A 50905-nucleotide genomic window follows, 5' to 3' on the forward strand; every position below is an offset into this window, starting at 1 on the left:
CAGCCACCAGGCCCGGTTGTCCTTACGCTTCAGGTCCGCGGCCCGCGGCTCCTCCTGGACCTCGGTCACGCCGTACCCCTTCCGTTCAAGGGCGCGAGGGAGCCGCACCTGACCTCGTCCCGGAACAGGAACGTCCGGTCCGCGGGGAAGTGGAGGAACTCGGCCGAGCCGGGCCGGTAGGGCGAGCCCGCCTCGGTCCTGGCGATCACCGGGTGCTCGCCGACCCTGGCGTGGACCAGGTCGTACGCGCCCATCCGGTCGATCCCGGTCACCGTGGCCGGCACGCCCGGCGACCGGCCCGCGCCGGCGATCTCGACGAACTCGGGGCGCACCCCGATCCTGACCGGCCCCTGCGGCAGCTCGCCGCCGGCCAGGCCCACGTCCGCCTCGCCGACGCGTACGACGTCGCCGACGATCTCGGCCGGGAGCATGTTCATGCCGGGCGAGCCGATGAAGTGCCCCACGAACTCGTGCGCCGGCGACAGGAACAGCTCGGCCGGCTCGCCCGCCTGCACGATCGCCCCGTCCTTGAGCACCACGACCTCGTCGGCGAACGTCAGCGCCTCCGTCTGGTCGTGCGTGACGTAGACGAGCGTGTGGCCGGTGTCGCGGTGGATCTCCTTGAGCTTGCTGCGCAGCGTCCACTTCAGCGCCGGGTCGACCACGGTGAGCGGTTCGTCCAGCAGCACCGCCGCCACCTGGGAGCGCACCAGGCCGCGGCCCAGGCTGACGATCTGCTGGCGGCCCGCGTCCAGGCGTCGCGACCTGCGACCGAGCACCTGGTCGAGGCCGAGGAGCCGGGAGACCTGGCGGACCCGCTCGTCGATCTCCTTCTTCGGATATTTCCGGTTCCGGAGAGGGAAGGCGAGGTTGTCGTAGACCGACATCTCCTCGTACAGGACCGGGAACTGGAAGACCTGCGCGATGTTGCGGCCCGAGGTGGGCACGTCGGTGACGTCGCGGTCGTCGAAGAAGATCCGGCCCACCGTGGGGGTGAGCAGGCCGGAGATGATGTTCAGGAGTGTGGTCTTGCCGCAGCCGCTCGGGCCGAGCAGCGCGTACGCCCTGGAGCTCTGCCAGGTCCAGGTCATCGGCTTGAGCGCCCAGGTCTCGCCGCCGTCGTAGCTGTGGCCCACGCCTTCCAGGCGGATGTCAGCCATGCAGGTCGACCTCCGCGGCGCTGGTGGCGAGCAGGCGCCCGCCGTCCTCGTCGAAGACGAAGACGTGGGCCGGGTCCACGTACGCGACCGCGGACTCGCCGGGCGTGAACAACCGGGTGCCCGGCAGGTGCGCGACCAGGTGGACGCTCCCCTGCAGGAGCAGGTGCACGAACGTCGCGCTGCCGGTCACCTCGGCCAGCCTGATCTCGGCGGGCAGCTCCAGCGCCCCGGGACCGGCGCGCTCGATGCTCACCTGGTGGGGGCGAATGCCGAGCATGACTGCCCGACCCGACGCGTGCGCGTGGGGCGCGGGGAACGAGGTGCCCAGGACCTCGATCCGGCCGTCGCGTACGACGCCGGGCAGCAGGTTGAGCGGGGGGTCGCTGAGCGTGGCGGCCACGGCCAGCGTCGGCGGGTGCGCGTACATCTCGGCCACGTCGCCGACGTGCTGGATCCTGCCCTCGCCCAGGACCACGGTCGGGGCGGCGAACGTCAGCGCCTCGTTCGGGTCGGCCGTGGAGTAGAGGACCACGCCGGGGGAGTCGGCGAACATGGATTTCAGGTCGGCGCGTAACTGTTCGCGGAGCTTGAAGTCCAGGTTGGCCAGCGGCTCGTCGAGCAGCAGCAGGTCCACGGGGCGGGCCAGCGCCCGGGCGATGGCGGTGCGCTGCTGCTGGCCGCCCGACAACTCGGCGGGGCGGCGGTCGAGCAGCCCCGCGATGCCCATGAGTTCGGCGACCTCGCGCACCCGGCGGTCGATCCCGGCGCCCCGGAACTTCGGGTCGAGGCGGAGGGGCGAGGCGATGTTCTCGTAGACGGTCAGCGACGGGTAATTGATGAATTGCTGGTAGACGAAGGCGACCGAGCGTTTCCGCACCGAAATCGCGGTGACGTCTTTTCCGTCGACCACGACGCGGCCCGAATCCGGCGGTAAGAGGCCGGCGGCGACGCGCATCAATGTCGTTTTTCCCGCGGTCATCGGGCCGACGAGGGTGGTCATTCCGTTGGATAATTCCAGGCGAACGTCGTCAAGCCAGGTCTCCCCGCGCTGCCGTACGAAGACGCCATCGAGAATCAGCGTCACTGTGCCGGTCCTCTCTGCTCGCCTCCATCTAACATGATCTGTAACTGTGTGCAAAGAGGGCATGTGGTGTAGCTGTGCAGAATGTGACGGATGAGTAATCACGATTCGATGTCGGGACAGCCGTGAACGGCCGGGCCTATCACTCCGGCGGCTTTTTCCCTGGTCATCGGCCGTTATCTGAAGATTTTCGTGACCAGCTCGTGGAGTCGCTGCCGCTCGTCCGCCGTCAGCGGTGCCAGCGTCTCCCGTTCCACGCGCTCCACCAGGGCCCGCCCCCGCTCCAGCGCGTCGCGGCCCGCGGGCGTCAGTGAGGCCCGGTAGCGCCGCCGGTCGGCCGGGTCGCGGTCGCGCTCGGCCAGCCCCGCGCCGATCAGCTCGTCCATCAGGCGCACCATGTCGCTCGGATCGAGCCCCAGCCGGCCGGCGATCTCGCGCTGGGCGGCGGGCCCGAAGTCCGCCAGCGTGGCCAGTACGGCGAACTGCCACAGGCTCAGGCCGGTCTCGTCCGCCAGCCGGGCCGCCACGGTGCGGCGGCTTCCCGCCCCGACCTTGTGCAGGACGAAGGTCGTGATTCCGAGCAGGGTGGGCGGCAGGTCCATCCCCTTAGTGTAGGTTGTCACCAATCATTGGTAGTTACCAACTATTTCTTTGCTGGAGGGTCCTCGATGGACGCGCTCTACCCCCGCCTGCTGGTGCGTGACTTCCCGGCCAGTGCCGCCTTCTACCAGGCCGTGCTGCGCGAGCTGCTCGGCGTCGAGCCGGTGAAGGTCCTGCCCGGATACGCGAACTGGGACATCGAGGGGCAGGCCGGGCTGGCCCTGTTCGGCCGGGACCGGCTCGCGGCCGCCGTCGGCACCGCAAACCTGCCCCAAGCTGCTCAGGACGGGGCTCAGGACGGGGCTCAGGACGGGGCTCAGGACGCGGCTCAGGGCGGGGCTCAGGACGCGGCTCAGGGCGGGGCTCAGGACGGGGCGATGCTGGTCATGAAGGTGGACGACGTCGACGCGGCCGCCGCCTGCCTGGCCCACCACGGCGCCACGGTCGTCGCTCCGCCCCAGGACCGCCCCGACTGGGCGCCCACCCTGCGGACCGCGCACCTGCGCGACCCGGAGGGCAACCTCATCGAGCTGCAGTCGTACTGACGTCAGGGCAGGATCGAGTCCACGTAGCCGCCGTCCACCCGCACCGCGCCGCCCGTGGTCGCGGAGGCGAAGGGCGAGCTGAGGTAGACGACCATGTTGGCGATCTCCTCGGGCTCGATCAGGCGCTGCAGCAGCGACTGCGGACGGTGCTCCCGCATGAACGCCCGCTGCGCCTCCTCCCACGGCAGCTCCTTGTCCACGAGCTGGTAGACGAAGTCCTCCACGCCCCCGGTGTGCGTCGGCCCGGCGAGCACTGAGTTGACCGTCACCCCCGTGCCCGCCGCCGCCTTGGCGAAGCCCCGGGAGACGCCCAGCAGCGCGGTCTTCGTCATGCCGTAGTGGATCATCTCGACGGGGATGGCCACGGCGGAGTCGCTGGCGATGTACTGGATCCGGCCCCAGCCGCGCTCGATCATGCCCGGCAGGTACATACGGGTGAGCCGGATCGCGGCCAGCACGTTGACCTCGAAATAGCGCCGCCACTCGGCATCGTCGATCTCGAGCGCGGGCCTGGCCCCGAAGATCCCCAGGTTGTTGACCAGGATGTCCACCCGCGGCAGCGCCGCCAGCACCGCCGCGCAGCCCTCGTCCGTGGTCACGTCGCCGGGCGCCTCGATCAGGTCGCCGACGCCGATCTGCTCCATCGCCATCGCGACGGAGTTCGCGGTGCGGCCGTTGATCCCGACGCGGGCCCCCGCCATCACCAGCCCCTCGGCGATGGCCGCCCCGATGCCCTGGGTCGAGCCGGTGACCAGCGCGGTCTTGCCGCTGAGATCGATGCGCACGATGTCATTGTCTGTGATCAGGTGCCGGAGGTCACGCCGCGGCACCTGTACGGCGCGCCGGATGCGTAGGCTTGGGGTGGCGTGGAAGGGGCGTGGGTGCACCGGATCATCCTGTGGCTGGTCGTGGCGGTCGCCTTCGTGGGGAGTCTGGTCGTGCCCCACGACTCCGGGGTGGAGGAGTGCCAGTCCCGCGACACCCGGGTCGTCGCCCCGTACGCCGTCACCGGCTACTGGGTCATCCCCCGGGCCGATCCGTGCGTGACGCGGCGCATGGTCGAGGCCGTCCACGCGATCGGCGGCGACACGCTCATCACGTTCGGGCCGAGGTTCAGCGCCCGCGAGGATCCCGTCTTCGCCGACTGTCTCGTGGACGGGCGGCCGTGCGCCGAGGTGCCCGGGGTCCGTCACGTCTACACGTACGTGACCAGCGAGGAGTTCGGGAAGGGGCTGCTGCGCTGCCCGGGGCTGGACCGGCGGATCGAGAGCCGGGGCCGGATCTTCTACCGGGTCTCGCTGGCCGGCTCCTGCGCGGACGCCGTCCAGGATCTCGTGCTCGTCTCCACGGACGGCGACGGGCTCGGCAACCTGATGACCGAGGCGGCTGCGTACGGGATGACGGTGTTCCCCGGGCTGCCCGCCGCGCCCCAGATGGAGGGCAAGCCGTGGGAGCCCGACGCCGCGCACCTCCCCGCGCTCAACGCCTTCACCGCGCGGGTGCTGGCCGACTACTGGGAGCGGTTCGGGAGGTCGGCGGCGTTCGGCGGGGTCTACCAGTCGTTCGAGCTGGCCATGCGGGGGCGGGGGCCCAGGGACCCGATCATCGGGCTGTACGCGGCCCAGCACGCGGTCGTCGCCGCTGCCCTGCCCGGGAAGAAGATCGTGGTCAGCCCTTACATCGACGCCCGGAGGGGGCGCGGGTTCCCGCCCGGGCAGGTGGAGAAGGGGCTGGCGGACATCGCCGCGACCCGGGCCGGGGCGCCCATGGCCGTCGCCGTGCAGGACGGGCGGGGGACGGGGAAGGTGCCGGTGTACGGGGTTCACGAGGAGGAGGCGCTCGTCGCTCCGCGATTGGTGCCGGTGGTCGGGAACGTGAGCAATGCGCGGGCGTACTACGGGTCCACGCGGGACTACATCGAGGCCGCGGCGCGGCGGGTGCCGTCCGGGGTGGAGCTGTGGGTGAACGTGGAGGGGTTCGAGCCGACGCCGGTGGACGGGGAGTGCGGGCGGGTCGATCCGCTGCCGTTGCGCGGGCGGACGACGAAGGGCCGGATCGACTCGCAGGTGATGGCGGCGGGGACCCACGCCGGAAAAATCATTTCTTATGGGTGGGATCCGTTCTTCACCTGCCAGGCCCGCTACGACACGCCCTCGCTGGCCGACGACATCGTGAACGGCTGGCGGCAGCCGATCATCGTCGGCGCCACCCGCAAGGAGATGAACGGGCGGCCCGGCATCCTCGTCGAGGGCTACAACCTGCGCGGCGGGACGCTCCGCTTCGACCCGCAGGGGGTGGTGGTCAAGCAGGAGTGGTACGCGCGGGGGCGGCTGGAGTCGGCGTGGGCCCCGTACGTACCCACGGGCCCCTGGACCTCGATCACCGCCACCAACGAGACCGGCCACTCCAGCACGAGCGGCTACACGACCCGATAGGCCGGCATGCGTCGGGCCGGCATTGGTCGGGCCGGCATTGGCCGGGCCGGGCATTCGTCAGGCTGGCACTCGTCAGGCCGGCATTCGTCAGGTCAGCGCCGACACGAGGATGTCCGCCAGCAGGGCCGCCTGGCTGCCGTCCTCGTCCAGGTCGGGGTCGAGGATCGTCATCTCCAGGCCGGCGGCGCCCGGCAGCTGTGCCAGGCCGCGGATCAGCTCGGTGAGCTGCGCGGCGTCGAGCCCGCCCGGGGTGGGGGAGTCCACGGCGGGCAGCACGGACGGGTCGAGCACGTCGACGTCCACGTGGATCCAGAACCCGTCGAGCTCGTCACGCACCAGCACCTTGCTCGCGTCGTCGAGGGAGATGTCGGTGCCGGGGAGGTGGGCGATGCCACTGTCCGCGATGTCCCGCAGGTCCTCCTCGTCCCGGACCCCGAGCACGATCACGTCGTCGTCCCTGACGTACGGCCGCAGCCCGTCGATGTCCGCCAGGTAGTCATCGCCGCGCCCGGTGATCAGGGCCAGATCCTCCCCGGCCGCCGCCCCGACATGCGGGCTGTTGCCCAGGTGCCGGAAGTCGGCGTGCGCGTCCAGGTACGCCACCCCGTACCGCCCGCTCCTGCGCAGGGCGAGGGCGGGGCCGAGCAGGATCGAGCAGTCACCGCCGAGCAGCACCGGGAACCCTCCCGCAGCCCGGATCCCGGTCACCTTGTCGGCGAGCCTGCGGGCGTAGGCGGCGATGGCCCGGCCGTTACGCACACCGCTCCCCGGCTCCCACGTGGCGACGTAGCGGGGCGGCACGAGCGTCCCCGCGTCGGCGGCGCCAAGCCGCTGCACGAGCCCCGCGTTCCGCAGCGCCCAGGGGGCTTTGTAGCAGCCGGGGATGGTGTCGGGGGCGAGCGGACGCAGGCCGAGATTGGACGGCGCGTCGAGGATCGTCAGGTGCCTGTCAGGGGTTATTGTGTTCATAGTCGTGACGGTAACAGAGGGAGGATGGATGCGCCAGTTCGCTGAAACGGGTCTGGTGGCGCTGGATCTGGCCAACACCTGGGACGAGTACCTGGACGACCCGGAGCGCCTGCCCGACGCGACGGCCCTCCACCGCTTCTGCCGTGAGCTGGGCGGACGCGGCGAGCTGGGCGGACGCGGGGGGTTGGCGGAGGGCGGCGAGCTGAGCGTTGACGATCTGCGAGCGGTGCGGGCGGTGCGGGAGCGGCTGCGTGCCGTGCTGTCCTGCGACCCTCCTGCTCGGACGCGCGCCCTGGCGCAGTGGGCGGGCGAGCTGCCGATCCGGGTGGCGGTGGAGGAGTCGGACGGGGCCCCACGACAGCGGCTCACCGCGCCGCAGGGAGCCGACCTGGCCGAACGGCTCGCCGTCCGATCCGTCGCCGAACTGCTCGACCTAGCCGCCTCGGGCGACTGGGAACGCCTGCGCCTCTGCGCGGCCGACCCCTGCAACGACGCCTTCGTGGACCAGAGCCGCCCGGGCAAACGCCAGTTCTGCTCGACCCGCTGCGCCAACCGCGCCCACGCCGCCGCCTCCCGCGCCCGCCGCCGCTGAGCCTCGGGTGTACGGCGATATCCAGGCGACCGGCACGTGCATCGGGTTCGGTGGTGATCTGGCCGATCTTCTACGGGGGAGCGGGATGACGTCAGGCGCGAACGCCTCCATGAGGTCCGCTGGAGAAGGTCGTCTGGTCGCGCCGCACGCTCATCGCGTGGTCATGGCGCGATCGTCGGATGCGCAGGGGTGGCGTTGGCGTGAGTGACCGGTTTCATGCAGGGCGTGATGGAGGGGATTCCGGTATCCCAACTATGGGCAGTCGGGCTTCAGCCGAGCCAGAATCTTCAATCGAAGAGCTCTTCGGCGGTGGTGGCCTTGAGCGATCGGACGAGCCAGCTCTCAAGGAGGGCGAGGTCGGTGCATGCCAGGACTCTCTCCCGAATGGAGTCCGAGACAGGTATGGAGCGCTGCTCCAGGATCTTCAGCACGGACTTCGCTTCGCCACGGGCCTCACCTTCAGCCCGTCCTTCGGCCCGAAGCATCTCCGCGAACTCGGACTTGAATCGATAGTTCTGCATGGCCATCAGAGATCTCCAGATCTGCCGGGCTTTTGTGTTTCCGAGGCCTATTTCCGTTTGTTCGGCGAGGTATGCGGCGGTGTCGGTGTCGACCGCGGTCAGCGCGACGTCCAGAGCCTTCAGTATCGCATTGACCTTGGGTGAACGCGCATGTGTGAGTGCCGAGAACATGGCGAGCACCGCGTCTTCGCACGCTTCGGCCGGGTCGATGATCTGAGGCACGTTGTCAGGGCCGAGCGCTATGGGATAGAGGATCAAGCACGGGAAGCCGGCCAGGCCGATCCGTTTCGGCTCGCGGGCCCATTTGGCCGTGGCCTCGTCCTGGCAGGTCACGAGGAGCATGACGGGACAGCGGAACTTGATGTGCGCGTGGCTGAGGTAGTAGGCCCACGCGGACGCCTTGTCGTCGTCTCTGCGTGATTGTGACTCGATGATCACCACAGTCTTGGACCCCCACCGGGAGGTGAACATCATCACCGTGTCAGCGCGCCGCTCAATTGGCACTATTTCCGTCATGTCAGTATCGACCACAGCGACCTCGGAAGGGGTCGGGAAGTCGATGTTGAGGATCTTGAAGGCATGAGCGAACAGCTCCGGCTTGTCGCGGAAGATGCGATGGAGTGCCTCGTGCTGGGAGGAGGGCATGTGCGGAACGTTATCATTTGATTACGCTAAGTTCGGGAAGATGTGTCGAAGCGCGCAGGGTTTGCCTGGGCGAGGGTGGTCCGGTGTTGCGCGAACCGCGCCACGAAGGCGGGGCCGCCTCGCACGAGCCCAGTGACCAGGGGTGGCCGGATGCCGCCGTCGGCTCACCATCGCCCTGGTTCGTTGTCCAGTCTCCGTCCGGTGGTTGCGGACCGCGTGGCGTGTTGCCGACATGGGTTCCGGTCATGTGCGGGCGTGGGTGCGTGAGGTGTTGCCGACGTGGGTTCGGGTCGCGTGCGGGCGTGAGCGCGTGGCGTTCGGGCAGCGGGAATTGTCGGTCAGGGTCGATGGCTTTCGATCATCCCCCGACGATGGAGGTTGGTCGATGTATCGACAGGGCGACATCCTGATCATGCCCGTGCCGGAGGAGTCCGCCCCGAGCGCGCTGCGGCCGGAGCCGCGTGACGCTCGCGGGCGCCTGGTTCTGGCCCATGGCGAGGCCACCGGGCACTGCCACGCGATCCCCGGCCCCGGCACCCTCTCCGGCGGCTTCCTGCACCTGCCCGAGGGCGGGCGGCTCGTGCACGAGGAGCACGCCGCGATCTCGTTGCCCAAGGGCTGGTACAGGGTGATAAGGCAGCGTGAATACGTGCCCGGCTCCCACCGGGTGGTGGCCGACTGATGACGACCTTGACGTGGGAGCGGGTGGCCAAGGCCACCGGGCCGGGCGACGCGGTGCGCCGCGCCCTGGAGGAGGCCGGGCTGGGGACTCTGCCGGACCGCTCACCAGCCGACGGCGGCTCACCGACCGGGTCAGCGAGCGATGGCGGCTCGTCAACACTGTGCGAGTTCCCACGTTCCTACGTCGATGTGACCGAGACAGCAGGCAGGAAGACGACGATGGGGCCGAGCGTCGGTCAGATGCTCAAGGCCATCAAGGAGCGCTCCAGCGAGCAAGACGTGCTCATCGTCGAGCCGACACGCTAGACGCGTTTCGCCGCGTCCTGCATCCGCGCCGCGTAGACCGCCAGGTCGCGGGGATAGCGGGTCAACTCGGGGAGCGCTGCCCGGAAGCCTTCGGCGGCCACGTGCCAGTCTCGCACCGCGTAGGCGGCATTGGCCTTATGCAGGTGTGCCCGTACAGGGTCCAGCCAGTACAGCCAGTTCGGTCGGTCCTGCTCATCGGGGGTTCGTAGAGCCAGTTCATAGGCCTGATCAGCGAGGCGGCGAGATTCGTCGCGCTCGCCCACGGCCGCCGATGCCAGACTTGCCTGATGCGCCTGCCATGTCGGCCGATCCGGCGTCCACAGCCCATCCGTGGGCGAGGTCGAGCCAGGCCAGAGCAGGCCCCGCGTGTCCTTCCCGGTGGGCCACCCATGACAGCCAGTGAGCATGCTCGGCTGCGAGGATCAACAGCCGATCCGCCACCGGCCCAGAGGTACCCGGCAGCAGGCGTGTGACCATGTCGAGTTGCGAGCGGACCACGGGCCGTAGCTCCCGGCCACCCACCGCATCCTCTGCCCTGCGGTGTTCGGTCAGCACATGAGCGATCCAGTCAGCGATGCGCACGTCGGCACGGCCAGTGGTGTGCGCTCGGGAAATCCTTGCGCGTAGTTCCGGGTCAGGCGACCATTCGGACATTTCTGGACGGTGTGCCCCGCCCAGTTCTTCCGGCACTTGCAGCCCCTCTGCGATCCGCTGAATGAGATCGGCGTCCATGATCCGTCTGCGGCCGTTCTCAACTGCTGAAATATGGGGCTGTGGCATGTCGATGAGCTGTCCGAGTCGCGCTTGCGAAATGCCGAGAATGTTCCGATAAGTACGGAAAATGACCGGCCAGTCTTTGCGCAGCCATGCGGCACGAAGACGCCCCTCTACCCAGGCTTGCGGACCTGTCATATGCCGGACGATACCCCCTGCGTATACAGCCTCGGTATTGGTTTCGGCGCTTTGATTTCCCAGGATGAGGGCGGTTCTGAAAAGCGGAACCCGCCGAACGCGGCGAACGTTCGACGGGCTCCTTGATCAGGAAGGACCTCCTGACCCGTGGGCAACTTTAGGGCATCACCCTGTTCCCCCGCCTCGATCACCTGACGACCACGACCGGCAGCAGGGTTGTCCGCACGCTGCACAACCCCTTCTTCGCGGACGGCGCGTGAGATGGCCAGGGAGCAGGCGCTGTCGGACGCCGAGGGGTCGGGGCTTGGCCCGACTGGAAGCATCGCCCGAGCTCCTCCTGCGCGAAGCGCCCCCTTTGCGAAGACCTTGCGCGCCGCCAGGCGCGCCCCGGGAAGGCGCCCGAGCGGTAGCGAGGACCGCTCGGGGTGGGCTCCAGCAGGCCCACTTGGTAATAGGGCAACGGGCGGGTGAGCCCGCGCGACCTACTACTAGCCGAAGAGGGTGCGGCCCCAGTAGTCGCCGGCGTCGCGGACTCCGGGTGGGCAGGCGAACAGGCCGCTGGAGACGTGTTTGATGTACTCGTTGAGGGCGTCGTTCTTGGCCAGGTTCATCTGTACCGGTACGAACTGCTTGCGCGGGTCGCGCTGGTAGGCGATGAAGAACAGGCCCGCGTCCAGGCGGCCGAGGCCGTCGGAGCCGTCCACGAAGTTGTAGCCGCGGCGCAGCAGGTGGGCGTTGCCGTTGGAGGTCGGGTGAGCGAGCCGTACGTGGGCGTCATCCTTGATGTGCGGCTGCCCGTCGGCCCCCTTGGACGCGAAGTCCACCGGGTCGAACTCGGCCTTCTTGCCCAGCGGCGCCCCCTCGCCCTTGTCGCGGCCGAAGATCTGCTCCTGCTCCACCAGCGACGTGCGGTCCCAGGTCTCGATCGCCATCCGGATCTTCCTGGTCACCATGTACGAGCCGCCCGCCATCCAGTCGCTGCCGTCCTGCGCGGAGGCCCACAGCTGGTCGCGGAGCAGGGCGGCGTCCTCCAGTTTGAGGTTGTTGGTGCCGTCCTTGAAGCCCATCAGGTTGCGGGGGGTCGCCTGGGAGCGGGACGTGGACGACGTACGGCCGAAGCCGAGTTGCGACCAGCGTACGGAGACCTTGCCGAAGCCGATCCTGGCCAGGTTGCGGATGGCGTGCACGGCGACCTGGGGGTCGTGGGCGCACGCTTGCACGCAGATGTCCCCGCCGGAAATTTCCGGAATGAGCTGCTCTCCCGGAAATTTCGGCAAATCGGCGAGAGCGGCCGGCCGCTTGTCCTTCACCCCGAAGCGGTCGTCGAACAGCGACGCCCCGAACCCGATCGTCAGCGTCAGCCCCGACGCGGGCAGCCCCAGCGCCTCACCCGTGTCGTCGGGCGCGGCCTCCGGCGCACCGCCCACCGCCCCGTACGACCCGGCCTCCTTGCCCTGCGTCAGCCGCGCGGCCGCCGCCGTCCACTCCTGCAGCAGTTCGACCAGCTCGGCCCGCTTGTCCGTGGTGACGTCGAACGCCACGAAGTGCAGCCGGTCCTGCGCCGGCGTGACGATGCCCGACTGGTGCTCGCCATAGAAGGGGAACGGGTCGGAGGTCGAGGAGGCGTGCGCCACCGGCGCCTCATCGAAGAGCGTGTTCGCGGCCACGACACCGGCCCCGACCACGGCGGCGCCCGCGGCGCCCAGCCCGAACAGCCCCCTGCGGCTCACCCGCTGGCTCATTGCCGGCACCTCCCGCTACTTGGTGATGACCGGCGCGATCTTGCTGATCGGCTCGGCCAGCGCGTTGATCGCGTCCGACAAGGTCTTCAGGTCAGCCTTGGACAGCTCGTTGTGCAGCTTCCAGCCGTCGCCCTTCTGGTGCGCGCCGAGCGCCGCCTCGGCCGCGGCGAACTTCTCGTCCAGCGTCTTGACCAGGTCAGGAGCCCGATCCTCCAGCACCGGCCGGAGCGACTGCACGGCCGCCTTGGAGCCCTCGACGTTGGCGTCGAAGTCCCACAGGTCGGTGTGCGACCAGATGTCCTCCTCGCCGGTGATCTTGCCGGTGGCCACCTCGTCGAGCAGTTCCTTGGCGCCGTTGGCCAGGTTCAGGGGGGTCAGCTGGGCGGCGTTCGACTTGTCCACGATCGTCTTGACGTCGGCGATCAGCTTGTCGGCGATGGCGCCGTCCTTGCTGATGTCCTTCTTGATCCACAGGTCCTTCTCGATCCTGTGGAAGCCCGTCCACTCCTCGCCGTCGGCCAGGTCCGCCTCGCGGGCGTCGATGGCCGGGTCGAGGTCGCCGAAGATCTCGGCCACCGGCTCGATGCGCTCCCAGTACGTGCGCGCGACCGGGAACAGCTCCTTGGCCTTGTCGATCTTCTCCGCCTTGACCGCGTCCACGAACTCCTGCGTCTTGACCAGCAGCGTGTCGCTCTGCGACTTGATGTAGCGCTTGTAGCTGGCGACCGCGTCGGCGAGCTTGGCGTCCTCGGTGAGCGCCTTGTGCTCGCCGGTCACCTTGAACGCGTTGCGGATGCCCTTGCCGATCATGCCGGGCTTGCAGGCGGTCTCGTACGCGCCCGCCGGCAGCTCGGCGATGAGCTCTCTGGTCAGCCCGGGCACGATGTTCTCCACCTCGGCCATGACGCGGTCACCGGGGGCGTACACGTAGAACTCGGTCACCTTGCTGCCGCCGTTCGTGATCGTGAACGTCGTGGTGCCGGCCGCGACCTCGGCGGCGCCGACCTTGCACTCGGTGTCGGACGCCGCCACGGTGATCTTGCCCGGCTTCGCGGCGGCGGGGCTGGAGCCGGAGGAGGCGGCGGGGGTGTTCCCCGAGCCGCAGGCGGCCAGCGTCACCAGGGCGAGCGCCCCGAAGGACAGGCGGATGGGGGTGCGCATGATGCTCCTGTTCAGGCCGCGGAGGAAGCGGGCGACGGCGTGGACTTCACCCGCGTGTTGCGCAGGAAGAAGAAGAGGGTGGGGACGAGGTAGCAGGCCCAGGCGATGACCTCGGCGACGCTGGGCTGCGGCGTGATGTTCAGCATGCCCTGCAGCAGGGTGCCGTACCAGGAGTCGGCGGGGATGACGCCGCTGATGTCGAAGGCGTACGTGCTCAGGCCCGGCAGGATGTCGGCCTCCTGCAGGTCGTGCACGCCGTACTTGAAGATGCCCGCGGCCACCAGGATCAGCAGCAGCCCCGTCCAGGTGAAGAACTTGGTGAGGTTGATCTTCACAGCGCTGCGGTAGAGGCCCCAGCCGATGAGTACGGACGTGAGCAGCCCCAGGCTGATGCCGATGAGCGGCTCCGGCGTGGTGACGGCGCCCTGCACGGAGGCGAAGAACAGGATCGCCGTCTCCAGCCCCTCGCGGGCGACGGCGAGGAACGCCATCACGACCACCGCGATCGAGCCCAGCTCCAGCGCTTCGGAGAGCTTGCCCCGCAGTTCGCCGGAGAGCGCGCGGGCCGCCCGCCGCATCCAGAAGATCATCCAGGTGACGAACACGACGGCGAGCAGCGAGGTGATCGAGTCGAACAGCTCCTGCCCCGTGTGCCCCAGGTGGGCGGCGGTGAACGTCAGGAGTGCCCCGAACCCCACGGACAGCGCGACGGCCGCGCCCACTCCCGTCCAGACCTGCGGGAGCTTGTCCTTGCGGTCACTCTTGACCAGGAATGCGACCAGGACTGAGACGACGAGTGCCGCCTCGAGACCTTCACGCAGCCCGATGAGGTAACTGGCGAACACCGTTACTCCCGTTTGCTGAGGTTTTGCTTGGCATTCCCTGAGGAAAGGCTTACCTAAATTAGGGCAGGCGAAGCATACCTAGCGCAAGAGCTGGAAGCCACAGTGTGCGGCGAGTCACGTCCCCAGGTGGCAGGTGATCATCCCTTCGTCGCGCCCGCGGTGAGACCGCCGACCAGGTGACGTTCCGCGACGGCGTAGAACCCGAGCGCGGGCACCATGGCCAGGACGAGATAGGCCAGGATGCGGGCGGTGTCGGAGGCGTACTGGCCCTGGAACTGCTGGATGCCCAGCGGCAGCGTCCAGCTCGACTCCTCGGTGAAGACCACGAGCGGGAGCATGAAGTTGTTCCAGCTCCCCACGATGGCCAGCACCGAGACGGTGGCGATGGCGGGCCTGGCCATCGGCAGCAGGATCCGCCAGAAGAACCCGAACGGGCTGCAGCCGTCGATGATGGCCGCCTCCTCGATCTCGCCCGGGATGCCGCGGAAGAAGCCGCGCAGAATGATGATCGTCAGCGGCAGCCCGAAGGCCGCCTGCGTCAGGATCACGCCGAGCGGGTTGCCCAGCAGCCCGAACGTGCGCAGCAGCACGAAGATCGGCAGGATGGCCACCGCGAACGGGAACATCAGCCCGGCCGTGAACAGCGTGAAGAACAGCTCCCTGCCGCGGAAGGCGAACCTGGCGAAGACGAACCCCGCCAGCGCCGACACCCCGACGGTCAGCACGGTCGTCACGACCGCGATGAACGTGCTGTTCCACAGCTGCAGCCAGAACGAGCCGGAGCCGATCACGTCGGTGTAGTTCTCCGTGGCCCAGGTGTTGGGCAGTCCGAGCGGGTTGGTGGACAGCTCGCTGGTGGACTTGAAGCCGCCGATCAGCGCGTACACCACCGGGATGATGATGAACAGGCCGACGACCCACGCGACCAGGTGCAGCGGCAGGGTGTTGCGCCGCGGCGAGGACTTCTTCCGATGGATCATCGGCGCTCTCCCATCGAGGTGGTCGCGCCCTCCAGGTCGCGGCGCATCACGAACCGCTGGTAGACGAGGGCGAAGACGAGGCTGAGCGCGAACATCACCACGCTGATCGCGCTGGCGTAGCCGACCTGGGAGCGCTTGAAGCCCCAGTCCATCATCGTGACGGCCATCGTCTCGGACGAGTGCGACGGCCCGCCCTGGGTGAGGATCCACACCAGGTCGAACAGCTGGATCGTGTAGATGACGGACAGGAAGACGCTGATCCGGATCGTGGGCCCGAGCAGCGGCAGCGTGATGTGCCGGAACGTCTTCCAGCTCGTGGCCCCGTCGATCTGGGCGGCCTCGATGAGCTCGTTCGGGATGCTCTGCCGCCCCGCGAGATAGATCATCATGTGGAAGCCGAAATATTTCCACATCATCACCAGGAAGAGCGACGGCATCACGGTGTCGGGATCGGCCAGCCACTCCGAGTCGAACCCGAACACCGACAGGAGCTGGTTCGCCATGCCGGACTCGGGCGAGAGGATCAGCGAGAACAGCACGCCGGTGATGACCTCGGAGAGCACGTACGGCGCGAAGAACACCACCCGGTACAGCGCCCGCCCGCGGATGCGCTGGTTCAGCAGCATCGCGATGGCCAGCGAGAACGGGAGCTGGACGCAGACCGACAGCAGCACGAGGACCAGCAGGTGCCACAGGTCCTGGCCGAAAATTTCGGTGCCGAAAAGCCGGGTGAAGTTGTCGAGCCCGATGAAGTTGGTCGGCAGGCCGCCGAAGCCGTTCCATTTGAAGACGCTGGCGTAGAACGCCACGAGGATGGGTGCGACGACCAGCAGCAGGAAGAGGACCAGGGCGGGCAGCAGGAACAGGGCGATGGTCACCCAGCGGCCGCGCCGCCTGGCGGCAGGGGCGGGGGCCGGAGGCGCGACCGCCTCCGGCCCCTTGAGGAGGGTCGTCATCCTTCGCTCTTGGCCACTTCGGTGATGGCCTTGCCGACTTCCTCCGGTGTCTTCGTACCGGCGATGAGCTCGGCCACGCTGTCGTTGACCTGCTGGCCGACTGCGGGCGGGTAGGCCTGGTCGAGGTAGAGCTGGTAGCCGCCGGCCGCGGCCAGCGCGGTCGCCACCTGCTTGAGGTTGGGGTCCTTGACCGCGCTTTCCTCGCCCTTGAGCACCGGCAGCACGCCGCCGGCCTCCACGGCCTTGGAGTGGTTGCCCATCTCGGTCATGAACTTCACGAACTGCACGGCCTCCGCGGGGGCGTCCGCGCCCACGGCCAGGCCGCCGCCACCGCCGAACGCGTCGGAGATCGAGCCCTTGCCGCCCTCGACCGCGGGGAAGGGGAAGAAGCCCAGGTCGTCGCCGAGGCCCTTGCCGGCGTCCTTCTGCACGGCGGGCGCCCACTGCCCCATCAGCTCCATGGCGGCCTTGCCGTTCGCCACGGTGGCCGCCTGGCCGTCCGGGGTGCCGTACCCCGCGCCGAGGAAGCCCTTCTGGAACGGCTGCAAGTCCGCCAGCGCCTTGACCTGCTGTCCGGCGGCCACGAAGTCGGGCTTGGTGAAGTCGTGGTCGACGGCCGCCTGCTTGAGCGCGTCGAGGCCGGCGATGCGCATGGCGAGGTAGGCCCAGTAGTAGTGGCCCGGCCACTTCTCCTTGCCGGCCAGGGCGATCGGCGTGACGCCTGCCGTCTTGAGCTTCTTGACGTCCTCGAGGAACGCCGACCACGTGGCGGGCGGCTGCGTGATGCCGGCCTTGGCGAAGAGTTTCTTGTTGTACCAGAAGCCGACCAGGCCGATGTCGGTGGGGAGCCCGTACGTCTTGCCGTCGACCTGGTACGCGCCCAGCGTGGCCGGCGTGAAGTTGGGCAGGACGTCGGCGACGTCGGCGGAGATGTCCTTGACCAGCCCGGCGTCGATCTGCTGTTTGAGCACGCCGCCGCCCCACGTGGCGAACAGGTCGGGAGCCTTGCCCGACTGCGTGATCGTGGTCAGCTTGGCCTTGTACGCGTCGTTCTCCAGGACGGTCGCCTTGATGGTGACGTTGGGATGCTTGGCCTCGAACTCCTTGGCCCGCTGCGCCCAGAGGGACTTGAGCGGCTCCGTGGTCGACAGGTGCCACCATTCAAGAGTGACCTTGGCGGCCGGGCCGCTCTGCTGGGGGGCCGTGCTGCTGCCTCCACCGCCCCCACCGCCGCAGCCGGTTATGAGCACTGCGGTCGCGATCAACACCAGACTGCGTTTCATCAGGGGTCCTTCCTCAGACTGGCTCGGCCTGCCGTACGGACCCCTGCACGTGATTTGCGGGACTCAGCGTGACTCATGGGGCACGGTACGGCGTACCGCGCGAAAGTTTCTTTAGTTCCCCGATAGTTTCGCTGCCTGGATCGTAGGTAAACGCTGCGTAAAGCGTCAACACCTTGAGTGGGAGCGATCCCAAACCGAAACTTTCGGATACACTCCCGAACGTGTCAGCGAAGCGGCGGGTGACGATCGCACTGATCGCGGAAGAGGCCGGGGTCTCCATTCCGACGGTGTCCAAGGTCATCAACGGACGTCCAGAGGTCGCTCCGGCGACCCGCCATCGAGTCGAACGACTCCTGCAGGAACACGGCTACCAGCGGCGCATCAGCCAGGACGACACCCCGGCCGGCCTGGTCGACCTGGTCTTCGCCGAGATCGAGTCGCCGTGGGCCATGGAGATCGTGCGCGGCGCGGAGGGCGCGGCCCACGAGGCCGGGGCCAGCGTGGTCATCTCCGTCCTGCACACCCATGCCGGACCGGGCCGCGACTGGCTCGAACGCCTGGCCGCCCGCCGTACCGACGGGGTGGTCATCGTCGCCTCGCGCCTGTCCACCGGCATCCAGGCCCAGCTCAGCGCGCGCTCGCTCCCGTTCGCCGTGGTCGACCCGGAGGGCGAGCCCGCTCCCGGCGTCGTCTCGGTCGGGGCCACCAACTGGAACGGCGGCCTGGCCGCCACCCGTCACCTGCTCGAACTCGGCCACCGGCGCATCGGCATGATCAGCGGCCCCACGGACATGCTGTGCAGCCAGGCCCGCGTGGACGGCTACCGCGCGGCCCTGGAGACGGCCGGGGCGCCGATCGAGCCCGAGCTGATCCGCCGCGGCACGTTCCTGGTGGAGTCGGGCCACGACGAGGGCCACGCCCTGCTCTCCCTGGACGCGCCCCCGACGGCGATCTTCGCCGGGAGCGACCTGATGGCCTTCGGCGTGTTCGAGGCGGCCCGCCAGCGGGGCCTGCGCGTCCCCGAGGACCTGAGCGTGGTGGGCTTCGACGACCTGCCCCTGTCCAAGTCGGCCTGGCCGCCCTTGACGACGGTACGCCAGCCGCTGCAGGAGATGGCCGCCCTGGCCACCCGCACGGTCCTGGCGATGGGCCGCGGCGAAGCCCCGGAGACCAAGCGGGTCGAACTGGCCACAGAACTCATCGTCCGCGACAGCACAGCCCGCCACGGGTAGGCACCCGGGCAGGTGGGCCAGGCCCGCCCACCCGTTGCCCATCTGGGTGGTGGGCCTGCTGGACCCCGCCCCGAGCGGGCCTCGCTTCGCTCGGCCTCAGGGGGCGCGACGACTTGCCCGTCGCCTGTCGGCGCGCGCGGGGCCACCGGTCACCTCCTACCGCGCCCGTGTCGGCACCGGCTCTCCGACCGAAATGATCTCGTCGCCTCCGATGAGCACCGTAGTGTCCGGCACGGGCTGGTCGCGGGAGGGGTTGATCACCGCCACAGGCACTAAGGATCAGGCGCAGGGAACCTGTCGAACAACGACAAGAAGCGCATGGCATCATGACCGTGGAGTTATCGAGGGGATTGATCGCTCAAGGCCGTGACCAGCCGGGCGACCAGCGCCCGCGTCTCCTCGAAGGAGGCGTCGCTCAGGGCGGGGCTGCCGATGAGCGAGCGCATGACGCCCATGCCGAGCAGCAGCGCGCCCACCATTTCGGCCCGTAGGGCGGGGTTCTCGCCGCCTATCCGCTCGGCGAAGTCGGGCAGGTAGCCCTCGCAGATCTGCGTACGCAACTGGTCGCGGATGGCCGGGCGTCCCGCGGAGCGCAGCATCACCAGGAGCGGGTGCTCGCCGGCGAACTGCTCCCAGTCGGCGAAGACGACATCGTGCAGCAGCTCGTCGGTGATGTGAGTGAGCGGACGGGCCGGATCGTCCGTGAGGCCGGCCGGGATCTCCACGCGTACGGCCTCCTCGTGGAGTCGCTCCTTCGAGCCGAAGTAGCGGAAGACCAGCGCCGGATCGACACCCACGTCGGCCGCGATCTCGCGCACGCCGGTGCCGTCGTAGCCCTGACGGGCGAAGCGCAGACGTGCGGCGTCGAGCAGCTTGGCGCGGGTGGCGGCTTTGTCGCGGCGTTTCGGCTGGTCCATGCAAATCATCCTAAGTCATCGTACGTTGACTTAACCAATCACCGGGCCTAGCATTCTTGTCACCGATCGATGACTTGAGGGGGCTCGGGAATGCGTACATACGTGATCACCGGCGGCACGGACGGCATGGGCAAGGGGCTGGGACTGCATTTCCTGCGGCGCGGGGACAGCGTGATCGCCGTGGCCAGTGGCGAGGAGAAGGGGCGTGCCTTCCTCGCCGAGGCGCACGGGCTCGGCGCCGAGGGTAGGGCCGTGTTTCTCCGGGCCGACCTGAGCACCGTCGCGGGCATGCGGCAGGTGGTCGAGGAGGTGGCGGCGACCACCGAGGCCGTGGACGGGCTGGTGTTCGCGGCCCAGCGGTTCCGCCCGAAGCGCGAAGAGACGGCGGACGGGCTGGAGTCCACGTTCGCGCTCGCCTACCTGAGCCGGTTCGTGATCGGCCACGGTCTGATGGAGCACCTGGAACGCGCGCAGGCGCCCGTCGTGATGAACATCGCCGGACCCGGCGGCCTGCCGGGCCGCGTCAACTGGGACGACCTCCAATGGCGCGAGGGCTACACGGGGATGCGTGCGGCGATGCAGTCCTCCCGCTGCAACGACCTGCTGGGAGCGGGTTTCCCCGCTCGCTACCCGGCCGCCCGCACGCGTTATGTCCTCTACAACCCCGGCTTCGTGAACACGAGCATGGCCGATCCGCTGCCGCAACCCAGGCGTGCCGTCACCAAGGCGCTCGCCCGGCTCTTCGCGATGCCGGTCGGCAAGGCGATCGTGCCGATCGCCGCACTGCTGGACGCCGCGCCCGAATCCGCCGTCACCGCCTACCTGCGCGGCAAGCCGTTGCCGCTGACCGGCAAGGATTTCGACCCGGCCGCCGCGGCCCGCCTCGACCGCCTGACGACGGACCTGCTCGGGCAGATCGCCGCAACTCGGTGACGCACTGTGGCGGTCCCGCGGTAAGCGCCAGGAACGAGCTCAGTCGCCCCGAAGGCGGGAGGCGAGCGATGCCTTTTGTGATACCTTCGGCGGCGCCGTGCATCGCTGCGAGCTCGAGGAGGTGAGACCGATCAACGCTGTGACAGGTCGGGGCTCCCTCCCGTGCATGGTCTAGGGAGCGCCCGCAGAAGGCCTCCCGAAAGGGCTTGAAACGCCATGCGCTTCATCTCCCAGACGTCGTCGGACGGCGTCACCGAACAACTCTTCACCCTCGGCGAGATCCCCGGCGTGCTGTGGACGCCGGAAGACGCCCTCGGCGCTCGTCCCCTGATCCTGATGGGACACGGCGGCGGGCAGCACAAGCAGGCACCCGGCATCCTGGCCCGCGCGCAGCACTTCGTCGCAGAGGGCGGGTTCGCGGTCGCCGCGATCGATGCGCCCCACCACGGCGAGCGGCCGAAGAGCGAGGAGTTCACCCGGATCTCAACCGAGATGCGGTCCCGCGCGGCCGCAGGTGAGGACGCGACCGCGCAGCTCCTCGCCATGCACAGTCTCCTGGCCGGGCAGGCCGTCGCGGAATGGCAGGCGGTCCTGACCGCGCTCCGGCAGCTCGACCACGTCGGCGCGGGTCCGGTGGGCTACTGGGGTGTGTCGATGGGCTGCGGGCTCGGTGTCCCGTTCGTCGCCGCGGAACCCCGGGTCAGCGCCGCGGTGCTGGGCCTGCTCGGGGCGACCACGCTGGCCGAGAGCGCGGCGCGGATCACCGTGCCGGTGCAGTTCCTGCTCCAGTGGGATGACGAACGGGTGCCGCGGGCCGAGGGCCTGGCGTTGTTCGACGCCTTCGCTTCGGCCGAGAAGACGCTGCACGCCAACCCCGGCAAGCACGGAGATCTGCCGCGGTTCGAGACGGACAGCTCGCTGCGGTTCTTCGCCCGGCATCTGGGCTGACACCCGTCCGTGGTCGTCGGCGCGCCGGCCGGGATCCGTTCCCGGCCGGCGCTGCCCGGAGGGCGTGGAGAACGGTGACAGACTGACGAAAGCGTGGCGAAAGGCCCTCCCACCAAACTGTGTGGGTGCATGACTTGCGGCCGATATCGCGTATCGCCTTGGTGTCGCTCGGGGGTTTCACGCTGGGAGCGCTGGTGGCGTTCGGCGTACTCGCGGTCCAGGCCGCCGGCGTCGCCGACGCGGAATCCCGCGCCACGGCCAGGTCTATGGCCACAGTCGAGTACATCGACTTCGACGGCCAGGGCAATCCGGAGATGTTCCACCTGAACTGGTCTGACGGCAGGAACAGCCATCAGACGATGATCCAGGCCGACTCCGAACATTTCGTGCAGGGCTCGGTGCTGCCCATCCGCTACGACCCGGCCGACCCCGGCGGCCTGGTGTTCCCGGCCGGGCATGAGGACGTGCCCCCTCCCGGGGACATGCTCAGGCGGGCTCCGTTCGTCGTCGCGGGGATCTACGGGCTCGGGCTCGTCCTGGTGCTGGCCCGGTTCCTGCTCAACCGGCACGCGGCGTCGGCGGCCGAGGCGCGGTGGCAGGTCCGGCCGCTGATCCTGGAGTACAGGACGAAGGGGGTCCGCTGGTTCAGCCCGTACCTGAAGCTCGTCCCCGAGCGCGGGGCGAGGCCGTACTACCAGCGCGTCCACTGGGATCCCGCCGTCGATGAGAGGGCGGAGGCGCTGAAGGCGCAGGTGCGGATCGGGGGAGGGCCGTTCAGGCGAGCGGTCGTGATCACCGGGGACGGCACGCGGCTGTGGCCGGCGGGGCGGCTCCGGCGGCGCACGCCGCGAGGCTGGGAGGAGTCCGACAGGCCGTTGGGGAAACCGTACTGGCATGGGCCGGGCTGGGTGCTGGTCGCGTCGATCACGGGGGTGACCGCCGCCGGGCTGCTCCGGCTCGACGCGCTGCTCTACCTGGTGCCGGTCCTGGCCCTGCTCGTGGGGCTGCTCTGCCTCATGTGGGGCTGGTACGGAGGCCGGCCCCTGTACCGCTCACCCGGGTACGCGCCGGGAGTCGAGCCCAGGCCCGGGCCGCCGCAGAACCCGCGCGGATCAAGCCCTCGACGCGGCCGCAGGAAGAAGACACCCCCGCGGAACAGGTGAAGACGCATGACGGGTGTCCCGGACGTACCCGCCAGGCGCCCCCAGGATCAGCGGAAGTCGTCCGCGTGGTCGACGGCCCATTCGGCGAACGTGCGCGCCGGGCGGCCGGTCACCTTCTCCACCACCGTCGAGGTCTCCGCGGGTACGCCGTCGCGGTCCGCCCACTGCTTCATGATCACCTCGACGCCGACCGCCGGCGTCGTCCGGCCCATCTCCTCCCGCGCCTGCGCCTCCGACACCACCTCGACGGTGACCGGACGCCCGATCGCCTCCCCGATGTGCTCGACCTGCCGCCGCAACGTGAGCGACTCCGCCCCGTACACGGTGTACGCCCGCCGCTCGTGCCCGGGCTCCGTCAACGCCGTCACCGCGAGCGCCGCCAGGTCCTTCTCGTGGATGGGGGCGGTCTCGGCCTCCGGGTACGGCAGCCGCACCACGCCCCCGCCCCGGATCGCCGCCTGCCACCACCACAGCGTGTTCGTCGCGAACATCCCCGGCCGGATGAACGTCCAGTCCAGCCCCGATTCCTCCACGGCCGTCTCGACGACCTGATGCTGCACGGCGATCGGGTTGCGTTCGAAGCCCTCGATCACGACCGCCGCCGACGACAGCAGCACCACCTGCCGCACCCCGGCCGACCTGGCCGCCTCGACGAAGCCCGCGACACCGTCCGGTATGGCGTACACGAACACCTTCGTGGCGCCCTCCAGCGCGGCGGGCAACGTCTCGGGACGCTCCAGGTCGGCCGCCACGACCTCCGCGGAAGCGGGGAAGCCGCCCTTGCCCGGGTCCCTGCTCGTCACCCGCACGTGTTCGCCGGCCGCCAGCAGACCGGCGGCGACATGGCGCCCCACACTGCCCCGAGCCCCGAAGACCACCATCACCATCGCCGCAGAACCTCCCTAATCCTCGGCCTGGCCGAGAAGCCTGACCAGCTCACCGTGCAAGCGGCGGCGCACCTCGGGCGAGAGCGGATCTTCGCCGAAGATGTCCCGGACGAACTGCGGCATCGTGATCGGCGCGAACACCACCGCGTAGGCGACCAGTAGCGCGAACGCCGGATCGACCCGATCGGTGACCTCGCCGGCCTCCTGCCGCCCGCGCATCCGCTCCAGCGACTCGGCCATCCGGGCGCGTTGCGCGTCCGCGTACCGCCGGCCCTCGTCGGCGTCGGCGAACGGGCAGTCGCCCAACGCCTGCCACACCACCAGCCGGGCCCATTCCGGGTCGTCGAGCGTGCGGCCCAGCTGGGCCCCGACCGACTCCGCGAACGAGACGGAGGCGGCGTCGGACGCGGCCTCGTCCGCCTGCCGGCGCCGCCGCAGCTCCTCCAGCAGCCCCTGCTTGCCGCCGAAGTAGTAGGAGATCAGCTGCTGGTTGACGCCGGCGCGGGCGGCGATCCCGGCGGTGCGCGCGCCGGAATATCCCTTCTCGCCGAACTCGCTCACGGCGGCCCGCAGGATGCGCTCCCGCGTCAGCTCCGCCGCCTTGCCGCGCTCCTCAGGGCGCGGCGCCCTCCGTGCAGCCATGGGAGGACAGTAGAGCATCAATCATTTGGTTGACAAGTGTCACCTAGATGATTGAGAGTCGCCGGGACAGCCAGGCCAGGGCGAGCGGGTAGCGGTACTCGATGGCGCCGTGGCCGGCGTCGAAGAGCTCGAAGTTGACGTTGTCGTCCTTGACGCCCGCCTCCTCCAGCGCCCGCCGGAACGCCACCGCCCCGAAGTCCAGGAAGTACTCGTCCTTGCTCCCGGCATCCACCCAGATCGCCCGCATCGAGCGCAGGGCCTCGGCGTGCCGCGGGGCCATCAGCACGGGATCCCAGGACAGCCAGCGCTCCCACACCTCCGGCACGACGGCGCCCGTGTCGTCGAAGGGCACGCGTACGGTCCCGTCGGGGTCCGCGGAGTAGGCGGCCGAGTACGCGTACATCTCCAGGAGCTCCAGATCCCCCTCCTTGGTCCCGGCCAGCCGGCCGCGGAAGTCGGCGAGGAACGTGTCGTACGAGCCGTCGTACATGTCCCGCAGCCTGCGCGCCACCTCGGGGAACGACCTGCGCGCGCTCACCTCGAACAACGCGTCACCGGCGTGCGTGGCCAGCGCGCCGAACACGTCGGGCGCCAGCATGGCGGTGACCATGGCCCCGTAGCCGCCGCTCGACTTGCCGGTGACCGCCCGGTGGTCGCGGTCGGCGATCGTGCGGTAGCGGGCGTCCACCCACGGCACGACCTCGTCCCGCAGGTAGGAGTGGTAGCGCCCGGTGCCGGGGGAGTCGAGGAACTGGCTGCCGCCGAGCGAGGTCCACGCGTCCACGTACACGACTATCGCGGGCAGGGCCTCCCCGGAGGCGAAGACGGCGTCCGCGAGCTCCGGGTACGGCTGGCGGAACGGAGCCCGGTTCAGCCACATGGCGACGTGGCCGGTGTAGCCGAGCAGCACGTAGATCGAGGGGTAGCGGCGGGAAGGGTCGTCGTCGTAGCCCGGCGGGACGTACACCATGATCGGGCGCTCGTGCGGATCCCCCAGGGGATTGCCGCGCAGCAGTGCGCTGTCGATGACGTCGTGGTCGAGACGGCCGGCCAGTTCGGCGGACCAGGGCAGCATGAGGAATCCTCTCAGCCGACGGACGAGATCACCGTGTCGATACCCGCCTGCGTGACGGTACGCCCGGAGACCAGGACGAGTGTGAGATCGCGCAGGTCGGCCAGGCGTTCGAGCGGATCCCCTTTGACCGCGATCAGGTCGGCCCGCTTGCCCGCCTCCAGGCTGCCGGTCACCCCGCCCACCCCGCAGGCGTCGGCGGCGCGCACGGTGGCCATCTCGATGATCTCCGCGTGACCGAACCCGGCCTCCGCGAACACCTCCAGACCGGCCACGTATCCGTCCGTCTCGTTGGCGATGCCGCCGTTGGTGAACCCGGCGTCGGTGCCCGCGACGAGCCGGATCCCGGCCTCCCGCATGGCGGCCACGCCGTGCAGCCAGGCGTCGATCATCTCGGGCCCGTAGACCTCGCGCATCCGCCAGAACACGCCGTGCACCGTGGGGCACACGTACGTGCCGCTGGCCGCGACGAGGTCGGCCAGCTCGGCGTCGTAGTCGTGCCCCGACGGGCCGAAGAACGTGCAGTGCTCGACGGTCGTGACACCCGCCTCGATGGAGCTGCGGATGGAGGCGTGCGCGTGGGCGTGGGCCGCGACGCCCTTGCCGCGCGACGCGGCCTCTTCCACGACGACCCTGAGCTGCTCGGTGCCGTACTGCGGGACCCAGCTCGGCGGCGCGCCCGGCGTCATCAGGCCGCCGGAGGCCATCACCTTCAGGCAGTCGGCGCCCGCGCGGAGGTTCTCCCGGGCCACGCGGCGGATGGCGGGCTCGTCGTCGGCCTCGCCGCCCATGTACCAGCAGTGGCCGCCGGTGATCGTGATGGGCCTGGTGGCGGCCACGATGTGCGGGCCGACCATGAGGCCCTCCTCGATCGCGTCGCGCAGGGCCAGGTCGAGGAAGCCGCGCGAGCCCAGGTCGCGCGCGGTGGTGACGCCTGCGGAGACGAGCTTGCGCGCGTTCTCGGCCATACGTAACAGCAGGTGGTGGTCGCTCTCGGAGCTGCGCCGGGTCACCGGGTCGACCTTCGCGTCGAACCCCAGGTGCACGTGCGCGTCGATCAGCCCGGGCAGCACCGTGTGGCCCGGCAGGTCGAGGACCTCGGCGGCCTCGCCCCCGCTGCCGCGCGGCCCCACGGAGACGATCCGATCGCCGTCGACGAGGACCTCACCGTCGGCGATCACCTCTCCGGGCCGGCCGGTGAGCACTCTGGCGGCGCGAACGATCCTCATACGGCCAGCCTGCCACGCGCCTTAAGGCTACGAGAAGGAGATCTGAAGCGCGCCCTGCGACCTTGGAGCCATCGAACGAACCAGAAAGGACACGACGATGACCCAGACCGCCGAGTACGAGATCACCTGCCTCTTCGACGCCCCCCGCGAGCAGGTGTGGGCCGCCTGGACCGAGCCGGAGCGCTTCTCGCAGTGGTTCGGGCCGCGGATGCTCAGCACGCCGGTCGGCCGGATCACCCTGGACGCCCGCCCCGGCGGCAGCTGGCGGGCCACGCTGGTGGGCGAGGAGGGGTTCGAGGCGACGCTGGACGGCACCTACCGCGAGGTGGCGGAGCCGCAGCGGCTGGTGTTCACCACGGGCGACCCGGACAACCCGGGCGAAGGGCCGGCGTCAGTGGTCACGATCGACTTCACCGAGGTGGACGGCAAGACGAGGATGCGCTTCCACCAGTACGGCGTCAACACCGACCCCGCGCACGCCGAGCAGGCCAAGGCGGGCTGGACCGAGTTCTTCGACCGGCTGGCCGAGCACCTTGCCTAGCCCTCACAGCAGCAGGTCGGCCGCCTCGTCGAGCTTGCGGGCAGCGCCCTCCTGGTACGCGGCCGCGAAGGCCTCCTCGCCGAGCGCCTCGCGTACCCTCGCCGCCGCCCGCTCGGCGTCGGCCTGCTCGGCCGCCCCCGCGGGCGTCTGGTTCCGCTCCCTGGCCGCGGCCGCCAGGCCCAGCAGCACGGCCGCCTTCTCGGTCGGCCCCGCCGCCGAGGCCGCGCCCTCCACGGCGAACGCCATCGTCCTGACGTCGCCCATCCTGCGGGCCGCGGCCAGCGCCTCCACGTGCAGCCCCATGGCCGCGGCCGGGTCCCCGCGCAGCTCCGTGAGGTAGCCCAGCTCGACCAGCGTGTCCGGCACGTACAAGGGGGGCTCGACGTCCGGGCCGCGCGGCACCCCTTCGAGCAGCCGGCGCAGGTGCGTCTCGGCCAGGTCCAGCCGCCCGGCCCGGCGCGCGGCGAAGGCGAGCCCCATCTCGCCCATGATCGTGCCCTCCATGTAGCCCTGGCTCTGCGCCAGCTTCATGGCCCGCTCGCAGAACTCCATGGAGCGGTCGTAGTCGCCGCTCTGCATCGCGATCCAGCCCAGCCAGGCGATGCGCGTGGAGACCTCCGGCCACAGCCCCAGGTCCTCGGCCATCCGCAGCCCTTCGCCGAACAGCCGGGTGGCCCGCTCCGCGTCGGTCGCCATCTCGGCCAGCGACGCCAGCCAGGCCGTGGCCTGCAGCAGCCCCCACCGGTCTCCCAGCTCGGTGAACAGCCGGGCGCTCTCCTCGCCGATCCGTTCGAGCGCCTGGATGTCCCGCGTCGTGAACGCGTCCCTGGCCTGCCTGGCCAGCGCCGCCGCGACGCCCCACCGGTCGCCGGTCTCCCTGAACGTGGCCAGCGCCCGGCCCACCAGCTCCTGCGCCGTCGGCATGTCCTTGACGTGCATGCTCACGAACAGCTCGGCCCTGGCCCGTTCGCCCGGGTCTCCGACCGCCGCCAGCACGGGCTCCCAGTCGACCTCCTCGCCCAGCGTCAGCGCGAACCCCGCCTCCCAGGCCGCCGCCCTGGCCCGGGCCGGGGAGGCGGCGCCGCCGACGGACAGGGCCGCCGCCAGCGCCCGCCGGCCCTCGGCCAGCCGGCCGCGCAAGAACCAGTACCAGGCCAGCGCGTTCACCAACCGGGCCGCGTCGTCGGCGTCCTGCCGGGCGACCGCCGTGTCGAGCGCCGCCCGCAGGTTGGCGGCCTCCGCGTCCAGGCGCAGCAGCCAGTCCCGCTGGTCGTGCCCGTACAGCTCCGGCTCGGCCTGTACGGCCAGCGCCAGGTAGTGGCGCAGGTGCGCGAGGCGTACCCGGTCGAGCTCGCCCGCGTCGGACAGCTTGGCCCGGCAGTACTCCGACACCGACTCCAGCAGCCGGTAACGGACGCCCGCCGGCGCCTCGACGACGACCACGAGCGAGCGGTCGACCAGGCGGGCCAGCAGGTCGAGCACGTCCAGCTCGGAGGTGGCGCAGACGGATTCGGCGGCCTCCAGCGTGCAGCCGTCGGCGTGCACGGCCAGGCGGCGCAGGACGCGGCGCTCGTCGTCGGACAGCAGGTCCCAGCTCCAGTCGATCACCGCGGTGAGCGTCTGCTGCCGGGCCGGAGCGCCCCGCTGCCCCGAGGCCAGCAGCTTGAACCGGTCGTCCAGCCTGGTCACCACGCCCTGGACGCCCAGCGCCCGCACCCGGGTCGCGGCCAGTTCCAGCGCCAGCGGGATGCCGTCGAGCCGCCGGCACAGCTGCGCCACGGCCGCCGCGTTGCGAGCGTCGAGCGCGAACCCGCGGGCGGAGGCCGCGGCCCTGGTCACGAACAGCCTGACCGCGTCCGACCGCGCCATGACCGCCAGATCGGCGCTGCCCGGCACGTCGAGCGGCGGCACGCTCCACAACACCTCGCCGGCCACGGCCAGCGGCTCCCTGCTCGTGGCCAGGATCCGCAGGTCGGGACAGGCCCGCAGGAGCGCCTCGGCCAGCTCGGCGACCTGCTCGACCACGTGCTCGCAGTTGTCCAGGACCAGCAGCATCCGCCTGGCCCTGAGCGCCGCGCCGAGCTGCCGCGCCGGCGCCCCGTCCCCTCGGGAGGCCGGCTCCCCGGCGTCCTCCCGGATGTCCAGGGCGGCCAGCACGGCCTCGGCGGGGGAGCGGGACGCCTGGTCGAGCGCGACCAGCCAGGCCCCGTCCGCGAACCCGTCCACCAGCCGGTTCGCCGCCTCCAGCGCCAGCCGGGTCTTGCCCACCCCGCCGCTGCCGGTGAGCGTCACCAGCCGCTCCTCGCCCACCAGCGCGCACACCTCGGCCAGCGCCTCGTCCCGGCCGATGAGCTTGCTGACGGAGGCGGGCAGGTTCGTGACGGGGCGATCGGCGGGCACGCTCAGGGCCGGGTCCTGCCCGAGTATCGCCTGGTGCAGGGCGACCAGCTCGGGTCCCGGGTCGAGGCCGAGCTCGTCGGCCAGCCGGTCCCGCAGCTCGCCGTACGAGGCCAGCGCCTCGCTCTGGCGTCCCGCGCGGTAGAGGGCCCGCATGTGGACGGCGCGCAGGCGTTCCCTGAGCGGATGCCTGGCCACCAGGTCGCCCAGCTCGCCCACCAGCAGGCCGTGCTCGCCCAGCTCCAGCCGCGCCTCGGCGTGCTGCTCCAGCGCGGACAGCCGCTGCTCCTCCAGTCGGAGGATGGCCGACCTGGTGTACTCCTCGTCGGCGAAGTCGGCGTACGCGGGTCCCCGCCACAGCGCCAGCGCGTCGGCCAGCAGCCCCGCCCTGGTCCGCGGGCTGTCGGCGGCCTCCGCCCGGGCCAGCAGGCCGGCGAAGCGCGCCGCGTCCACGGCGCCGCCCTCGTGGCGCAGCAGGTAGCCGGGGGCGCGGGAGACGACGAGGTTCTTGCCGCCCGGCTCGGCGTCCTCGAACGCCTTGCGCAGCTGCGAGACGCGCACCTGCAGCGCCCCGGCCGGATTGCCCGGCGGCTCCGCGCCCCACAGGTCGTCGACCAGCCGGTCCACGGACACGGGATGGCCCTCGTGGACGAGCAGGTCCACGAGCAGCGCCCGTACCTTGAGCCCGGGAACCGTGACGCTCTCGCCGGAGTCCGTCCACACGGCCAGCGGACCCAACACCCCAAAACGCATGCTCGTCACCTTATGCGCGGCCTTAAGCCCACGAAAAGAACATCGGAAGCCTCTTTCAGCACTGTGAAGGCATCTGAAAGGGGAACGAGATGAACGCCACCACACTCGAGGACACGCCCACCGTCACCCGCGCGGGCCGCCGGGAATGGACCGGGCTGGCCGTCCTGGCCTCCGTGGCCCTGCTGCTCTCGGTCGACGTCAGCGTGCTCTACCTGGCGCTGCCGCACCTCAGCGCCGGCCTCGGGGCCGGCGCGCCGCAGCAGCTCTGGATCATGGACATCTACAGCTTCATGCTGGCCGGGTTCCTGGTCACCATGGGGACGCTGGGCGACCGGATCGGGCGGCGCCGGCTGCTGATGATCGGGGCGACGGCGTTCGGCGCGGCCTCGGTGGTGGCCGCGTACTCGGTGAGCGCCGAGATGCTGATCGTCGCCCGGGCGCTGCTCGGCATCGCGGGGGCGACGCTGATGCCGTCGTCGATGGCACTGATCAGGAACATGTTCCAGGACGCCAAGCAGATGGGGACCGCGATCGGGCTCTGGTTCGGCTGCTTCATGCTGGGCATGGCGGCCGGGCCGATCGTGGGCGGGGTGCTGCTCGAGCACTTCTGGTGGGGCGCGGCCTTCCTGATGGGGGTGCCGTTCATGGTGGCGCTGCTGGTGGCCGGGCGGACGCTGCTGCCCGAGTACCGCGACCCGAACGCGGGCCGGCTCGACCTCGCCAGCGTCGCGCTGTCGCTCGCGACCATCCTGCCGGTCGTGTACGGGCTCAAGGAGATCGCGAGGAGTGGCTGGCACCCGGTGCCCGTGGCGGCGGCCGTGGCCGGGGCGGCGTTCGGCGCGGTCTTCGTACGGCGGCAGCGCCGGCTCGCCGACCCCCTGCTCGACCTGCGCCTGTTCGGCAACCGGGCCTTCGCGACCACGCTCGGGACCATGCTGCTCGGCGGCATCGTGATGGCCGGGACGACGCTGATGACCACCCAGTACCTGCAGACCGTCGAGGCGATGTCCCCGCTGGAGGCGGGTCTCTGGCTGGTGCCGCAGAACCTCGCCATGATCGTCGCCCTGACGCTGGCCCCCGCCCTCGCCCGCCGCGTCGGCACCGCGTACGTGATGGCCGGCGGATTCGCCGTGGGCGCGGTGGGGCTGTTCCTGCACACGCAGGTGCCGAGCGCCGGCGGCGCCGGGCTGGTCGTGGCCGGGCTCGTCCTGGCCTCCGCGGGCATCGCGCTGCCGATGGGCGTGGGCAACGGCGTCATCATGACGGCCGCGCCGGCGGAGAAGGCCGGCTCCGCGGCCTCGCTCTCGGAGACGGGCGGCGAGTTCGGCGTCGCGGTGGGCGTGGCCGCGCTGGGCAGCCTCGGCAGCGCCGTCTACCGCGGGCAGCTCCCCGAGCACCTGCCGGTGGAGGCGGTCCGCGAGAGCATCACCGCCGCGGTGACCGCCGCCAAGGACCAGCCCGAGCTGCTGGACCTGGCGCGGGCCGCGTTCACCACGGGGCTCAACACGGTGGCGGTGGTCAGCGCGATCACCTTCATCGGCCTGGCCGCGCTGACGTTCGCCATCCTCAGGCGACACAACCCGACACCATGACCCTCGCACCCCGACTCACGCCGGACCGGCCCCGAGGCCGGTCCGGCGTCGTTCCGATTCCGTGGCAGGGCGGTGGCGCCTGAGATACGACGCTCGATCCTCCAGTCGAGACGCGTCGTTGCCTGGAAACGCCCACGTCTAGCATCGAGGCGATCGACGCCGCCTCCCATGCACGTGCAGATACACCACGTATTCGTCTGTTGCACTCTGTACTTGCAGGGCTGTGAAGTAGCACGAAGCGTGCGAGCGACTTCCTCCCAACCCCTCTCGGGAGAGGATTTTTCATCCTCTGAGGGTAAATCCATACCTGCACATGCATTTGCACCTGCGCTCCGGCAGATGAACCGCCATAATCTCGGGCAGCGACGCACGAGTGTCGCGTATGACCTCAGACCAACCCCCGATCTTGATCCGTCGGACCGAAGTGAGCAGAAGTTGACCAGCACGCTGCGCATCGCGCTCTGCTTAACCATTGACGTGCTCTTCTCGCTGGTGATCGCGCTCATCGCGCTCATCGTGGCGAGAGAGAACAGCGTCCCGATGGCCGGCGCTCTTGTATGGGGCGGCGGTACGTTCATCGCGACGGCCACCCTGGTTACGTCGATCATGAACCATGCAGGTGCATTTGACCGGGGACGACAGACGCCCTAGTGACGGTCGGCCTCTTGATCTCCGTCTGCTTTGAACGCGGGCGTTTCACAGCCAAGGTGCAAGGTGTCAGCTCTCCCGCTCGGACTCCGAGCTCGGATGGGAAGTCGTTGTGCCCAGCGAAAGGCTCAAGGCTTGTGGCAGCGCCATGGACATCGAGCGACCTACGCCGGCTCGGCGCCGAGTACGTGGCGGGTCCCGGTCTGCAGCGCCGGGTGGACAAGGATGGCCCATATGAGGCGCAGGCGCTGCTCGGCATTACCCGGATCGGGGAACCTCAGCCGGAGGGCGGGGCTTTCCTGGCTGAGCCGCGGTATCGGTCGGCGTCGTAGCGGCGGTCGTTGTCGTCCAGTTTGGCCTGGGCCGCCTCCACCAGGTCCACGCCCAGCACGTCGGCCAGCCGGATCAGGTAGAGGGTGACGTCGCCCAGCTCGGTGCGCATCCGGGCGAGCGCATCGGGATCGGGCTTCACGGACTGCTCGGCCGTGAGCCACTGGAACTCCGCCACCAGCTCCCCGACCTCGCCCGCCAGCGCCATCGCCAGGTTCTTGGGCGTGTGGAACTGCTCCCAGTCCCTGACCCTGGCGAACTCGCGCAGGCGTTCGGCAAGGCGTTCCAACTCCGTCGTCACGTCGCACGACCTTACCCATCCCCGCCGGTATGTTGCTGATCGTGAATGGGGTCGAGCTGTTCCTGTTGGGCCGGACGCTGATGAAGATCGGCGAGGAGGCCATGCCGACCGAGGGCATCGGTGAGCACTCCACGAGCGTGCGCACGGTTCTGATCGTGGTGAGCGACCTGCGCGGACACCCCGACACCACCGTGGGCGAGATCGCCGCCCGTACCGGGTTGCCGCAGAGTGCCGTGTCGGCGGCCATCGCGCGGCTGCGCTCCGCGGGCGCGGTGATCGCCGAGACGGATCCGGCGGACCGGCGGCGCACGATCATCCGCGAGGCGTCCGGGGTGTCCGAACGGGTGACGCAGGTCAGGGACACCCCGGTCGACGCCGCCCTGGGGGCCGCGCTGGGTACGGACGACCCGCGGCGCGTGGCGGAGACCGTGGCGGTCCTGGAGGAGCTGGCCGCCAAACTGATCCCAGGGAGAATGCATCGAACTTGATGTATCAAATTTGATGGATTACCTTGAGAGGCATGAACGCCGATATCTTGCGCATGCCGGGCGCCGACCTCTACTACGAGGTGCGCGGCAGCGGTCCGCTCCTGCTGATCTCGCAGAGCGGCGAGGGCGACGCCGGTCGCACCGTTGACCTGGTCGATCGGCTGGTGGACGCGTACACGGTGATCACGTACGACCGGCGCGGGCTCAGCCGCAGCACCATCCCCGGCACCGGCGTGAGCGTGCGGGAGCACGCCGACGACGTGCACCGGCTGCTGGCCCACCTCACCGACCAGCCCGTGATCATGCTGGGGCAGAGCCTGGGCGCCTCCATCGGGCTTCACCTGGCCGTCGAGCACCCCGAACAGCTCAGCCTGCTCATCGCCCACGAGCCCGTCTCGCCGTGGCTATTGCCCGAGGCCGAACAGGCCGAGCACCGCAAGGAGCTGGCCGAGCTCCAGTCGCTCTACCGCGAGGGCGGCCTGCCCGCGGCGATCGGCCACGTGAAGCGGGTGCTCGGCATCACCGAGGACGCCGAGACCGGCCTCACCCCGCAGCCCATCACGCCGCAGCGGCAGGCGAACTTCGACTTCTTCATCCGCCACGACTTCACCGCCGTCGTGGCGGACGAGCTCGACCTGAGCGGGTGCCGTACGCGCATCCTGCCCGCGGCCGGACAGACCACCCCGCACCACGTCTTCGACCGCCGGTGTGCGGTCGAGCTGGCGGGGCTGCTGGGTACGGAGCTGGTGGAGTTCCCTGGCGGGCACAACGGCAACATCAGCCATCCCCGGGCATACGCGGCCCGGCTCCGCGAGGTCCTCCAGACCGCCGGCTGACTCACCTCGCTCCGGTGGGTGTCGCCCCGAACCTGTACGCTTCCGCGCGTGTCCGAATTATCGGTTTCTGGCTATGAGATCAAGGGTGTTCTCGGCCAGGGCGGCTTCGGTGTCGTCTACCTCGCCCTGCAGTCGGCCGTGGGCCGCGAGGTCGCGCTCAAGGTCGACAACCGGGTGCTGCTGTCCGAGCGCGACCGGCGCCGGTTCATGCGCGAGGTCACGGCCGCGGGGGCCCTTTCCGGTCATCCGCACGTCGTGGCCGTCTACGACGCGGGGCTGCTGCCCGACGGGCGGCCGTACATGGTGCTGGAGCTGTGCCCGGGCGGGTCGCTGTCCGGACGGAGGCTCTCGCCGGTCGAGGCGCGTGACGTGGGAGTGCGGATCGCCGACGCGCTGGCCGCCGCGCACGCGCAGGGGGTGCTGCACCGGGACGTGAAGCCGGGCAACATCCTGGTCAACCGGTACGGCCAGGTGGCGCTGTCCGACTTCGGGCTGGCCACCATGCCCGCGTCCGGGCCCGAGGCGTCGGTGACGCGCGAGTCCCTGACGCCTTCGTACGCCCCGCCCGAGGCGTTCGAGCTGGCCGAGCCGACACCGGCCGGTGACGTGTACGCGCTGGCCGCCACGGTCTACGCCCTCCTGAACGGCCGCCCGCCGCGCTTCCCGGAGAGCGGCGTGCCGAACCTGGCGATGATCCTGGCCCTGCACCGCCTGCCCGTTCCCGACATTCCCGGCGTGCCGCCCCAGTTGACAGCCGTGCTGCGCCAGGCGCTGGCGAGCGACCCGCGCGAGCGCACGCCCACCGCGGAGGCGTTCCGCGACGCCCTCGCCGCCGTCCCGCTCGGCCCCGCCCCGGTACGTGACGCCGGCCCTTCCGGGGGACGTCACGCCGCGCCGTCGAGCCCCTCCCAGCCGGTCGGCCAGCCGGTCGGGCAGCCGATCGGGCCGCACGTGGGCCACCCGGGGCCGCCGCCGATGATGGGCGGGCCGGTCACCGGCCCGCCGCCGGCCGTCCACGCGGACACCATGCCACCCGCTCCGCGCGGCACGTCGAAGGCGCTGGTCTCGATCGCCGCCGCCCTGGCCCTGGTGATCTCGATAGGCGTCGGCGTGGTCGTCTACACGTACGTCACCAGGGAGCCTGCCGGCAAGGAGGCGTCGTCTCCCAGCGCATCGGCCTCCGCCCCGTCCACGGCTGAAGAACCGGTGAAGACCGTGTTCAAGGGGCTGAAGACGTACACGGAGAACTGCCCGGCGAGCAAGGTGCGCGGCGGCGAGGCGGCGTGCGTGCAGGAGTCGGAGTGCTGGGGCGGCCTGGTCATCATCTCGGGCGACACGAAGGCCAGGCGGGTCGGGTGCGAGGAGGAGCACTCGTGGGAGACGTTCGCGGTCGCCCCGATCCCGTCGGACGCCGACACGTACGTGCAGCAGGACCTCGCCAAGCACCCCACGGTCAAGCGGATCTGCAGCCGGGCGGTGCTCCTGGCCAGCCGGATCGGCACGGCCAGGAACCTCGGCGCGGCCAGATGGATGGCGGACGTGATGCCGCCGTCGCAGGCGCAGTTCGAGAACGGCACGCGCTTTCTCCGCTGCATCGGCAGCCTGACCGGCCAGGGCTCGCGCCGCTCCTACTTCCACCGGGGAGCTTGACGGTATCTCCACATTCGACGGGCACTGTCTGCACAAGTGATCCCTAGCCTCTGATCGTGCGGATTCCTCCCTGGGCGCTCCTGCTGTGGACGTCCGTGTCGTGCCTGGCGTTCGTCGCCCTGGCCCTGCACCTGGGCTGGTTTTTCAGCCAGTTGTGGGTGCTCGCGCCGTTCGCCCTGATCGGCGCGCAGCTGGTGCACGTCCTCCTCGCCCTGCCGCCCTGACCCTCATGGTGGTGGCTCGATGCGGGTGGTCGGGACGGCTAGGCTGCCCGAATGGACTTGAAGGATCGGGTACGCGAGCTGCGCGCCGAGGGCCGCTCCCCGAAGGAGATCGCCAAGGCGCTGAAAGTGTCGCCGTCCGTCGTGGCGCCGCTGGTGCGGGCCATCGCCTCGGAGGCCCCCGCCGCCGAGCCCGAGGTGGTCGGCTGCTGGGTCAACACCGGCTGGAGCGAGGGGCTCACCGTCGACCCGGCCCGCGGATGGGTGGACGAGGCTCCCGGCTCGGGCATGGGTGGCCTGGTGTGCGTGCTGGTCGCGCGGCGGCACACCTGGGACAGGATGACGGTGGCCGGCTACCTCGCCGACGTCCACTGTCTCGGGGCGAAGAACGCGATCGGCCCCGACGTGCTCGACGACCGCGACCTGCGGCGCTTCCGCCAGTACTTCTTCGGCGAGTACGCGGGCTTCCAGGAGGCGCCGATCGAGCTGGCCCGGCACCTGGTGTTCGGGTCCGTCGACTACGCGCGCACGCTCGGGTTCGAGCCGCACGAGGACTTCGCCCCGGCGGCCGACGTGCTGGGCAAGTGGGAGGGGGACGCGGCGATCACGTTCGGCCGGGACGGCAGGCCCTTCTACACGCAGGGGCCGGACGACGACCCGGCGAAGGTGCTGCGGACGCTGCGGCGCACGCTCTCCGACGAGGAGTTCGGCTACCTCACCGAAGGCCGGTGACGCGCATCGTGAGGTTGAGCCGGCCGGAGGCCAGGCCGGTGGCGGGATCGCCGGTGCCCGGATGGACCTTCGGCACGCCGTGGTAGGCGAAGCGCGACGGCCCGCCGAACACGAACAGGTCACCTGAGGCGAGTTCGACATCCGTGTACGGGCGGCCGCGCGTCTCGGTGTTGCCGAAGCGGAACAGGCACCGGTCGCCGATGCTCAGCGACACCACCGGGGCGTCGGACTTCTCGTCCTTGTCCTGGTGCATGCCCATCCTGGCCTGGCCGTCGTAGAAGTTGATCAGGGCGGTGTCGGGTTCGTACGTGTCGCTGGGGCGCCCGTACGCGTCGGCCAGGGCGCGCCGCCCCAGCTCGCCGAGCCACGCGGGGAACTCGGCCACCTGCCGGCCGTTCACGTCGTGGGCGACGCGCGTGTAGCGGTACGGCTGCCAGTGCCAACCCAGGCACACCGTCTGGACCGACATCACGCCGCCCCGGGGCAGCACGGTGTGCCGGATCGGCACGGGCCCCGTGGCCCATGCGCGGCACGCCTCGACGAGGTGGCGCTGCTCGTCCAGAGTCAGCCATTCAGGCACGTGTACCGCGCCCGGCGCGATCTCCCGCCTCACGATGTCTGCGGGCCCTTCCATACCTGGTACGCCTCCGGTAAGCACCTCGAACACGGCCGATATCCGGCCGCCACCGCGTCACCGGCATCCACGAAGAAGACACGATGCCGGATATATCCCCCGCGAGCGATGGCGCGCAGCGCCGAGGGGCAGTCCAGCCGCCCGTACAGCCGGGCCCCTCGGTGCCCGCCCAGCGTGCCGGGCACCGGACTCGAATACGGGCGGCCGTCCGCCCCCACCAGCGTGTACGTCATTTCGCGTCGTGAAAGGCGAGCCCCAGCGTATGTCTCAGCCCGGACCGGACGGTGCTCACCCCGTGCCGCACGGGGGAGGCCGACCAGCCCCGCGAGGAGCGCACGGGCCGGTCGCGCGTGGTGAAGATCAGCCCGTGCCCCTGTGGCAGCAGCGTCACCGTCCCGCGCGACTGGGCCCGCGGCCGCTGTTCCACCAGCAGGAACTCGCCGCCGGTGTAGTCCTCGCCCGGCCGGTCCAGCCCGATCACGACCTGCAACGGGAACACCAGATCGCCGTAGAGGTCGCGGTGCAGCGCGTTCCAGCCGTCGCGTTCGTACCGCAGCAGGATGGGCGTCGGCCTGGTCTGCCCCGCTCTGTGGCACATGTCCAGCCACTCGTCGAGGTCGTCCGGCCACGGGGCCGGCTGGCCCAGCTTGGCCGCCCAGTCGCGGGCGATCGGCAGCAGCCGCGGGTAGAACGCCGCCCGCAACCTCTCCACCAGCGGCGGGAACGGCCGGCTGAAGTAGCGGTACTGGCCGGCGCCGAACCGGTGCCGCTCCATGTCGATCGTGGAGCGGAACAGCCCGGTCTCGTCGTACAGGCCGGCGATCTCCTTGCACTCCTCGGGGGTGAGCACCGGCGGCGTCAGCGCGCACCCGTACGAGTTGACCTCTTCCGTCAGCTTCGCCCAGTCCATCGTGACCTCCTCCGCCAGCTTCGCCGGGTTCATCGTGACCTTCTCCGCCAGCTTCGCCGAGTCCGTCGTGGTCTCCTCTGCCAGCTTCGCCGGGTTCATCCGACGGCGCTCCAGAGCTGCGGCTGCCGGGCGCCTTCGAGCGTGAGCAGCTCGTGCTTGCGTTCGATGCCGCCCGCGTACCCGGTCAGCGTGCCGTCCGCCCCGACGACGCGGTGGCAGGGGCGGACGACGAGCAGCGGGTTCGCACCGACGGCCGCGCCGACCGCGCGGATCCGCTCACGTGGCGCGCCGACCCGCGCGGCGAGCGCGCCGTAGGTCGTCGTGGTCCCGTACGGCAGCTCCGCCAGGGCCGCCCAGACCCGCTCCTGGAACGGGGTGCCGCGGGTGGCGAGGGGCAGGTCGAACGAGGCCCGCTCGCCCGCGAAGTACTCGGCGAACTGCCGCTCGACCTCTGCGAACGCGGCCGGCTCCCACCGCAGTCCAGCCCTTCCGCCCACGTCGAACGACACGCGCGTCAGCGCCGAGCCGTTGCCGACGAGCAGGATCTCGCCCAACGGGCTTTCGATGATGCTGTGGATGTCCATACCTTCTTCAACACCGCCGGGCCCCCGAAAGTCAGCGGTTTTCGGACGTCGCAGCATCCTCAGGCCGGTGGACGATCATGCGATCGTGGGCGTACGCTCGGTGACCATGGCCGAGTCGCGCGAGCACACCTTCACCGGCACCACGGGCCGCAACACCGTCCGCGTATGGCCCCATGGCCGGCCGCGCTACGTGGCCGTCCTGATCCACGGGTACGGCGAGCACATCGGCCGCTACGAGTACGTGGCTGACCGGCTCGTCCGCCACGGCGCCGCCGTCTACGGCCTCGACCACATGGGCCACGGCAGGTCGGCGGGCGACCGGGTGCACATCGCCGACTTCGAGGACGTGGTCACCGACGTCTACTCCGTCGAGGAGCAGGCCAGGGACGACCACCCCGGCGTCCCGGTCGTGGTGATCGGCCACTCGATGGGCGGCATGATCGCGGCCCGCTACGCCCAGCGCTACGGCGACGGCCTGGCGGCGCTCGTGCTGTCGGGCCCGGTGATCGGCGAATGGGCGGTCGTCCCGACCCTGCTGGCCTACGAGGAGCCCCCGGACGTCCCGATCGATCCGGCCACGCTCTCCCGCGACCTCTCGGTGGGCGCCGCGTACGCCGCCGACCCGCTCGTGTGGCACGGCCCGTTCAAGCGCGCCACGCTGGAGGCGTTCGCCACCACGCTGGCCACGATCGCCAAGGGCGGCCGGCTCGGACCCCTGCCCACGCTGTGGGTGCACGGTGCCGACGACGAGCTCGTCCCGCTGAGCGGGAGCCGTCCAGGGGTCGAGGCGATCAAGGGCACCGACCTGACCGAACGGATCTACGAGGGTGCCAGGCACGAGGTCTTCAACGAGACCAACAAGGACGAGGTCCTGGACGACGTGACCGCGTTCATCGACCGGGCTATCTGACCGGCAGCCATACGTACCCGGAGCCCCGCGTACGGGTGAGCTCGATCTTCCAGCAGCCCCGCTTCGGGAAGACGAACCCCGTACCCCACTCCTCACCGGGTTTGTGCCAGTTCGACCCGCCGTGCTCCTCAGGCCCCCAGGCGAGCTTGGCGGGCGTACCGTCGGGAAGCGTCGCCTTGACCCGCAGCGGGCCTTCACCCGTCATCCGCCACACGATCTTGATCTCTTCGCCGCGCGCGAGCGGCGGACGCCCCACGAACAGCAGCGCCCACAGCTCCGCGTCCTGCCCCACCCCCCGCACCTCGGGGAACCCTCCGGTGAAGAGCACCGAAGTCCCGTTGCACCCGGCGCTGGTCGCCGTCGGGCTGGAGCTGGGGCTTACCGGGCTCGGGCTAACGGCGCTCGCACCTACCGGGCTCGGGCTTACGGTGCTCGGGACGGCCGACCGCGCCCCGGGAGCGGGCACCTCGGCCGAACACCCGACGACGACCACGACCGCCAGCGGCACCATCATCAACCACTTCATGCAACATGTACTCCGGACGACACCGGGAGGTTCCGGCCGGCGAGCCGGAATCGCCGGGCCGCGCCGCATACGTGGTCAAGAAAGCCTCCGCCCGGCGGCGTGCCTGGCCACCGGGTGCGGGGCCGGTCAGACCTTGCGCCAGCCTGGTACCCAGGCCCCGTCCTCGACGACGTAGTCGCCGAAGAGAGCGGGGGCTTCCCGGCGCATGAGCTCGCCGATGCGCTGGAACAGCAGGCGGATCTCCTCCTCCGCGCCGGCGGCGGTGCGGGCCTCGATCGTGTGCCGCAGCGTGCGCACATTCGCCGTCCACACCAGCCCGGTCGCCAAGCCCTCGGGGGCGAACCTGCGCATGAACGACGTGCGGTGCTTCTTCTCGGAGAACGGCACGCCTTCCTCGTCAAGCCCGAAGTGCTCGGCCATCCACAGCTGGAACTGCTCGAGCTGCTCCAGCACGGCCGTGGCCCGCTTCATCAGCTCGTCGTCCTCCCGTGCCCACTCGGGGAACCAGAACGGCAGCTCGTCCAGCCGGACGAACCGCAACGACTCCTGCGAGATGGCCACACCCGGGCGGTGCCGCACCAGCTCGTGGGTGAGCACCCGGCTGACATTGTGCAGCACGAAGCTGAAGCTGACGTGCTCCAGGACCGACCCGTGCGCGCTGGCCAGGATGTTACGGAGATAATCGTCCTGATTCTCCCTGATCCGGACCACGTTGGGATTGAGGCCGGGCTCGAAGGAGCGGTAGCAGAGCCGGCCGGCGAACTCGGCGAGGTTCTGCGCGTCGAGGTCGCCGCGATCCAGCCGCTCCAGCCAGCTCTCGCCGCCGACCTCGGCCAGGTAGCGGGCCAGCTCGTCATAGTCCAGTGACGGACGGGCGACGATGAAGACCTCGGGTTCGACACTGCGCATGGAGAGCCCCCGCTCGGATCGACCGCTTTTACGGCCCCAAGCCAACCAGCTCCTGCGGCCCGGCGCGAGTCGATCGCCCCCTGGACGCTCCTCGCGGGATGAGCGAGCTTCCGGCAAGGTCGTCCACCTGCCGGGTCGACGACCGTTGAAGGTCTGGAGCCCGCCAATCGGATCTAGCGGTGGGTCGCCGATCCGCCGGCGGCCGCCTGCGCGAACGAGCGCAGGGCGTGGACGGTGGTGCCGGAGATGGGCAGTACGTCGAGATCGGCCCGAGCGAGGACGTCGGGTTGCGGAAACAGCCTGGTGAGGCCGACCGGGGCGAGGCCGGGCACGATCGCCCCGAACCGGCCGGCGAGGTCACCCAGGATCGCCCGTGCCCGGGTGGCGTCCGGCACCCCGGCACGCACGATGTCGTGCACGCCGACTTCGAACGGATCCCAGGAACCGCACGTCTTCACCGAGTCGTCGAGGGCGAAGATGCGCCGGACCCGGCGGACGTGGTGGATGAGTCCGTTGAGCCGGGGGAGATGGGCGACGAGCAGCAGCTCGGCCGGGGACCGCTGGGTGATCTCGATCATGCCGGGGTCGTGATCGATCAGGATGGTGCGCCGATAGGAGGCACACGAGACTGCTTCGACGTTCGGGGTCGCGCGGGCGGCCAGGTGGCGCAGGGCTGCCGCGAAATCGAGTGGCTTGTCGTGGGTGAGCCGGATGGCCAGTCCGCCGTCGGCCTGGAGGCGGTCGGTGACCCGCCGCCGGGCCCGCAGCTCACGCGGGGTGCCGTGGAAGACGTCGGCGAGGACCCGGTTGAGCTGTCGAACGCTGCCGAAGCCCGCGGCGAAGGCAATGTCGGCTATGCGCAGATCGGTGTCGTCGAGCAGTCGGCGGGCGAAGTGCGCGCGCCGGGAGCGGGCGAGCTGGTCGGGTGTGACCCCGGCGTGCTGAAGAAACATGCGCCGCAGGTGACGTGGCGACACGCCGAGCCGGCGGGCGAGACTGCTCTCCGTCGCGTCGTCCAGCGCTCCGTCGGCGATGAGCTCGACCCCGCGGCATACCAGTTCGGGCATGTCCGCGACGGGGGCGGGTTCCTGCCGGTAGGGGCGGCAGCGATGGCAGGCGCGGTAACCGGCCGCCTCCGCCGCGGCCGCGGACGGGTAGCGGGTGGTGTTCGCCGGGCGGGGGCGGCCCGGGCAGTCGCCCCGGCAGTAGATACCGGTGGTCAGGACGGCGCCGACTGCGTTCACGCTTCCAGCGTCGCACCGACCGGCCCGCCGGATCGGACGGATCCGGACCTGCTGCCAATACTGGCCGAATGTGACCAGACCTGCTGATCAGGGACCCGCGAGAATTCGGGCTCACCCATCTGCGAAGGACATCCCATGAGTGCGGCATCGAACAAGCAACTCGTCATCGACGCCTGGCAGGTCTTTGCCACGCGTGACGCTGACCAGGTCCGCGGCGTTTTCGCCCTTGACGCGGAGTGGCTCGCCCCTGCTGACAACGCGACCTCCCGCGCCATCGATGGAACCCACCATCTCGTCGGGCGGGACCGCATCGTGCGCTTCCTGGCCGAGGAATTCTCCACGGTATTCGTCGACAACGTCTCCATCGAATTCGGCGGCTTCTACGCCGACGGCGACACCGTGATCGTCGAGATGCGACTGCAGGCCACCCTCGCCCACGGCGGCCACTACGACAACGAATACTGCTTCATCTTCGAACTGGAGTCCGGCCTGATCAAGCGGGTCCGCGAGTACATGGACACCCGACGCGGCGAGGCATGGTTCCGCGCCCCCGCGACGGCGGACCGGCAGGGCCGATCTGAAGCGACGGTCACCCGTCACTAGCCGGGCGGCCTCGGCCGCGGGGCGAGACTCTTTACGGCGGACGGCGGCGCCGCCCTTTCCAGCGAGCCATGCAGGCTGCCTTTGGCAGGAAGCCGGCGGCTGAGCACCTGGAGAGCGAAGGTGTGCTCGAAACCCTCCTCGGCCTCGGCGTTTCCGTGCTCGCCGCAGCGGGAGGCCGGCCTTTCTTGGCGAGGGTCTTGAGGGCGGCCACCCGCCGGACGACGGCCTGCTCTACCGCGGCCAGGGGACCAACGCCCTTCAACGGCCTCGACGCCGAGCCGCTCTGCGACGTGCGCGTGCAGAACCCTTGCGGCCTTACGCGTGTAAGGGTAGCGTCGGCAGCAGCCTTACAGACGTAAGGAGGACTGCGGCTCGGTCCGCGCCGACATATACGGGAAAGGTGCGATGGATACAACCAGGCGAGCAACCGCAATTGCAGGCGCGCTGGTCATCGTAGGCATGATTGCCGGTATGTTAAGTGTTGTTCCCGCTCTCGAGGAGCCACGCTACCTGGCTCTCATTTCTGCGCATGAGAGCCAGGTCATCGTCGGCGCATTTTTCCAGTTCATCATGATCCCCGCCTATGTCGGGTTTGCGCTGTACCTGTATCCGGCATTGAGAGCGGAGAACGAAGCACTCAGTTTGGGCTTCCTCGGATTCAGGCTGATCGCAGCTGCGTTCCATTTTATAGGCGTGATTCTCTTGCCTTTGTTTCTTGTGCTGGGTCAGGCATTCGTCCAAGCCGATGCTTTGGGCGCATCCCACCTCCAGGCCTTGGGTGAGTTGCTGCGGACGGCGCGCGACCTGGTTAACCATGTCGCATTGATCATCTCACTGAGCCTGGGAGATCTCCTGTTGTTCTATCTCCTTTACCGGTCGAAACTTGTACCTCGCTGGCTGTCCGGGTGGGGGCTTATCGGGGCCGGATCAGCCATGGTGGCGAGCTTCTTGGTGCTGTTCCGGCTGACCGATGTCGTCACGCCGCTCTACCTGGCGATAAATGCACCGTTGGCCCTGCAAAGCTTGGTCCTGGCCATATGGCTGATCACAAGAGGCTTCGATCCGAAGTGAAAGCGTGTTTGGTCGTTACCCCTCCGATCTGACCGGCGAGCAGTGGGAGCTGATCGAGCTCTTACTACCCAAACCGAACACCAGCCGGCGTCCGGAGAAGCATCCGCGCCGGGAGATCGTCAATGCCATTGGGTGTGCCTCCACCCATCGATGACCGGCCACGGTCCGAACCAGACCGACGCCCGGGTGCCAAGACATCCCGTAGCCACCACCCGCGACCCTGACCCACATCACCTACGCGACGTCGGGTCGTGTCATCAGCGGCGACCGCACATGCAACGCCAGACTGGGGCCGGTCAGGGGCACGATGTTCCACGTTGCCACTGCTGTCCCCGCGTCGGCGTCGACCACCAGCCGAACCCGGTGCGGGGTGGTGATGACGTAAAGCTCGGCGACGAACGTGTTGCCCTGCCAGGCGCCCGCCGCGACGACAGGGCGGCCGAGCGGCGAACTTTCCCGCCATTCGCCGTGGCCGACTTCGACGTTGAGGAACGACCCGAATCGCAGGAGCCATCCACCGTCCACGGGATCGACGATCACCGTGGTTCCGTCGGGCAGAGCCGAATCCTCGGCGGAGGCGTCGAGTCTCGCCTTGACGGAACGCTCCGGGGCGGCCGAACCCGGCACGGGCGCGAATGACAGCCGCCGCAGCCGATCGGCGAGGAGCTCGTCGTCCCGGGCGCTTCCCGCGTCGTGGTCCAGGCCAGGCAGCAGGCACTCCCATATTGCGTCGAGCATCGCCTGTGCCTGCGTATGGCCGCCGGTCACGGCGACCACGAGATCGTGCGACGGGACGACCACGCATTGCTGGCCGAAGGAGCCGTCACCGTGGTAACCGTGACGCGACATCCAGAACTGGTAACCGTAACCGCAAAGGTAGTCGGCGTTCCACGAGCCGTCCTCGGCCGGCAGGGTATCGATGTGCCGTCTGGTCGCGAGTTCCACCCATTCGCGCGGGACAAGCCGCCGGTCGCCCCACATGCCTCCGCGCAGCAGCAGTTCGCCGAAGGCGGCGACGGCCTCGGTCGTGAGATGCAGTCCGTGGAATCCGAAGGAGGCACCACTCGCCACCCGATCCCATTCGGCGTGGTCGATACCCATCGGCTTGAAGAGGCGCTCGTCGAGCAGTTCCGGCAGGCCGCGGCCCGTGACCCGTTCCACCATCCGGGCCAGGATGAAGGTGGTCGGATTGTCGTAGGCGTGCCGTGTTCCCTCGGCCTCGGGAAACGGTACGCGCATAAACCCCTTCACCAGGTCGTCCGGCTCCAGTTGCCAGGCCTCGGCAAGGCTGTCCGTACGGTGCCCGGTCGTCATGGACAGCAGGTGGTGAACGGTAAGGCGGCGTCCCTGCTCCGAGATGCCGGCCGGAACATGGTCGGGCAACACGTCCACCACCCGATCGTCCAGCGAGAGCAGCCCGTCGGCGATCACGAGCCCCACGGCGATCGAGGTGAACGACTTGGTCAGCGAGTAAAGAAGGTGCGGGCGTTCGGCCGAGTACGGCGCCCACCAGCCTTCAGCGACCACATGACCATGGCGTACGACCATGATGGAGTGACACTCGACGGATTGCGCTTCGAGCCGGTCCAGCAGCGCGTCAATCGCGCGGGACGACATCCCCGAGGCGGCCGGTGTCGACCGCGGCAGGAGGGCGTGTTGAGAAGGCATCCAGGCACCCTACAAAACCGCCCAATCAAGTTGCGAGACATTTCTTTGGTGATCGCCCGCTGCGACCGTCCTTCGTCACACCTTGCCGCCAAATACCCACCCGACACTCTCTAGAGGCATGTGGGGCCGCTGACGTCCAGGATGAACGGTCGGATCGACGAGGCTCTACCTGCTCGGCTTACTGGCGGAGCTGGTTCACCAAAGTTGCCGAGCCGGGATGCTGACGCCCTGACCAGCGTCTGGCCCACGACTACGAACGCGGCCCAGCCGTATCCGGACCGGCCGTCATCGCCGGCATGGCCCGCCACCTCACCTGCGAAAACTCCGCTACACGCCAGCAGCGGTATGCCGTTGACCAGCCGACCTACCAGCCTCGCTGAACACGCGCTCAGTCGTCAGCGGCGACCAGAAGCGACAGGATCCTGGCAGGGCGGTCGATGAAGACCAGCTCGTGAAAGTCGAGATGAACCCCACCCCAGTCGTGAAAGGCCTCATGACCGAGCTCCAAGAGCCGGTATCTCTCGGTGACTCCTGCGACCAGCGGATGAACCTCGTGCTCCAGCCGGGCGGACAAAGCCACAGGAAGAGGGCCGAACTGTGCCGCCCAGTCGCGCAGCATGGCGTTCGCGCTCATCTCGTCCACGCGCACGTATGCGGCCGGGCTCACGTTTCGCAGCCAGTAGGGACCATGGCGAAGCCCATCGGCCTCGACTCCCCCTCCGGCATAGTCGTCCCGGAACTGCTCATGGCCGATCAGCTCCGTCAGTAGGTGGGCATCGCCGACATCCGGGCGAGGCACATGGAAGCGCTTGATGTCGACCCAGCGACATGCATGATCCTCGAAGAGGAACTCACGAAAGTTGATGAATATCTGATCTAGGTACGTGAGCGCCTCTTGCACGTCTCAACGCTAAGCGCATGCTTCAGGCGAATGATCGCATCGGTCGTTTCTCAACCACCCCTGAGGTTACGGCGGCTTGGTGTCGAGGCCGATCTTGGCGAGGAAGCCGCTGATCAGCTGAGGCCGGCATTGCATCTTCTTCAGCCGGGTCTCGATCAGCCGGGCGAGCCCGCTCAGCGTCTGTTCCACACACTTTGAGGAACGCGGCACTACTGAGCGCCGAGCACCGGCAGCGTGAGCGACGAGCCGTCCAAGAAGATCTCGAACCGCGTGGGTCGCGTCCGCACGGCCTGTCCCACCGGCTCGCCCGTCCCGTGGTTACGCGCGTACCGAGGGAACGCCCCGCCCGCCACCTGCACCCGCAGCCGGTGTCCCCGCATGAACCGGTACCCCGTCGGATGCAGCTCGATCTCGGTCCTGACCACGCCCTCGTTGCCCGGGGGCAGCCGCAGGATGCCGTCCGTGACATTGCGGGAGACACCGGATGCGTCGACGTCGCAGAGCCGTACGAAGAGATCGGCATGCCCGGTGTCGGTACGGACGTGCACGGTCGCGGAGACGGGGCCGACCAGATCGAGATGGCGGGGGAGCGGCGCCCCGGTGTAGACGAGCACGTCGGGGCGGGCCTCGATGTCCCGGTTGTCACGCTGCTTCGACTCCCTCATGTCCAGCAGCGGCCCACCGATCGACCGCGTGGGGCGCGCAGGATCGTACGTGAACGTATCCGGCCCACTGGCCCCGCCGGGGGCGTCCCAGCCGAGCCGACGATGGGGGAGCAGATAGAGGGGTGTTGGCGTGGACTGCGGGGGAGGCCAGGCGTCGAAGTCGAGCCACCGGTTGGCGCGCTGCAGATAGAGCCGCACGGGGGAGCGGTGGAGCTGCGCGGTGTCGTCGAGCAGGTGCGCCGACAGCCACGACACCTGATCGGCCAGAACCGCCCGAATCGCCCCCAGATCATGCCCCCAGGGCCCGATCAGGATCCTGGCACGCCGAGCACTCACACCCCCAGCCCGCAACGCCCACTCGCCCACCCATCCCCTACCGCCATCCCCCTCAGCCACTCCAGCAGCGACACCCACCGCATTGTCACCGGCTGCCCTCGCCACCCCACTTCCGCCTACTCCGGTCACCCCACTGGCGCCACTGCCTCCGCCCACTTCGGCCGCCGCGCTTCCGCCGCCTTCGTCCCCTGCTGGGGTCGCCGTGTCGGCGCTGTCTTCGCCCGCTCCCGCCGCCACACTCGCGCCGCTTTCTCCCATCGATCGGGTCGCTTCGCTAGAGCCGCCGCATTCTACCGCTCGGGTCGCCGCGTTGGGGTCGGGTTCCTCCGCCCACCCGGTTGCCGCATCCCCGCCACCCTCCTCCATCGCTCCGGCGCTTCTCCCCCAGTCGACGGCGGACCCCTGCAATGCCACGAAGTCACGCAGTTGCGCGGGCAGGAACAGATCCCACCAGCCGGTGACCATGCTGATCGGAGTGGTCGTCTTGGCCACCGCCGCGCTGTTCTCGGTATCGCTCCAGAACCCGTCGCCCGGCTCTGCATGGGCGGCCACCTCACGCAGGAACGGCACAGCCTTCCCGATCGCGGCCAGATCGGACGTCCCGATCGGTACGTGGGCCATGGCGTGTCTCATCCGACGAGCCTGACGCGGGTCGGGCAACAGGCCGCCCAACCGGGCCTCCTCCTGGGTGCCGATCAGCGCGGACCAGGTCAGCATGTTGTGCAGGGACAGCACCCCGCCCGGATAGAACGTCGTGGTGAACTCGCTCGCCGTGACCCCCAGGCACATCGCCTCCAGCGGCGGATCGAGATACGGCCCTACCGCCCACTGCGTGTATCCCAGGTAGCTGGCCCCCGCCGTCGCCAGCCTCCCGTCGCACCACGGCTGCTCCCGCAACCAGGTGGCCGTGGCCAGCCCGTCCTCCCTCTCCTGATGGAAAGCCGCGAACCGGCCGCCGGATCCGAACGTGCCGCGCACGTTCTGCACGATGACCTGCATGCCGCGCCTGGCCAGCACGCGGGCGGTGCCCTTGGCGTCGAACTTGTGCTTGCCGTACGGGGTCCGTACGAGCACCACGGGCAGCGGCTCCGCACCGCGCGGTCGGTAGCGGTCGGCGAGCAGCACCACGCCATCCGGCATCGGAACGCTCAAGTCGTGGGTGACCTCGATGTCGGGCGTCGTGGCTTCAGGCAATCCGAGGAAACGGTCGAGCAGTCCGCTGAGCAGGCCCATGGCAGATCCCCTTCGGCTCCGGTCCCCAAGCGTACGTGGAGCCGATGACTTTTCCCGGGCGCGCGGGTCTGCATGTGAGAGGAGGCGATATGTGCGATCAAGAAAAGGCACTGGCCGCGGGGGTTGCGCTACTCGAACGAGCGATCGACTACGCGCTGGGCAGCCTCCGCGTCGTCACCCCTGCCACCCTCTGCCGTCCTACTCCCTGCGCGGGCTGGAACCTCCAGCACCTGCTCGACCACATGGCCGACTCACTCCGAACTCTGAACGACGCCGCCTCCGGCCACATCCCCCCACCGCCGCCACGAATGCCCGTCGTCCTTGCCCCAACATCCAGATGCCCCAACCCGCGCACGCCGCCCGCTCCGGCCCCCCAAAGACCGACCACCCCCGAACCAGGCGCCGGCTGCGACACTCCTTCACAGCGCAGCCACCTCAGGCCGCCGGCACCCGCGTCCGAAGGCGCAGACACCGCCTCATCGGGTTTCAGCGTCCGTGGGGCGGCTGTGGCTGCGTCGGGTGGAGGGGGTGGTGCCTCATCGGGCTCCGGTCTTCGCGGGTCGGCGGCGCCCGCGGCCGGGGACGCGGATACCGCCTCTTCGCGTTCTAGCGCCCGAGGGTCGGCTGCGTCGGGCGAAGGGGGTGGTGCCTCATCGGGGAACGGCCTTGGCGGGTCGGCGGGACCCGCGGCCGGGGAAGGAGACAACGCATCCTCATGCTCTGGTGTCCGTGAGGTGGTGGCTGTGTGCGCGGCCGGAGAGGGAGACAGCGCCGGTTTGCGCTTCAGTGGCTTTGCGCCGCAGAGGCAGGGGTGCGGGGCCAACCCGGCGCTCCTTCTCAGGGACCGCGCCACAGAGGTGCTGGGTGTGTGGGTGGGCGCGGTCACCCATCGCGAGATGATCTCTATAGGGGATCGCCACATGACCGCACCCATGGTGGCCGCCGCGGGCGCGATCGAGATCGTCACGCACGGCTGGGACGTGGCCAGAGCCTGCGGTGAGCACCACCCCATCCCGGCCCTCATGGCCGAGGAACTGCTGGACCTGGCCTATCTGTTCGTCACGGACATGGACCGGCCACACAGGTTCGCCGCACCGAGGACCCTGCCGCCGCACGCCTCAGCCCAGGACCACCTTCTGGCCTATCTCGGCCGTGACCCGAACTGGCCAACAGCCCTCTGACCAGCTCAACGACCCAAACCTCAAGGACAGAACAATCCAGCCCATCCAGCATTTCCCGCTCACACGCCGTACGATCATCCTGTACCGCAACTACGTCGGGTACACCGACCACGGAGCCCAGCACACGTCCGGCCGGTAGTCAGCGGGGCGGCGACACCCGATCGCCGTGACCCGGCCGACCAACGTGGTGGCGACGACCGTTCTTCGTGCGGCCGTCGCCACCACCACGCCGCCCTCTTCCCGCACAACATGGACGCACGCCAGCCACTTGCAGCCGAGCCCACGTCGAGGCTCGGAGGTCGCGTTCGGGGCCATGAGTCCGCGCCCAAGCGCACATTCCTGGCTCATGTCTCGGCCCCTGCCTTAGCTCCCGTCTCGCGCCCACGCGTGTCGCGCCCCGCGTGTCGCGCCCCGCGTGTTGCGCCCCGCGTGTCGGGCCCCGCGTGTCGGGCCCCCATCTCGGGTTGGTGCTTGGATCCCCGGTGTCGGGTGTCGGGTGTCGGGTGTCGGGTGTCGGGTGTCGGGTGTCGGGTGTCGGGTGTCGGGTGTCGGGTGTCGGGTGTCGGGTGTCGGGTGTCGGGTGTCGGGTGTCGGGTGTCGGGTG

General features: G+C 69.8%; 54 protein-coding genes and 2 pseudogenes (1 of these 56 running past the window's edge). 23 read left to right on the forward strand and 33 right to left on the reverse strand.

Annotation, left to right across the window (positions count from 1 at the left end; all coding sequences use genetic code 11):
* The 4 genes from ACFKCF_RS48660 to ACFKCF_RS48675 form a co-directional block, all read right to left on the reverse strand.
* Nucleotides 1-69, reverse strand: partial view of a carbohydrate ABC transporter permease gene (locus ACFKCF_RS48660; RefSeq protein WP_394502437.1) — the beginning only. 828 nt of this gene lie to the left of the window's left edge; 69 of the gene's 897 nt are visible here — the first part of the coding sequence; its start codon is at nucleotides 67-69; the stop codon falls past the left edge of the window.
* Nucleotides 66-1160: an ABC transporter ATP-binding protein gene (locus tag ACFKCF_RS48665; protein WP_394502440.1), complete on the reverse strand. Its 1095-nt coding sequence runs from the start codon at nucleotides 1158-1160 to the stop codon at nucleotides 66-68. Before ACFKCF_RS48665 ends, ACFKCF_RS48660 begins: the two co-directional genes overlap by 4 nt.
* Nucleotides 1153-2244, reverse strand: coding sequence for an ABC transporter ATP-binding protein (locus ACFKCF_RS48670; RefSeq protein WP_394502442.1), 1092 nt, complete (start codon nucleotides 2242-2244; stop codon nucleotides 1153-1155). The genes ACFKCF_RS48665 and ACFKCF_RS48670 overlap by 8 nt, the downstream gene beginning before the upstream one ends.
* A gap of 173 nt (nucleotides 2245-2417) precedes the next feature.
* Nucleotides 2418-2864, reverse strand: a complete 447-nt coding sequence (locus ACFKCF_RS48675; protein ID WP_394502444.1) for a MarR family winged helix-turn-helix transcriptional regulator — start codon at nucleotides 2862-2864, stop codon at nucleotides 2418-2420.
* 45 nt (nucleotides 2865-2909) lie between these two features.
* Here ACFKCF_RS48675 and ACFKCF_RS48680 point away from each other — a divergent pair, with 45 nt between their 5' ends.
* On the forward strand, nucleotides 2910-3386 hold the full coding sequence (locus ACFKCF_RS48680; protein ID WP_394502446.1) for a VOC family protein: 477 nt from the start codon (nucleotides 2910-2912) through the stop codon (nucleotides 3384-3386).
* A 2-nt stretch (nucleotides 3387-3388) separates the two neighbouring features.
* Here ACFKCF_RS48680 and ACFKCF_RS48685 read toward each other — a convergent pair whose 3' ends face one another.
* Entirely contained in the window at nucleotides 3389-4171 is a 783-nt protein-coding gene (locus tag ACFKCF_RS48685) for an SDR family NAD(P)-dependent oxidoreductase (RefSeq protein WP_394502449.1), read from the reverse strand.
* 96 nt (nucleotides 4172-4267) lie between these two features.
* On the opposite strand from ACFKCF_RS48685, the gene ACFKCF_RS48690 reads away from it, so the two are divergent.
* Complete coding sequence (locus ACFKCF_RS48690; protein ID WP_394502451.1) at nucleotides 4268-5821, forward strand: DUF4434 domain-containing protein; 1554 nt, start codon at nucleotides 4268-4270, stop codon at nucleotides 5819-5821.
* A gap of 87 nt (nucleotides 5822-5908) precedes the next feature.
* On the opposite strand, the gene ACFKCF_RS48695 is transcribed toward ACFKCF_RS48690, so the two are convergent.
* The gene (locus ACFKCF_RS48695; protein ID WP_394502453.1) at nucleotides 5909-6790 is read right to left on the reverse strand and encodes an arginase family protein; all 882 of its coding nucleotides are present in this window, start codon (nucleotides 6788-6790) and stop codon (nucleotides 5909-5911) included.
* 28 nt (nucleotides 6791-6818) lie between these two features.
* Here ACFKCF_RS48695 and ACFKCF_RS48700 point away from each other — a divergent pair, with 28 nt between their 5' ends.
* A complete protein-coding gene (locus ACFKCF_RS48700) occupies nucleotides 6819-7382 on the forward strand; it encodes a CGNR zinc finger domain-containing protein (protein ID WP_394502454.1) in 564 nt (187 codons plus the stop codon).
* A gap of 287 nt (nucleotides 7383-7669) precedes the next feature.
* Here ACFKCF_RS48700 and ACFKCF_RS48705 read toward each other — a convergent pair whose 3' ends face one another.
* A complete protein-coding gene (locus ACFKCF_RS48705; protein ID WP_394502456.1) occupies nucleotides 7670-8548 on the reverse strand; it encodes a hypothetical protein in 879 nt (292 codons plus the stop codon).
* Between the two features lie 385 nt (nucleotides 8549-8933).
* On the opposite strand from ACFKCF_RS48705, the gene ACFKCF_RS48710 reads away from it, so the two are divergent.
* Both ACFKCF_RS48710 and ACFKCF_RS48715 read left to right on the forward strand, forming a co-directional pair.
* The gene (locus tag ACFKCF_RS48710; RefSeq protein ID WP_394502459.1) at nucleotides 8934-9230 is read left to right on the forward strand and encodes a hypothetical protein; all 297 of its coding nucleotides are present in this window, start codon (nucleotides 8934-8936) and stop codon (nucleotides 9228-9230) included.
* Entirely contained in the window at nucleotides 9230-9535 is a 306-nt protein-coding gene (locus ACFKCF_RS48715) for a hypothetical protein (RefSeq protein WP_394502461.1), read from the forward strand. Before ACFKCF_RS48710 ends, ACFKCF_RS48715 begins: the two co-directional genes overlap by 1 nt.
* On the opposite strand, the gene ACFKCF_RS48720 is transcribed toward ACFKCF_RS48715, so the two are convergent.
* From ACFKCF_RS48720 to ACFKCF_RS48755, 8 genes are all read right to left on the reverse strand, one after another.
* Entirely contained in the window at nucleotides 9532-9798 is a 267-nt protein-coding gene (locus ACFKCF_RS48720; RefSeq protein ID WP_394502462.1) for a hypothetical protein, read from the reverse strand. The two genes, ACFKCF_RS48715 and ACFKCF_RS48720, sit on opposite strands and share 4 nt — an antisense overlap.
* Nucleotides 9764-10447 (reverse strand): helix-turn-helix domain-containing protein, encoded by a 684-nt coding sequence (locus tag ACFKCF_RS48725; RefSeq protein WP_394502464.1) that lies wholly within the window; start codon nucleotides 10445-10447, stop codon nucleotides 9764-9766. The genes ACFKCF_RS48720 and ACFKCF_RS48725 overlap by 35 nt, the downstream gene beginning before the upstream one ends.
* Nucleotides 10448-10935: 488 nt before the next feature.
* Nucleotides 10936-12189, reverse strand: coding sequence for an iron uptake transporter deferrochelatase/peroxidase subunit (efeB, locus tag ACFKCF_RS48730; RefSeq protein ID WP_394502466.1), 1254 nt, complete (start codon nucleotides 12187-12189; stop codon nucleotides 10936-10938).
* A 15-nt stretch (nucleotides 12190-12204) separates the two neighbouring features.
* Complete coding sequence (efeO, locus tag ACFKCF_RS48735) at nucleotides 12205-13350, reverse strand: iron uptake system protein EfeO (RefSeq protein WP_394502468.1); 1146 nt, start codon at nucleotides 13348-13350, stop codon at nucleotides 12205-12207.
* Nucleotides 13351-13361: 11 nt separating this feature from the next.
* A complete protein-coding gene (efeU, locus tag ACFKCF_RS48740) occupies nucleotides 13362-14195 on the reverse strand; it encodes an iron uptake transporter permease EfeU (protein WP_394502470.1) in 834 nt (277 codons plus the stop codon).
* Between the two features lie 137 nt (nucleotides 14196-14332).
* Nucleotides 14333-15175, reverse strand: coding sequence for a carbohydrate ABC transporter permease (locus ACFKCF_RS48745; protein ID WP_394502472.1), 843 nt, complete (start codon nucleotides 15173-15175; stop codon nucleotides 14333-14335).
* A complete protein-coding gene (locus ACFKCF_RS48750) occupies nucleotides 15172-16131 on the reverse strand; it encodes a carbohydrate ABC transporter permease (RefSeq protein WP_394502474.1) in 960 nt (319 codons plus the stop codon). Before ACFKCF_RS48750 ends, ACFKCF_RS48745 begins: the two co-directional genes overlap by 4 nt.
* Nucleotides 16128-17414 (reverse strand): extracellular solute-binding protein, encoded by a 1287-nt coding sequence (locus ACFKCF_RS48755; RefSeq protein ID WP_394502476.1) that lies wholly within the window; start codon nucleotides 17412-17414, stop codon nucleotides 16128-16130. Before ACFKCF_RS48755 ends, ACFKCF_RS48750 begins: the two co-directional genes overlap by 4 nt.
* A gap of 221 nt (nucleotides 17415-17635) precedes the next feature.
* Here ACFKCF_RS48755 and ACFKCF_RS48760 point away from each other — a divergent pair, with 221 nt between their 5' ends.
* On the forward strand, nucleotides 17636-18646 hold the full coding sequence (locus ACFKCF_RS48760) for a LacI family DNA-binding transcriptional regulator (RefSeq protein ID WP_394502478.1): 1011 nt from the start codon (nucleotides 17636-17638) through the stop codon (nucleotides 18644-18646).
* A 338-nt stretch (nucleotides 18647-18984) separates the two neighbouring features.
* Here the strand turns inward: ACFKCF_RS48760 and ACFKCF_RS48765 are convergent, their stop codons facing one another.
* Nucleotides 18985-19563: a TetR family transcriptional regulator gene (locus ACFKCF_RS48765; protein WP_394502480.1), complete on the reverse strand. Its 579-nt coding sequence runs from the start codon at nucleotides 19561-19563 to the stop codon at nucleotides 18985-18987.
* 90 nt (nucleotides 19564-19653) lie between these two features.
* Here ACFKCF_RS48765 and ACFKCF_RS48770 point away from each other — a divergent pair, with 90 nt between their 5' ends.
* From ACFKCF_RS48770 to ACFKCF_RS48780, 3 genes are all read left to right on the forward strand, one after another.
* A complete protein-coding gene (locus tag ACFKCF_RS48770; RefSeq protein ID WP_394502482.1) occupies nucleotides 19654-20496 on the forward strand; it encodes an SDR family NAD(P)-dependent oxidoreductase in 843 nt (280 codons plus the stop codon).
* A 216-nt stretch (nucleotides 20497-20712) separates the two neighbouring features.
* Nucleotides 20713-21444 (forward strand): dienelactone hydrolase family protein, encoded by a 732-nt coding sequence (locus ACFKCF_RS48775; RefSeq protein ID WP_394502484.1) that lies wholly within the window; start codon nucleotides 20713-20715, stop codon nucleotides 21442-21444.
* A gap of 158 nt (nucleotides 21445-21602) precedes the next feature.
* Entirely contained in the window at nucleotides 21603-22607 is a 1005-nt protein-coding gene (locus ACFKCF_RS48780; protein ID WP_394502486.1) for a hypothetical protein, read from the forward strand.
* Between the two features lie 47 nt (nucleotides 22608-22654).
* On the opposite strand, the gene ACFKCF_RS48785 is transcribed toward ACFKCF_RS48780, so the two are convergent.
* Genes ACFKCF_RS48785 through ACFKCF_RS48800 form a run of 4 tightly spaced genes read right to left on the reverse strand, consistent with a single transcriptional unit; the run spans nucleotide 22655 to nucleotide 26437 of the window.
* Nucleotides 22655-23494 carry an NAD(P)H-binding protein gene (locus ACFKCF_RS48785; RefSeq protein ID WP_394502488.1) on the reverse strand — a complete coding sequence of 280 codons (840 nt, stop codon included), beginning with the start codon at nucleotides 23492-23494 and terminating at the stop codon, nucleotides 22655-22657.
* 15 nt (nucleotides 23495-23509) lie between these two features.
* Nucleotides 23510-24136 carry a TetR family transcriptional regulator gene (locus ACFKCF_RS48790; protein ID WP_394502490.1) on the reverse strand — a complete coding sequence of 209 codons (627 nt, stop codon included), beginning with the start codon at nucleotides 24134-24136 and terminating at the stop codon, nucleotides 23510-23512.
* 43 nt (nucleotides 24137-24179) lie between these two features.
* Nucleotides 24180-25211 carry an alpha/beta hydrolase gene (locus ACFKCF_RS48795; RefSeq protein WP_394502492.1) on the reverse strand — a complete coding sequence of 344 codons (1032 nt, stop codon included), beginning with the start codon at nucleotides 25209-25211 and terminating at the stop codon, nucleotides 24180-24182.
* A gap of 11 nt (nucleotides 25212-25222) precedes the next feature.
* The gene (locus ACFKCF_RS48800; RefSeq protein ID WP_394502494.1) at nucleotides 25223-26437 is read right to left on the reverse strand and encodes an amidohydrolase family protein; all 1215 of its coding nucleotides are present in this window, start codon (nucleotides 26435-26437) and stop codon (nucleotides 25223-25225) included.
* Nucleotides 26438-26534: 97 nt separating this feature from the next.
* Between ACFKCF_RS48800 and ACFKCF_RS48805 the strand changes: the two genes are divergently transcribed.
* Nucleotides 26535-26978: an SRPBCC domain-containing protein gene (locus tag ACFKCF_RS48805; RefSeq protein ID WP_394502496.1), complete on the forward strand. Its 444-nt coding sequence runs from the start codon at nucleotides 26535-26537 to the stop codon at nucleotides 26976-26978.
* 3 nt (nucleotides 26979-26981) lie between these two features.
* Here the strand turns inward: ACFKCF_RS48805 and ACFKCF_RS48810 are convergent, their stop codons facing one another.
* Nucleotides 26982-30128, reverse strand: coding sequence for a BTAD domain-containing putative transcriptional regulator (locus ACFKCF_RS48810; RefSeq protein ID WP_394502498.1), 3147 nt, complete (start codon nucleotides 30126-30128; stop codon nucleotides 26982-26984).
* An 89-nt stretch (nucleotides 30129-30217) separates the two neighbouring features.
* Between ACFKCF_RS48810 and ACFKCF_RS48815 the strand changes: the two genes are divergently transcribed.
* Both ACFKCF_RS48815 and ACFKCF_RS48820 read left to right on the forward strand, forming a co-directional pair.
* Nucleotides 30218-31720, forward strand: coding sequence for an MFS transporter (locus tag ACFKCF_RS48815; protein WP_394502500.1), 1503 nt, complete (start codon nucleotides 30218-30220; stop codon nucleotides 31718-31720).
* Between the two features lie 435 nt (nucleotides 31721-32155).
* Nucleotides 32156-32371 (forward strand): hypothetical protein, encoded by a 216-nt coding sequence (locus tag ACFKCF_RS48820; protein ID WP_394502502.1) that lies wholly within the window; start codon nucleotides 32156-32158, stop codon nucleotides 32369-32371.
* 274 nt (nucleotides 32372-32645) lie between these two features.
* On the opposite strand, the gene ACFKCF_RS48825 is transcribed toward ACFKCF_RS48820, so the two are convergent.
* Nucleotides 32646-32999, reverse strand: coding sequence for a nucleotide pyrophosphohydrolase (locus ACFKCF_RS48825; protein ID WP_394502503.1), 354 nt, complete (start codon nucleotides 32997-32999; stop codon nucleotides 32646-32648).
* A gap of 41 nt (nucleotides 33000-33040) precedes the next feature.
* Between ACFKCF_RS48825 and ACFKCF_RS48830 the strand changes: the two genes are divergently transcribed.
* The 5 genes from ACFKCF_RS48830 to ACFKCF_RS48850 are packed head-to-tail and all read left to right on the forward strand — an operon-like array spanning nucleotide 33041 to nucleotide 36926.
* Complete coding sequence (locus tag ACFKCF_RS48830; protein WP_394502505.1) at nucleotides 33041-33487, forward strand: MarR family transcriptional regulator; 447 nt, start codon at nucleotides 33041-33043, stop codon at nucleotides 33485-33487.
* A gap of 32 nt (nucleotides 33488-33519) precedes the next feature.
* The gene (locus tag ACFKCF_RS48835) at nucleotides 33520-34323 is read left to right on the forward strand and encodes an alpha/beta fold hydrolase (protein WP_394502507.1); all 804 of its coding nucleotides are present in this window, start codon (nucleotides 33520-33522) and stop codon (nucleotides 34321-34323) included.
* Nucleotides 34324-34371: 48 nt separating this feature from the next.
* Entirely contained in the window at nucleotides 34372-35973 is a 1602-nt protein-coding gene (locus tag ACFKCF_RS48840) for a protein kinase (protein ID WP_394502509.1), read from the forward strand.
* A gap of 56 nt (nucleotides 35974-36029) precedes the next feature.
* Complete coding sequence (locus ACFKCF_RS48845; protein WP_394502510.1) at nucleotides 36030-36197, forward strand: hypothetical protein; 168 nt, start codon at nucleotides 36030-36032, stop codon at nucleotides 36195-36197.
* 51 nt (nucleotides 36198-36248) lie between these two features.
* Complete coding sequence (locus tag ACFKCF_RS48850) at nucleotides 36249-36926, forward strand: helix-turn-helix domain-containing protein (protein WP_394502512.1); 678 nt, start codon at nucleotides 36249-36251, stop codon at nucleotides 36924-36926.
* Here ACFKCF_RS48850 and ACFKCF_RS48855 read toward each other — a convergent pair.
* From ACFKCF_RS48855 to ACFKCF_RS48870, 4 genes are read right to left on the reverse strand one after another with little or no spacing between them, the layout of a single operon-like run.
* Nucleotides 36910-37560, reverse strand: coding sequence for an alpha-ketoglutarate-dependent dioxygenase AlkB family protein (locus tag ACFKCF_RS48855; RefSeq protein WP_394502513.1), 651 nt, complete (start codon nucleotides 37558-37560; stop codon nucleotides 36910-36912). The genes ACFKCF_RS48850 and ACFKCF_RS48855 overlap by 17 nt on opposite strands.
* A complete protein-coding gene (locus ACFKCF_RS48860; RefSeq protein ID WP_394502515.1) occupies nucleotides 37536-37793 on the reverse strand; it encodes an Ada metal-binding domain-containing protein in 258 nt (85 codons plus the stop codon). The genes ACFKCF_RS48855 and ACFKCF_RS48860 overlap by 25 nt, the downstream gene beginning before the upstream one ends.
* A complete protein-coding gene (locus ACFKCF_RS48865) occupies nucleotides 37790-38569 on the reverse strand; it encodes a 2OG-Fe(II) oxygenase (RefSeq protein WP_394502517.1) in 780 nt (259 codons plus the stop codon). The genes ACFKCF_RS48860 and ACFKCF_RS48865 overlap by 4 nt, the downstream gene beginning before the upstream one ends.
* Entirely contained in the window at nucleotides 38566-39054 is a 489-nt protein-coding gene (locus tag ACFKCF_RS48870) for a methylated-DNA--[protein]-cysteine S-methyltransferase (RefSeq protein WP_394502519.1), read from the reverse strand. Before ACFKCF_RS48870 ends, ACFKCF_RS48865 begins: the two co-directional genes overlap by 4 nt.
* A 106-nt stretch (nucleotides 39055-39160) precedes the next feature.
* Between ACFKCF_RS48870 and ACFKCF_RS48875 the strand changes: the two genes are divergently transcribed.
* The gene (locus ACFKCF_RS48875; RefSeq protein ID WP_394502541.1) at nucleotides 39161-39964 is read left to right on the forward strand and encodes an alpha/beta hydrolase; all 804 of its coding nucleotides are present in this window, start codon (nucleotides 39161-39163) and stop codon (nucleotides 39962-39964) included.
* Here the strand turns inward: ACFKCF_RS48875 and ACFKCF_RS48880 are convergent.
* The 3 genes from ACFKCF_RS48880 to ACFKCF_RS48890 form a co-directional block, all read right to left on the reverse strand.
* Nucleotides 39957-40292, reverse strand: a complete 336-nt coding sequence (locus tag ACFKCF_RS48880; RefSeq protein ID WP_394502521.1) for a hypothetical protein — start codon at nucleotides 40290-40292, stop codon at nucleotides 39957-39959. The genes ACFKCF_RS48875 and ACFKCF_RS48880 overlap by 8 nt on opposite strands.
* 324 nt (nucleotides 40293-40616) lie before the next feature.
* Complete coding sequence (gene thyX, locus ACFKCF_RS48885) at nucleotides 40617-41399, reverse strand: FAD-dependent thymidylate synthase (protein WP_394502523.1); 783 nt, start codon at nucleotides 41397-41399, stop codon at nucleotides 40617-40619.
* Nucleotides 41400-41572: 173 nt separating this feature from the next.
* On the reverse strand, nucleotides 41573-42643 hold the full coding sequence (locus ACFKCF_RS48890; RefSeq protein ID WP_394502525.1) for a helix-turn-helix domain-containing protein: 1071 nt from the start codon (nucleotides 42641-42643) through the stop codon (nucleotides 41573-41575).
* 135 nt (nucleotides 42644-42778) lie between these two features.
* On the opposite strand from ACFKCF_RS48890, the gene ACFKCF_RS48895 reads away from it, so the two are divergent.
* From ACFKCF_RS48895 to ACFKCF_RS48905, 3 genes and pseudogenes are all read left to right on the forward strand, one after another.
* Nucleotides 42779-43246: a nuclear transport factor 2 family protein gene (locus tag ACFKCF_RS48895; RefSeq protein ID WP_394502526.1), complete on the forward strand. Its 468-nt coding sequence runs from the start codon at nucleotides 42779-42781 to the stop codon at nucleotides 43244-43246.
* Nucleotides 43247-43651: 405 nt separating this feature from the next.
* Entirely contained in the window at nucleotides 43652-44317 is a 666-nt protein-coding gene (locus ACFKCF_RS48900; protein WP_394502528.1) for a DUF4386 domain-containing protein, read from the forward strand.
* A pseudogene (locus tag ACFKCF_RS48905) lies at nucleotides 44307-44447 on the forward strand (transposase); the annotation flags it as partial. The gene ACFKCF_RS48900 and the pseudogene ACFKCF_RS48905, both read left to right, overlap by 11 nt.
* 104 nt (nucleotides 44448-44551) lie before the next feature.
* Here the strand turns inward: ACFKCF_RS48905 and ACFKCF_RS48910 are convergent.
* From ACFKCF_RS48910 to ACFKCF_RS48925, 4 genes are all read right to left on the reverse strand, one after another.
* The gene (locus tag ACFKCF_RS48910; RefSeq protein ID WP_394502530.1) at nucleotides 44552-45985 is read right to left on the reverse strand and encodes a serine hydrolase domain-containing protein; all 1434 of its coding nucleotides are present in this window, start codon (nucleotides 45983-45985) and stop codon (nucleotides 44552-44554) included.
* Nucleotides 45986-46373: 388 nt separating this feature from the next.
* On the reverse strand, nucleotides 46374-46886 hold the full coding sequence (locus ACFKCF_RS48915; RefSeq protein ID WP_394502532.1) for a hypothetical protein: 513 nt from the start codon (nucleotides 46884-46886) through the stop codon (nucleotides 46374-46376).
* A gap of 66 nt (nucleotides 46887-46952) precedes the next feature.
* Complete coding sequence (locus ACFKCF_RS48920) at nucleotides 46953-47075, reverse strand: hypothetical protein (RefSeq protein WP_394502534.1); 123 nt, start codon at nucleotides 47073-47075, stop codon at nucleotides 46953-46955.
* A 20-nt stretch (nucleotides 47076-47095) separates the two neighbouring features.
* On the reverse strand, nucleotides 47096-49120 hold the full coding sequence (locus ACFKCF_RS48925) for a CocE/NonD family hydrolase (RefSeq protein ID WP_394502535.1): 2025 nt from the start codon (nucleotides 49118-49120) through the stop codon (nucleotides 47096-47098).
* Nucleotides 49121-49209: 89 nt separating this feature from the next.
* Here ACFKCF_RS48925 and ACFKCF_RS48930 point away from each other — a divergent pair.
* Together ACFKCF_RS48930 and ACFKCF_RS48935 are read left to right on the forward strand one after the other, a co-directional pair.
* A pseudogene (locus ACFKCF_RS48930) lies at nucleotides 49210-49467 on the forward strand (maleylpyruvate isomerase N-terminal domain-containing protein); the annotation flags it as partial.
* A gap of 573 nt (nucleotides 49468-50040) precedes the next feature.
* A complete protein-coding gene (locus ACFKCF_RS48935) occupies nucleotides 50041-50301 on the forward strand; it encodes a hypothetical protein (RefSeq protein WP_394502543.1) in 261 nt (86 codons plus the stop codon).
* The last annotated feature ends 604 nt before the right edge of the window (nucleotides 50302-50905 follow it).

Origin of the sequence: Nonomuraea sp. JJY05 (assembly GCF_043496855.1) — a bacterium.
Classification (GTDB): Bacteria; Actinomycetota; Actinomycetes; order Streptosporangiales; family Streptosporangiaceae; genus Nonomuraea.

Coding starts and splice junctions, on each gene's coding strand:
- ACFKCF_RS48665 (WP_394502440.1), bottom strand. CDS start 1,160: ATGGCTGACATCCGCCTGGAAGGCGTGGGCCACAGCTACGACGGCGGC.
- ACFKCF_RS48680 (WP_394502446.1), top strand. CDS start 2,910: ATGGACGCGCTCTACCCCCGCCTGCTGGTGCGTGACTTCCCGGCCAGT.
- ACFKCF_RS48695 (WP_394502453.1), bottom strand. CDS start 6,790: ATGAACACAATAACCCCTGACAGGCACCTGACGATCCTCGACGCGCCG.
- ACFKCF_RS48700 (WP_394502454.1), top strand. CDS start 6,819: ATGCGCCAGTTCGCTGAAACGGGTCTGGTGGCGCTGGATCTGGCCAAC.
- ACFKCF_RS48705 (WP_394502456.1), bottom strand. CDS start 8,548: ATGCCCTCCTCCCAGCACGAGGCACTCCATCGCATCTTCCGCGACAAG.
- ACFKCF_RS48710 (WP_394502459.1), top strand. CDS start 8,934: ATGTATCGACAGGGCGACATCCTGATCATGCCCGTGCCGGAGGAGTCC.
- ACFKCF_RS48715 (WP_394502461.1), top strand. CDS start 9,230: ATGACGACCTTGACGTGGGAGCGGGTGGCCAAGGCCACCGGGCCGGGC.
- ACFKCF_RS48725 (WP_394502464.1), bottom strand. CDS start 10,447: ATGACAGGTCCGCAAGCCTGGGTAGAGGGGCGTCTTCGTGCCGCATGG.
- efeB (WP_394502466.1), bottom strand. CDS start 12,189: ATGAGCCAGCGGGTGAGCCGCAGGGGGCTGTTCGGGCTGGGCGCCGCG.
- efeO (WP_394502468.1), bottom strand. CDS start 13,350: ATGCGCACCCCCATCCGCCTGTCCTTCGGGGCGCTCGCCCTGGTGACG.
- ACFKCF_RS48745 (WP_394502472.1), bottom strand. CDS start 15,175: ATGATCCATCGGAAGAAGTCCTCGCCGCGGCGCAACACCCTGCCGCTG.
- ACFKCF_RS48750 (WP_394502474.1), bottom strand. CDS start 16,131: ATGACGACCCTCCTCAAGGGGCCGGAGGCGGTCGCGCCTCCGGCCCCC.
- ACFKCF_RS48755 (WP_394502476.1), bottom strand. CDS start 17,414: ATGAAACGCAGTCTGGTGTTGATCGCGACCGCAGTGCTCATAACCGGC.
- ACFKCF_RS48765 (WP_394502480.1), bottom strand. CDS start 19,563: ATGGACCAGCCGAAACGCCGCGACAAAGCCGCCACCCGCGCCAAGCTG.
- ACFKCF_RS48770 (WP_394502482.1), top strand. CDS start 19,654: ATGCGTACATACGTGATCACCGGCGGCACGGACGGCATGGGCAAGGGG.
- ACFKCF_RS48775 (WP_394502484.1), top strand. CDS start 20,713: ATGCGCTTCATCTCCCAGACGTCGTCGGACGGCGTCACCGAACAACTC.
- ACFKCF_RS48785 (WP_394502488.1), bottom strand. CDS start 23,494: ATGGTGATGGTGGTCTTCGGGGCTCGGGGCAGTGTGGGGCGCCATGTC.
- ACFKCF_RS48790 (WP_394502490.1), bottom strand. CDS start 24,136: ATGGCTGCACGGAGGGCGCCGCGCCCTGAGGAGCGCGGCAAGGCGGCG.
- ACFKCF_RS48795 (WP_394502492.1), bottom strand. CDS start 25,211: ATGCTGCCCTGGTCCGCCGAACTGGCCGGCCGTCTCGACCACGACGTC.
- ACFKCF_RS48800 (WP_394502494.1), bottom strand. CDS start 26,437: ATGAGGATCGTTCGCGCCGCCAGAGTGCTCACCGGCCGGCCCGGAGAG.
- ACFKCF_RS48805 (WP_394502496.1), top strand. CDS start 26,535: ATGACCCAGACCGCCGAGTACGAGATCACCTGCCTCTTCGACGCCCCC.
- ACFKCF_RS48810 (WP_394502498.1), bottom strand. CDS start 30,128: ATGCGTTTTGGGGTGTTGGGTCCGCTGGCCGTGTGGACGGACTCCGGC.
- ACFKCF_RS48815 (WP_394502500.1), top strand. CDS start 30,218: ATGAACGCCACCACACTCGAGGACACGCCCACCGTCACCCGCGCGGGC.
- ACFKCF_RS48835 (WP_394502507.1), top strand. CDS start 33,520: ATGAACGCCGATATCTTGCGCATGCCGGGCGCCGACCTCTACTACGAG.
- ACFKCF_RS48850 (WP_394502512.1), top strand. CDS start 36,249: ATGGACTTGAAGGATCGGGTACGCGAGCTGCGCGCCGAGGGCCGCTCC.
- ACFKCF_RS48855 (WP_394502513.1), bottom strand. CDS start 37,560: ATGGAAGGGCCCGCAGACATCGTGAGGCGGGAGATCGCGCCGGGCGCG.
- ACFKCF_RS48860 (WP_394502515.1), bottom strand. CDS start 37,793: ATGACGTACACGCTGGTGGGGGCGGACGGCCGCCCGTATTCGAGTCCG.
- ACFKCF_RS48865 (WP_394502517.1), bottom strand. CDS start 38,569: ATGAACCCGGCGAAGCTGGCAGAGGAGACCACGACGGACTCGGCGAAG.
- ACFKCF_RS48870 (WP_394502519.1), bottom strand. CDS start 39,054: ATGGACATCCACAGCATCATCGAAAGCCCGTTGGGCGAGATCCTGCTC.
- ACFKCF_RS48875 (WP_394502541.1), top strand. CDS start 39,161: ATGGCCGAGTCGCGCGAGCACACCTTCACCGGCACCACGGGCCGCAAC.
- thyX (WP_394502523.1), bottom strand. CDS start 41,399: ATGCGCAGTGTCGAACCCGAGGTCTTCATCGTCGCCCGTCCGTCACTG.
- ACFKCF_RS48895 (WP_394502526.1), top strand. CDS start 42,779: ATGAGTGCGGCATCGAACAAGCAACTCGTCATCGACGCCTGGCAGGTC.
- ACFKCF_RS48900 (WP_394502528.1), top strand. CDS start 43,652: ATGGATACAACCAGGCGAGCAACCGCAATTGCAGGCGCGCTGGTCATC.
- ACFKCF_RS48910 (WP_394502530.1), bottom strand. CDS start 45,985: ATGCCTTCTCAACACGCCCTCCTGCCGCGGTCGACACCGGCCGCCTCG.
- ACFKCF_RS48925 (WP_394502535.1), bottom strand. CDS start 49,120: ATGGGCCTGCTCAGCGGACTGCTCGACCGTTTCCTCGGATTGCCTGAA.
- ACFKCF_RS48935 (WP_394502543.1), top strand. CDS start 50,041: ATGACCGCACCCATGGTGGCCGCCGCGGGCGCGATCGAGATCGTCACG.